The organism is Tissierella carlieri, from assembly GCF_018917285.1.
Classification (GTDB): Bacteria; Bacillota; Clostridia; order Tissierellales; family Tissierellaceae; genus Tissierella; species Tissierella carlieri.
Genome location: NZ_JAHLOH010000031.1, coordinates 1 through 54899, shown reverse-complemented (window position 1 = coordinate 54899; position 54899 = coordinate 1). Strand labels below are relative to the sequence as shown.

79 protein-coding genes and 1 riboswitch (1 of these 80 running past the window's edge) are annotated in these 54899 nt (G+C 34.0%); of the genes, 72 read left to right on the top strand and 7 right to left on the bottom strand.

The features are described from left to right. From KQI38_RS09525 to KQI38_RS09500, 6 genes are all read left to right on the top strand, one after another. A protein-coding gene (locus KQI38_RS09525; RefSeq protein ID WP_216558689.1) for a DUF1648 domain-containing protein crosses the window boundary here: on the top strand, positions 1–479 show its end. Its footprint begins 637 nt before the window's first position; only the last 479 of its 1116 coding nucleotides appear in the window; its start codon lies beyond the left edge, outside the window; the stop codon is at positions 477–479. Between the two features lie 277 nt (positions 480–756). After that, positions 757–874: riboswitch (FMN riboswitch) on the top strand. A gap of 189 nt (positions 875–1063) precedes the next feature. Beyond that, positions 1064–2152, top strand: coding sequence for a bifunctional diaminohydroxyphosphoribosylaminopyrimidine deaminase/5-amino-6-(5-phosphoribosylamino)uracil reductase RibD (gene ribD / locus KQI38_RS09520; protein WP_216558686.1), 1089 nt, complete (start codon positions 1064–1066; stop codon positions 2150–2152). A 6-nt stretch (positions 2153–2158) separates the two neighbouring features. Beyond that, positions 2159–2812: a riboflavin synthase gene (locus KQI38_RS09515; protein WP_216558684.1), complete on the top strand. Its 654-nt coding sequence runs from the start codon at positions 2159–2161 to the stop codon at positions 2810–2812. A 12-nt stretch (positions 2813–2824) separates the two neighbouring features. Next, positions 2825–4024: a bifunctional 3,4-dihydroxy-2-butanone-4-phosphate synthase/GTP cyclohydrolase II gene (locus KQI38_RS09510; RefSeq protein WP_216558681.1), complete on the top strand. Its 1200-nt coding sequence runs from the start codon at positions 2825–2827 to the stop codon at positions 4022–4024. A 16-nt stretch (positions 4025–4040) separates the two neighbouring features. Continuing rightward, positions 4041–4502, top strand: coding sequence for a 6,7-dimethyl-8-ribityllumazine synthase (gene ribH, locus KQI38_RS09505; RefSeq protein WP_094898949.1), 462 nt, complete (start codon positions 4041–4043; stop codon positions 4500–4502). 4 nt (positions 4503–4506) lie between these two features. Then, the gene (locus KQI38_RS09500; protein WP_216558678.1) at positions 4507–5169 is read left to right on the top strand and encodes an HAD family hydrolase; all 663 of its coding nucleotides are present in this window, start codon (positions 4507–4509) and stop codon (positions 5167–5169) included. Positions 5170–5197: 28 nt separating this feature from the next. On the opposite strand, the gene KQI38_RS09495 is transcribed toward KQI38_RS09500, so the two are convergent. From KQI38_RS09495 to KQI38_RS09480, 4 genes are all read right to left on the bottom strand, one after another. Then, on the bottom strand, positions 5198–5506 hold the full coding sequence (locus tag KQI38_RS09495) for a hypothetical protein (protein WP_094898951.1): 309 nt from the start codon (positions 5504–5506) through the stop codon (positions 5198–5200). A 76-nt stretch (positions 5507–5582) separates the two neighbouring features. Next, on the bottom strand, positions 5583–5795 hold the full coding sequence (locus KQI38_RS09490; RefSeq protein WP_094898952.1) for a CDIF630_02480 family spore surface protein: 213 nt from the start codon (positions 5793–5795) through the stop codon (positions 5583–5585). Positions 5796–5863: 68 nt separating this feature from the next. After that, complete coding sequence (locus tag KQI38_RS09485) at positions 5864–6784, bottom strand: VanW family protein (protein ID WP_216558675.1); 921 nt, start codon at positions 6782–6784, stop codon at positions 5864–5866. Between the two features lie 154 nt (positions 6785–6938). Then, the gene (locus KQI38_RS09480; protein ID WP_216558670.1) at positions 6939–7361 is read right to left on the bottom strand and encodes a ferritin-like domain-containing protein; all 423 of its coding nucleotides are present in this window, start codon (positions 7359–7361) and stop codon (positions 6939–6941) included. 165 nt (positions 7362–7526) lie between these two features. On the opposite strand from KQI38_RS09480, the gene speD reads away from it, so the two are divergent. The 8 genes from speD (at position 7527) to KQI38_RS09440 (ending at position 13950) form a co-directional block, all read left to right on the top strand. Further along, on the top strand, positions 7527–8321 hold the full coding sequence (speD, locus tag KQI38_RS09475) for an adenosylmethionine decarboxylase (protein ID WP_216558667.1): 795 nt from the start codon (positions 7527–7529) through the stop codon (positions 8319–8321). 23 nt (positions 8322–8344) lie between these two features. Further along, the gene (gene speE, locus KQI38_RS09470) at positions 8345–9193 is read left to right on the top strand and encodes a polyamine aminopropyltransferase (RefSeq protein ID WP_094898956.1); all 849 of its coding nucleotides are present in this window, start codon (positions 8345–8347) and stop codon (positions 9191–9193) included. A 117-nt stretch (positions 9194–9310) separates the two neighbouring features. Then, positions 9311–9793, top strand: a complete 483-nt coding sequence (locus tag KQI38_RS09465) for an AI-2E family transporter (protein WP_094898957.1) — start codon at positions 9311–9313, stop codon at positions 9791–9793. A gap of 4 nt (positions 9794–9797) precedes the next feature. Further along, entirely contained in the window at positions 9798–10388 is a 591-nt protein-coding gene (locus tag KQI38_RS09460) for an HD domain-containing protein (protein ID WP_094898958.1), read from the top strand. A 115-nt stretch (positions 10389–10503) separates the two neighbouring features. After that, positions 10504–11598 carry a hypothetical protein gene (locus KQI38_RS09455; RefSeq protein WP_094898959.1) on the top strand — a complete coding sequence of 365 codons (1095 nt, stop codon included), beginning with the start codon at positions 10504–10506 and terminating at the stop codon, positions 11596–11598. 176 nt (positions 11599–11774) lie between these two features. Then, positions 11775–12692 (top strand): sensor domain-containing diguanylate cyclase, encoded by a 918-nt coding sequence (locus tag KQI38_RS09450; protein WP_216558664.1) that lies wholly within the window; start codon positions 11775–11777, stop codon positions 12690–12692. 117 nt (positions 12693–12809) lie between these two features. Further along, on the top strand, positions 12810–13496 hold the full coding sequence (locus KQI38_RS09445) for a prefoldin domain-containing protein (RefSeq protein ID WP_216558661.1): 687 nt from the start codon (positions 12810–12812) through the stop codon (positions 13494–13496). Positions 13497–13740: 244 nt separating this feature from the next. Next, positions 13741–13950 carry a hypothetical protein gene (locus tag KQI38_RS09440; RefSeq protein ID WP_216558657.1) on the top strand — a complete coding sequence of 70 codons (210 nt, stop codon included), beginning with the start codon at positions 13741–13743 and terminating at the stop codon, positions 13948–13950. A 332-nt stretch (positions 13951–14282) separates the two neighbouring features. Here KQI38_RS09440 and KQI38_RS09435 read toward each other — a convergent pair whose 3' ends face one another. Further along, entirely contained in the window at positions 14283–14717 is a 435-nt protein-coding gene (locus KQI38_RS09435; protein WP_216558654.1) for a helix-turn-helix domain-containing protein, read from the bottom strand. A 269-nt stretch (positions 14718–14986) separates the two neighbouring features. Here KQI38_RS09435 and KQI38_RS09430 point away from each other — a divergent pair, with 269 nt between their 5' ends. The 31 genes from KQI38_RS09430 to KQI38_RS09280 all read left to right on the top strand — a co-directional run bounded on the left by KQI38_RS09430 (position 14987) and on the right by KQI38_RS09280 (position 34630). Next, a complete protein-coding gene (locus KQI38_RS09430; protein ID WP_216558651.1) occupies positions 14987–15145 on the top strand; it encodes a DUF6906 family protein in 159 nt (52 codons plus the stop codon). 1 nt (position 15146) lies between these two features. Beyond that, entirely contained in the window at positions 15147–15320 is a 174-nt protein-coding gene (locus KQI38_RS09425) for a hypothetical protein (protein ID WP_216558648.1), read from the top strand. 20 nt (positions 15321–15340) lie between these two features. Continuing rightward, positions 15341–15556 (top strand): helix-turn-helix domain-containing protein, encoded by a 216-nt coding sequence (locus KQI38_RS09420; protein ID WP_216558644.1) that lies wholly within the window; start codon positions 15341–15343, stop codon positions 15554–15556. 13 nt (positions 15557–15569) lie between these two features. Then, entirely contained in the window at positions 15570–15872 is a 303-nt protein-coding gene (locus tag KQI38_RS09415; RefSeq protein ID WP_216558641.1) for a hypothetical protein, read from the top strand. A gap of 14 nt (positions 15873–15886) precedes the next feature. Then, entirely contained in the window at positions 15887–16024 is a 138-nt protein-coding gene (locus tag KQI38_RS09410) for a hypothetical protein (RefSeq protein ID WP_216558637.1), read from the top strand. Beyond that, the gene (locus KQI38_RS09405; protein ID WP_216558634.1) at positions 16017–18101 is read left to right on the top strand and encodes a Mu transposase C-terminal domain-containing protein; all 2085 of its coding nucleotides are present in this window, start codon (positions 16017–16019) and stop codon (positions 18099–18101) included. The genes KQI38_RS09410 and KQI38_RS09405 overlap by 8 nt, the downstream gene beginning before the upstream one ends. 28 nt (positions 18102–18129) lie before the next feature. Beyond that, complete coding sequence (locus KQI38_RS09400; protein WP_216558633.1) at positions 18130–19098, top strand: AAA family ATPase; 969 nt, start codon at positions 18130–18132, stop codon at positions 19096–19098. A 33-nt stretch (positions 19099–19131) separates the two neighbouring features. After that, positions 19132–19386, top strand: a complete 255-nt coding sequence (locus KQI38_RS09395; protein WP_216558630.1) for a hypothetical protein — start codon at positions 19132–19134, stop codon at positions 19384–19386. Further along, entirely contained in the window at positions 19387–19896 is a 510-nt protein-coding gene (locus KQI38_RS09390; protein WP_216558627.1) for a host-nuclease inhibitor Gam family protein, read from the top strand. A 12-nt stretch (positions 19897–19908) separates the two neighbouring features. Next, the gene (locus KQI38_RS09385) at positions 19909–20379 is read left to right on the top strand and encodes a regulatory protein GemA (protein ID WP_216558624.1); all 471 of its coding nucleotides are present in this window, start codon (positions 19909–19911) and stop codon (positions 20377–20379) included. Beyond that, positions 20333–20746 carry a hypothetical protein gene (locus KQI38_RS09380; protein ID WP_216558620.1) on the top strand — a complete coding sequence of 138 codons (414 nt, stop codon included), beginning with the start codon at positions 20333–20335 and terminating at the stop codon, positions 20744–20746. Before KQI38_RS09385 ends, KQI38_RS09380 begins: the two co-directional genes overlap by 47 nt. A gap of 13 nt (positions 20747–20759) precedes the next feature. After that, a complete protein-coding gene (locus tag KQI38_RS09375; protein WP_216558618.1) occupies positions 20760–21044 on the top strand; it encodes a hypothetical protein in 285 nt (94 codons plus the stop codon). A gap of 195 nt (positions 21045–21239) precedes the next feature. After that, on the top strand, positions 21240–21959 hold the full coding sequence (locus KQI38_RS09370; protein ID WP_216558614.1) for an N-acetylmuramoyl-L-alanine amidase family protein: 720 nt from the start codon (positions 21240–21242) through the stop codon (positions 21957–21959). Between the two features lie 47 nt (positions 21960–22006). After that, on the top strand, positions 22007–22324 hold the full coding sequence (locus KQI38_RS09365; RefSeq protein WP_216558611.1) for a Mor transcription activator family protein: 318 nt from the start codon (positions 22007–22009) through the stop codon (positions 22322–22324). Positions 22325–22437: 113 nt separating this feature from the next. Continuing rightward, positions 22438–22896, top strand: a complete 459-nt coding sequence (locus tag KQI38_RS09360; protein WP_216558608.1) for a hypothetical protein — start codon at positions 22438–22440, stop codon at positions 22894–22896. A gap of 15 nt (positions 22897–22911) precedes the next feature. After that, on the top strand, positions 22912–23226 hold the full coding sequence (locus KQI38_RS09355; RefSeq protein WP_216558605.1) for a hypothetical protein: 315 nt from the start codon (positions 22912–22914) through the stop codon (positions 23224–23226). Between the two features lie 2 nt (positions 23227–23228). After that, positions 23229–23543 (top strand): hypothetical protein, encoded by a 315-nt coding sequence (locus tag KQI38_RS09350; protein ID WP_216558603.1) that lies wholly within the window; start codon positions 23229–23231, stop codon positions 23541–23543. Continuing rightward, a complete protein-coding gene (locus tag KQI38_RS09345) occupies positions 23543–24106 on the top strand; it encodes a phage protein Gp27 family protein (protein ID WP_216558600.1) in 564 nt (187 codons plus the stop codon). Before KQI38_RS09350 ends, KQI38_RS09345 begins: the two co-directional genes overlap by 1 nt. Further along, the gene (terL, locus tag KQI38_RS09340) at positions 24099–25853 is read left to right on the top strand and encodes a phage terminase large subunit (RefSeq protein ID WP_216558598.1); all 1755 of its coding nucleotides are present in this window, start codon (positions 24099–24101) and stop codon (positions 25851–25853) included. Before KQI38_RS09345 ends, terL begins: the two co-directional genes overlap by 8 nt. A gap of 15 nt (positions 25854–25868) precedes the next feature. Continuing rightward, a complete protein-coding gene (locus KQI38_RS09335; protein ID WP_216558596.1) occupies positions 25869–27455 on the top strand; it encodes a DUF935 domain-containing protein in 1587 nt (528 codons plus the stop codon). After that, a complete protein-coding gene (locus KQI38_RS09330) occupies positions 27439–28173 on the top strand; it encodes a phage head morphogenesis protein (RefSeq protein ID WP_216558592.1) in 735 nt (244 codons plus the stop codon). Before KQI38_RS09335 ends, KQI38_RS09330 begins: the two co-directional genes overlap by 17 nt. Before the next feature lie 135 nt (positions 28174–28308). After that, positions 28309–29364, top strand: coding sequence for a phage protease (locus KQI38_RS09325; RefSeq protein WP_216558589.1), 1056 nt, complete (start codon positions 28309–28311; stop codon positions 29362–29364). A 1-nt stretch (position 29365) separates the two neighbouring features. Further along, a complete protein-coding gene (locus KQI38_RS09320) occupies positions 29366–29773 on the top strand; it encodes a hypothetical protein (protein ID WP_216558586.1) in 408 nt (135 codons plus the stop codon). Positions 29774–29794: 21 nt separating this feature from the next. Further along, the gene (locus tag KQI38_RS09315; RefSeq protein ID WP_216558583.1) at positions 29795–30682 is read left to right on the top strand and encodes a Mu-like prophage major head subunit gpT family protein; all 888 of its coding nucleotides are present in this window, start codon (positions 29795–29797) and stop codon (positions 30680–30682) included. Positions 30683–30696: 14 nt separating this feature from the next. Further along, complete coding sequence (locus KQI38_RS09310) at positions 30697–31146, top strand: gp436 family protein (protein ID WP_276515568.1); 450 nt, start codon at positions 30697–30699, stop codon at positions 31144–31146. Positions 31147–31151: 5 nt separating this feature from the next. Further along, positions 31152–31640: a phage virion morphogenesis protein gene (locus tag KQI38_RS09305; protein WP_216558577.1), complete on the top strand. Its 489-nt coding sequence runs from the start codon at positions 31152–31154 to the stop codon at positions 31638–31640. Positions 31641–31642: 2 nt separating this feature from the next. Next, positions 31643–32152 carry a hypothetical protein gene (locus KQI38_RS09300; RefSeq protein WP_216558574.1) on the top strand — a complete coding sequence of 170 codons (510 nt, stop codon included), beginning with the start codon at positions 31643–31645 and terminating at the stop codon, positions 32150–32152. Further along, positions 32139–32366, top strand: a complete 228-nt coding sequence (locus KQI38_RS09295) for a hypothetical protein (protein ID WP_216558571.1) — start codon at positions 32139–32141, stop codon at positions 32364–32366. Before KQI38_RS09300 ends, KQI38_RS09295 begins: the two co-directional genes overlap by 14 nt. Beyond that, positions 32350–33774 (top strand): DUF2586 domain-containing protein, encoded by a 1425-nt coding sequence (locus tag KQI38_RS09290; protein WP_216558568.1) that lies wholly within the window; start codon positions 32350–32352, stop codon positions 33772–33774. The genes KQI38_RS09295 and KQI38_RS09290 overlap by 17 nt, the downstream gene beginning before the upstream one ends. Positions 33775–33787: 13 nt before the next feature. Further along, positions 33788–34222: a hypothetical protein gene (locus KQI38_RS09285; RefSeq protein WP_216558566.1), complete on the top strand. Its 435-nt coding sequence runs from the start codon at positions 33788–33790 to the stop codon at positions 34220–34222. Between the two features lie 45 nt (positions 34223–34267). Beyond that, a complete protein-coding gene (locus tag KQI38_RS09280) occupies positions 34268–34630 on the top strand; it encodes a DUF6848 family protein (RefSeq protein ID WP_216558563.1) in 363 nt (120 codons plus the stop codon). 222 nt (positions 34631–34852) lie between these two features. Here the strand turns inward: KQI38_RS09280 and KQI38_RS09275 are convergent, their stop codons facing one another. Then, positions 34853–35092, bottom strand: coding sequence for a hypothetical protein (locus KQI38_RS09275; RefSeq protein ID WP_216558560.1), 240 nt, complete (start codon positions 35090–35092; stop codon positions 34853–34855). 69 nt (positions 35093–35161) lie between these two features. Between KQI38_RS09275 and KQI38_RS09270 the strand changes: the two genes are divergently transcribed. The 27 genes from KQI38_RS09270 (at position 35162) to KQI38_RS09140 (ending at position 52944) form a co-directional block, all read left to right on the top strand. Beyond that, on the top strand, positions 35162–37537 hold the full coding sequence (locus KQI38_RS09270) for a phage tail tape measure protein (RefSeq protein WP_216558557.1): 2376 nt from the start codon (positions 35162–35164) through the stop codon (positions 37535–37537). 2 nt (positions 37538–37539) lie between these two features. Further along, positions 37540–38139 (top strand): hypothetical protein, encoded by a 600-nt coding sequence (locus tag KQI38_RS09265; RefSeq protein WP_216558553.1) that lies wholly within the window; start codon positions 37540–37542, stop codon positions 38137–38139. A 12-nt stretch (positions 38140–38151) separates the two neighbouring features. Continuing rightward, a complete protein-coding gene (locus KQI38_RS09260; protein WP_216558550.1) occupies positions 38152–38907 on the top strand; it encodes a hypothetical protein in 756 nt (251 codons plus the stop codon). A 12-nt stretch (positions 38908–38919) separates the two neighbouring features. After that, complete coding sequence (locus KQI38_RS09255; protein WP_216558547.1) at positions 38920–39204, top strand: hypothetical protein; 285 nt, start codon at positions 38920–38922, stop codon at positions 39202–39204. Further along, positions 39204–39614 carry a hypothetical protein gene (locus tag KQI38_RS09250; protein ID WP_216558545.1) on the top strand — a complete coding sequence of 137 codons (411 nt, stop codon included), beginning with the start codon at positions 39204–39206 and terminating at the stop codon, positions 39612–39614. The genes KQI38_RS09255 and KQI38_RS09250 overlap by 1 nt, the downstream gene beginning before the upstream one ends. Beyond that, the gene (locus tag KQI38_RS09245) at positions 39614–40744 is read left to right on the top strand and encodes a baseplate J/gp47 family protein (protein WP_216558542.1); all 1131 of its coding nucleotides are present in this window, start codon (positions 39614–39616) and stop codon (positions 40742–40744) included. Before KQI38_RS09250 ends, KQI38_RS09245 begins: the two co-directional genes overlap by 1 nt. A gap of 4 nt (positions 40745–40748) precedes the next feature. Continuing rightward, a complete protein-coding gene (locus KQI38_RS09240; protein ID WP_216558539.1) occupies positions 40749–41459 on the top strand; it encodes a hypothetical protein in 711 nt (236 codons plus the stop codon). After that, the gene (locus KQI38_RS09235) at positions 41456–41755 is read left to right on the top strand and encodes a hypothetical protein (RefSeq protein ID WP_216558538.1); all 300 of its coding nucleotides are present in this window, start codon (positions 41456–41458) and stop codon (positions 41753–41755) included. The genes KQI38_RS09240 and KQI38_RS09235 overlap by 4 nt, the downstream gene beginning before the upstream one ends. A gap of 3 nt (positions 41756–41758) precedes the next feature. Beyond that, positions 41759–42226: a hypothetical protein gene (locus KQI38_RS09230; RefSeq protein WP_216558534.1), complete on the top strand. Its 468-nt coding sequence runs from the start codon at positions 41759–41761 to the stop codon at positions 42224–42226. Positions 42227–42253: 27 nt separating this feature from the next. Beyond that, positions 42254–42712: a hypothetical protein gene (locus tag KQI38_RS09225; RefSeq protein ID WP_216558531.1), complete on the top strand. Its 459-nt coding sequence runs from the start codon at positions 42254–42256 to the stop codon at positions 42710–42712. A gap of 13 nt (positions 42713–42725) precedes the next feature. Beyond that, the gene (locus KQI38_RS09220) at positions 42726–43421 is read left to right on the top strand and encodes a hypothetical protein (RefSeq protein ID WP_216558528.1); all 696 of its coding nucleotides are present in this window, start codon (positions 42726–42728) and stop codon (positions 43419–43421) included. A gap of 11 nt (positions 43422–43432) precedes the next feature. Then, positions 43433–43780, top strand: a complete 348-nt coding sequence (locus KQI38_RS09215) for a hypothetical protein (protein ID WP_216558525.1) — start codon at positions 43433–43435, stop codon at positions 43778–43780. Next, positions 43780–43968, top strand: a complete 189-nt coding sequence (locus KQI38_RS09210) for a hypothetical protein (RefSeq protein ID WP_216558522.1) — start codon at positions 43780–43782, stop codon at positions 43966–43968. The genes KQI38_RS09215 and KQI38_RS09210 overlap by 1 nt, the downstream gene beginning before the upstream one ends. Before the next feature lie 99 nt (positions 43969–44067). Then, complete coding sequence (locus KQI38_RS22315) at positions 44068–44796, top strand: AAA family ATPase (protein WP_216558846.1); 729 nt, start codon at positions 44068–44070, stop codon at positions 44794–44796. Between the two features lie 23 nt (positions 44797–44819). Beyond that, positions 44820–45392: a flavodoxin family protein gene (locus KQI38_RS09200; protein WP_216558519.1), complete on the top strand. Its 573-nt coding sequence runs from the start codon at positions 44820–44822 to the stop codon at positions 45390–45392. Between the two features lie 78 nt (positions 45393–45470). Then, positions 45471–46259, top strand: coding sequence for a glutamate racemase (gene murI, locus KQI38_RS09195; RefSeq protein WP_216558516.1), 789 nt, complete (start codon positions 45471–45473; stop codon positions 46257–46259). Positions 46260–46293: 34 nt separating this feature from the next. After that, complete coding sequence (locus KQI38_RS09190) at positions 46294–46773, top strand: GNAT family N-acetyltransferase (protein WP_216558513.1); 480 nt, start codon at positions 46294–46296, stop codon at positions 46771–46773. A gap of 22 nt (positions 46774–46795) precedes the next feature. Continuing rightward, complete coding sequence (locus KQI38_RS09185) at positions 46796–47395, top strand: HD domain-containing protein (RefSeq protein ID WP_216558510.1); 600 nt, start codon at positions 46796–46798, stop codon at positions 47393–47395. 14 nt (positions 47396–47409) lie between these two features. Beyond that, on the top strand, positions 47410–47877 hold the full coding sequence (locus KQI38_RS09180) for a GNAT family N-acetyltransferase (protein ID WP_216558508.1): 468 nt from the start codon (positions 47410–47412) through the stop codon (positions 47875–47877). A gap of 38 nt (positions 47878–47915) precedes the next feature. Then, positions 47916–48521 carry a non-canonical purine NTP pyrophosphatase gene (locus KQI38_RS09175; RefSeq protein ID WP_216558505.1) on the top strand — a complete coding sequence of 202 codons (606 nt, stop codon included), beginning with the start codon at positions 47916–47918 and terminating at the stop codon, positions 48519–48521. Between the two features lie 134 nt (positions 48522–48655). Further along, entirely contained in the window at positions 48656–49564 is a 909-nt protein-coding gene (locus KQI38_RS09170; protein ID WP_216558502.1) for an AraC family transcriptional regulator, read from the top strand. 208 nt (positions 49565–49772) lie between these two features. Further along, entirely contained in the window at positions 49773–50003 is a 231-nt protein-coding gene (locus KQI38_RS09165) for an NUDIX domain-containing protein (RefSeq protein WP_216558843.1), read from the top strand. 167 nt (positions 50004–50170) lie between these two features. After that, on the top strand, positions 50171–50935 hold the full coding sequence (locus KQI38_RS09160) for a GNAT family N-acetyltransferase (protein ID WP_216558498.1): 765 nt from the start codon (positions 50171–50173) through the stop codon (positions 50933–50935). Between the two features lie 61 nt (positions 50936–50996). Further along, positions 50997–51161, top strand: a complete 165-nt coding sequence (locus KQI38_RS09155) for a hypothetical protein (protein ID WP_216558495.1) — start codon at positions 50997–50999, stop codon at positions 51159–51161. A 352-nt stretch (positions 51162–51513) separates the two neighbouring features. After that, positions 51514–52092, top strand: a complete 579-nt coding sequence (locus tag KQI38_RS09150) for an NUDIX hydrolase (protein ID WP_216558492.1) — start codon at positions 51514–51516, stop codon at positions 52090–52092. 11 nt (positions 52093–52103) lie between these two features. Beyond that, complete coding sequence (locus KQI38_RS09145) at positions 52104–52340, top strand: DUF2164 domain-containing protein (RefSeq protein WP_216558487.1); 237 nt, start codon at positions 52104–52106, stop codon at positions 52338–52340. Between the two features lie 178 nt (positions 52341–52518). Beyond that, positions 52519–52944, top strand: coding sequence for an N-acetyltransferase (locus KQI38_RS09140; RefSeq protein WP_216558484.1), 426 nt, complete (start codon positions 52519–52521; stop codon positions 52942–52944). 469 nt (positions 52945–53413) lie between these two features. Here KQI38_RS09140 and KQI38_RS09135 read toward each other — a convergent pair whose 3' ends face one another. After that, positions 53414–54115, bottom strand: coding sequence for a hypothetical protein (locus KQI38_RS09135; RefSeq protein ID WP_216558481.1), 702 nt, complete (start codon positions 54113–54115; stop codon positions 53414–53416). Positions 54116–54899: the final 784 nt, after the last annotated feature.

Sequence of the window (54899 nt, the reverse complement as noted above, 5' to 3'; positions counted from 1 at the left end):
GATCAAAGCAGCAAATAAATCCTAATGATCCTGAAATTTCTTTAAAAAAGAATATTATATTCAGAAAGGCATGGTCTATTTATTTTATTGTTACACTAACTTTAATAGAGATTTTATTTACAGCTTTAAATATGATGACATTAGGAATATTCTCAAATATGAAATTATTTAATATTTACAGTTTTACAATCTATGGAATTATAATAATAGGGTCTATAGCATTGAGCATAGTATTGGGGCAAGGTGGAGATAGGATAAAATTAAAAGAAGAGGAAAACACTTCCAAAGGATATGATATCGATGATGATAGGCTATGGAAATTGGGAAATACAATTTATTATAATCCAGATGATTCCTCTATATTTGTAGAAAAGAGAATAGGAATAGGATGGACTGTAAATGCAGGAAGACCTTTTGGAATGTTTTTTATGATTCTACCTTTTGTAATGATTATAGTGATATTATTATTAGTTGAATAGAGAGAGTAATATGTATATATTGCATCTATTAGTTGTATTGTTTGGTTTTGCAGGAATTGGTATTAGATATTTTAAGTAGTATTTCCTTATACCAAGAATTCATGAAAACAAATCACCATATATAATCATTAAGACGAAAAAAGCGTATTTCATAATAAATTACAAAGATTCTAATAAAATAATAGAGTTGCATAATAGATTAAAGTGATGGGGACCATCACTTTAATTATTTGTTGACATAATAAAATAAATCTTATATAATGGCCTTGAAAACTAAATAATTCTTCAGGGCAGGGTGCAATTCCCTACCGGCGGTATAGCCCGCGAGCCTTAGATAGGCATGATTCGGTGAAACTCCGAAGCCGACAGTAAAGTCTGGATGAAAGAAGAACAATATGAATCTTAGTAAATCAATACTATCAATTTTTAGTGTACTAGGCTCTGAAATATTATATATTTCAGAGCCATTTTTATTAAGATTATATTAAGAATATTAGTTATTCCTAATATAAAAGCCCTGATTTTTGTAATCAGGGCTTTTATATTAGAAATTTGTTTCAGTTAGTATGAATAGGAGGTGTTTTATGCACGAGAAATACATGAAGTTAGCACTAGAATTAGCTGAAAAGGGTAGAGGAAAGGTCAATCCCAATCCTATGGTAGGTGCAATTATAGTAAAAAAAAATAAAGTAATAGGTAAAGGATATCATGAGTGCTATGGCGAAGCACATGCAGAAGTAAAGGCTTTCCAAAATGCAACTGAAGATGTAGAGGGAGCTACTCTTTATGTAACACTAGAACCATGCTCTCATTACGGAAAAACCCCACCATGTGTAGATAAAATAATTGATAAAAAAATCAATAGGGTTTTTATTGGTTCACTTGATCCTAATCCTTTAGTTTCAGGTAGGGGAGTTGAAAAACTCATAGATGCAGGTATAGAGGTCAAAACAGGAATCTTAGAAAAGGAATGTAGAGAGTTAAACGAAATATTTATGAAATATATAGTAGAAAGAAAGCCCTTTGTCATAATGAAAACAGCCATGTCCTTAGATGGGAAGATTGCAACTAAGATAGGTGAGTCAAAGTGGATCACCTGTTCTGAGTCGAGAAATAATGTACATCGCCTTAGGGATCAAGTGGCAGGAATTATGGTAGGCGTGAATACTGTAATAATGGATAATCCAGAATTAACTTGTAGGATTGAAAATGGTAATAACCCTGTAAGAATAATAGTAGACAGTAGTCTTAGGATACCTATAGATTCTAAGGTTTTAGGTAAGCAGCATATAGCAGAAACCATAATAGCTACGACGCCTCAGGCAGATATAAGAAAGAAAATTGAAATTGAAGACAAAGGGGTTAAGGTATTAATTACTGAAAGTCTAGAAGGAAAGGTGGATTTACAAGACCTTATGTCAAAGCTAGCTATGGAAAATATTGATAGTGTATTTCTTGAGGGAGGTTCTACTCTTAACTTTTCTGCTCTTGAACAATCTATAGTTGATAAGGTCCAAGTCTATATTGCTCCAAAGATAATCGGAGGAGACAAATCAAAAACACCAGTGGGCGGTAGTGGAGTTGAGTGCTTAATAAATGCATTTCAACTTCATAGGGTAAGTTATAGAACTATAGGTGAAGATATATTGATAGAAGGTTATATAAGGCGGTGATTTAAAATGTTTACAGGAATAGTAGAAGAAATAGGTAAAGTTCAAGGGATAAGAAGAGGAGAGAAATCATTCACACTTACAATCTCCGGATCTTTGGTTTTAGACAAAACTTTCATAGGAGATAGTATTTGCACCAATGGAGTATGCTTAACAGTTACAAAGATAAACAACAATAGCTTTGAGGCTGATGTTATGGTTGAGACCCTAAGAAGAAGTAATCTAGGGGTTCTCAAAATAGGGAGTTATGTAAATTTGGAAAGAGCATTAGCCCTAGATAAAAGGCTAGGAGGACATTTAGTAAGTGGTCATATAGATGGAGTAGGAGAAATAATCTCAAGAGAAAAAGAAGATAATGCTACTTGGATTACTATAAAGGCTTCACCAGACATACTTAGATATATAATTGAAAAAGGTTCTATTGCAATTGATGGAATTAGCTTAACTGTAGCATATGTAGATGAATATGTATTTAAGGTTTCTATAATCCCACATACTAGTATAAATACAACACTCCTAGATAAAATACGAGGTGACAAAGTAAATCTAGAATGTGACCTTATAGGTAAGTATGTTGAAAAATTATTGGGTCTACAGAAACAAGATAAGGTAGTTAATAGCAGAGTAAATGAGGATTTCCTAGAGAGTAATGGATTCATTTAAGGAGGGATTAAGATGTTTGAATTTAATAGCATTGATGAAGCTATTGAAGATATTAAAGCAGGAAAAATGATAATAGTAGTTGATGATCCTGATAGGGAAAATGAAGGGGATTTATTAATGGCAGCTGAAAAAACTACACCAGAGGATATAAATTTTATGGCTAAGTATGGGCGTGGGCTTATATGTATGCCTTTAGATGAACAAAGAATAAAAGAACTTGAAATTCAACCTATGGTTGAGAATAATACTGACAATCATGAAACCGCCTTTACAGTATCTATAGACCATGTAGATACTACTACAGGAATTTCAGCTCATGAAAGGGCTCTAACGATACAAAAGGTATTAGATGAAAGTTTAAAGAAAGATGATTTTAGAAGGCCAGGACATATTTTTCCCCTAAAGGCAAGAGAAGGTGGGGTCCTAAGACGAACAGGTCATACAGAAGCAGCAGTAGATTTAGCGAAGCTAGCGGGATTAAAGCCAGCTGGAGTAATTTGTGAAATAATGAATGATAATGGCACTATGTCAAGGACTCCAGAACTCATGGCATTTGCGCAGGAGCATAGACTAAAAATTATAACAATCGCTGATTTAATTTCTTATAGAAGACATAAGGAGAAATTAATTGAAAGAGTTGTTGAAACAAAAATGCCAACAAAATATGGAGATTTTAAAATATATGGATTCATAAATAAGATAAATGGTGAACACCACGTAGCCCTAGTAAAGGGTGATATAACAACTGGTGAACCAGTTCTAGCAAGAATTCACTCAGAGTGCCTTACTGGAGACGCCTTAGGATCAAAAAGATGTGATTGCGGGGAACAATATGCTGCGGCAATGGAAAAAATTGCAGAAGAAGGGAGAGGAGTACTACTATATATGAGACAAGAGGGTAGAGGTATAGGACTTATTAATAAACTAAAGGCTTATGCTCTACAGGATCAAGGATTTGATACAGTTGAAGCCAATATTAAACTTGGATTTCCTCCTGATATGCGTGAATATGGCATAGGAGCTCAAATACTAAATGACTTAGGAATTAAAAAACTTAAGTTAATGACTAATAATCCAAGGAAAATAAATGGTTTATCAGGCTATGATATTGAAATAGTTGAAAGAGTACCAATTCAAATGAATCATAACGAGGTAAATGAATTTTATTTAAAAACAAAACAGAAGAAAATGAATCATATATTAAAATATTAAGGTGGAGGTAATTAGAATGAGAATAATTGAGGGAAATTTAGTCGCACAAGGTATTAAAGTTGGAATAGTAGTAGGTAGATTTAATGAATTTATAGTTTCAAAATTATTAGGCGGTGCTCTTGATGGTTTAAAGAGACATGGTGTAGAGGATGAGTATATTGAGGTAGCTTGGGTGCCAGGTGCATTTGAAATTCCATTAGTAGCTAAAAAAATGGCAAACAGCAATAAATATGATGCAGTAATATGTTTAGGTGCTGTAATTCGTGGATCAACACCGCATTTTGATTATGTTTGTGCTGAAGTATCAAAAGGTATTGCCAGCGTAACATTAAGCTCAGAAATTCCAGTTATCTTTGGAGTATTAACAACAGATAGTATTGAACAAGCTATAGAAAGAGCTGGAACTAAAGCAGGTAATAAGGGATATGATGCAGCAGTATCAGCTATAGAAATGGCAAATCTGTTAAAAAGCTTCTAAAACTATGGATAAGATAAAAAATATTATATTTGATTATGATGGTACATTGCATAATAGCATAATAATATATGGTCAAGGATTTAGACAAGCCTATAAATATCTAGTAGAGTTAGGTTATGCACAAGAAAGATTATGGGATGATAATAAGATAAGTAAATGGATTGGATTTAGCAGCAAGGAAATGTGGAATGAATTTATGCCAGAATTGCCAGAAGATGAGAAGAAGAAATGTAGCAATATAATAGGCTCATATATGATTCAACGCATAAATGAAAATAAAGCCGAACTTTATGAAGGGGCAATAGATATTCTTGAATATTTAAAAGAGAAGGGATTTAATTTAATATTTCTCAGCAATTGTAAAATAGAATATATGGAGGCTCAGAGGAGAAGTTTTAATTTGGATAATTACTTTAAAGATTTCTATTGTACAGAAGAATTTGGATTTATACCTAAATATGATATTTTTTATGCAATAAAGGCAAAATATAATGGAAACTTTTTAGTAGTTGGAGATAGGTATCAGGATATGGAAATTGCTAAGGTCTATAACTTAGTTTTCATTGGTTGTAAATATGGATTTGGAAAAGAAGGTGAACTTAAGGATTCAAATTTTTTAATCCATGATATTTTAGAAATAAAAGAAATAATTGAGGAAATTAATTAAAATAAGACAAAGTTAACTTTGTCTTATTTTAGTTGTGTCTACTTGATAAATCATTTAATAAATCTGAGGTTAATTTATTTATATCTTCCATTTGTTTATTTAGTTTATCAAATTTTTTAGATAATTCTCTATCCTTTGTTCTTCCCAAATCATTAGCGTTAAGCAGCATACTTATGCTTGTAAAATGTTCCATATTAGAAAAGTTATTTTCTTCTATTTTTTTAGCCTGATTAAGTATCTCGGCAATAGCCTTTGGGTTTTCCATACTACTATCCATATTAGATGCATTGCTTAAATCTCTGTTTTGAGCTTGATCCGAAGCTTTTGGATTTTTCATGACATCATCCTTTCATATATCTATAGGATTAGTATGGCATAATATATAAAAATTATCATAAAAAATAGCCCTTAGGCTACTTTTTATTTATATCATCTACCCATTCTTTTGCCTCTACTACTGCATCATATGTCGGTATTGCAACCCCAGAATCTGGTATTTTCTTTTCAGTATTGTAGTATACATCCGTTGGAGAATATCCAAAATTAGGATCTTTATGATTTTTATATGAACCAGTTGCTGATTTATATTCTGTATCAGTATTCAAACTTCTTTTGTCTTCCTTCATTTTAATCCCTCCCTAAAAACATTTCATGGATTATAATACTTATACCCAATGACTTGAAAAAATCCCAATTAATTAGTCTCTATCACTTTAGGTAATGGCTCATAATGGCTAATTCCCATATTTTTTATGATGTAATGTTCATCATTATAGAATATAGTAATAGTTGATTTGACCGTTGCCCCATCCATTCCTCCTAGGACAGTTTTCATCTCACCTTGTTTTAAGTTTTCGTTTTTAATGTATTTAACAGGGGGAGTGGTAACATTACTAACTTCATGATTCCATATTACTTTAGGAGGCTTTTCACTGCCATAGAATCCCATATACAATCTGTTACCAATCATTTCTGCCCAAATCAATATTGAATTTTCTGTAGTATTTTTAAATCTAAGGTCTTTTACACCGTAGGCTACAGTTGCATCCTGCCCATAAGGTACATAATTAACTGGCATAGAGTGATTATGTCTTTCTATTACTTCAAGGTTAGATAATACGGCTAGATTATAAAGAGTTGTGGCAATTTTACATACTCCTCCACCTTCAGTCATTATTATATTACCTCCAATATAGGAGGCTCCCTCTCTAAATCCTCTAAGTTTAGTATAAGGACCTATAGCGGAATTTTGAGAAAATATTTTAGAAGATTTAATTACTTGACCTTTAACTTTTTGACTAGCTAAACTAACATTATATTCCTCTCCAGGTAATGGATTTTTAAGAACGGCACAAAAACCAGCTATAAGGGTATGAGTATCATATTTATCCTTAGCCTTTAAAAATTCTTTATCATTTCTCCAAGGCATATTACTTACTTCTCCAGATACTTCAGGAATATCATAGCGTTCATTCCTTTTATTAATCATAAATTCAGGCTCAGAATTAACAATTGTAAATTTATTATCTAAAATTGGATTACTAATAGCATAAGATTTTGTTGATAATAATATAGCTAAACTAATTGGTAGAATAGTTAATTTAAATTTATCCATAAGAACCTCCATATATAAAATAAGATTTATATCCTAGTAATATAGTTTCTTGATTTTATGGATAAAATATTCTAATGTTCATTGCCATTATCTGTTATGAAAATATGATTTTAAATTTTTAAAAGCATCTAAAATAGGCTAGACGCTCCTAAATTTAAAGAGAATTGTAAAGAGTACTAAATTGAGTAGCATGTTCTAGTTCATCTACCATAGCATAATAAAATGTATCTCTGACAAATTGATCGGAGGTGGAAAGCTGTACATCCCTATAAAATTCGCCTGCTTCCAGTTCATCCTTTAATGCTATTAATATTCCTTCCTTGTAATTTGGATAAATTGTGGGGGTAATGACATATTGTGGCATATAACCTGTAAGATAACAATAAAGTCTGGAAAATTTCTCCAAATGATCCAATTCATCTTCCATAGCATGTCGAATAAACTCTCTATGCAAATCATTTGGGGCTTCTCTTAACAATCTTCCATAAAATTCAGCAGCTGTGGCTTCATCTACGATTGAGTCATATACAAATTCAACTATTTGTGGTATTTTATGGCATCCCAGCAATGGTAACATTTTATCCCTCCTTAATTTCTTTTCATAATATTTTATTCAGTTTGAGAAATAATGTGAGTAGGCTATGTAGTGATAGAAAGGATTAACTATAGACATAATGGGACAAATAAAGTAAAATTATATGAAGACAAAAGCCTTATATAATATTTAGAAATGGGGTAAGAAATGGAAAAGCTTATGCTATATGGTTTTAATAACCTAACAAAGACACTTAGTTTTAATATCTATGATGTTTGTTATGCTGTGACACCAGAGGATAAACAAAAGTATATTGAATATATTGATGAACAATATAATTCAACCAGATTAACAGAAATACTCGTAGAAATTACTAAAATGATAGGTGCTAATGTTTTAAACATTGCTAAGCAAGACTATGAGCCTCAGGGTGCTAGTGTGAATTTACTAATTACAGAAGAAGCTATACCAATTGTTTCAATCGATCCATCTTGTAATGCTGGTACTTTAATACCTACACCAAGACATGTATTAGGTCACTTGGATAAAAGTCATATTACAGTTCACACTTATCCTGAAAGTCATCCTGATAAGGGAATAATGACATTTAGAGTGGATGTAGATGTATCAACTTGTGGAGAAATATCACCACTTAATGCACTAAATTACCTAATTGAGAATTTTGACTCCGATATTATAATTTGCGATTATCGAATTAGGGGATTTACAAGAGATATAAATGGAAATAAGCATTTTAAAGATCATCAAATTAACTCAATACAAGATTTTATATCTCCAAAAAACCTAAGTTTATATAACAGTATTGACGTTAATGTATATCAAGAAAATGTATTTCATACAAAGATGATATTAAAGGAACTAGAATTAGATAATTATCTATTTGAGATGCAGGTGGAAGATTTGAGTGATGAAGAGAAAAATAGGATATTAAAGAAATTAAATCAGGAAATGTATGAAATCTATTATGGACGTAATTTCTAGAGTGATTTTAAGGAGGTCAACAAATGGATTTATGGTTTAATGAATGGAATACGGATACTTGTAAATTTTCAATAAAGATTAAGGACCCTATATATTCAGAGAAAACACCTTTTCAAAAAATTGATTTTTTTGAATCCTATGATTTTGGAATATTTTTTACATTAGATGGTATGATGATGGTAAATGAGAAAGACGAATTCATATACCATGATATGATAACTCATATACCCATGTCAGTAAATCCTAATATTAAGAGGGTATTAGTCATAGGCGGAGGAGATGGAGGTACGGTAAGAGAGCTTACTAGATATAATAGTATTGAATTAATTCATATGGTAGAAATAGATGAAAGAGTAGTAAGATTATGTCAAAAATATTTACCTGTAACCTCCTCAAAGCTGGAAGATGAAAGAGTTACATTATTTTTTGAAGATGGTATAAAATTTGTAAAAGATAAAGAAAGTTTTTATGATTTAATATTAGTTGATTCTACAGACCCAATTGGTCCAGGAGAAGGGTTATTTACTACTAGCTTTTATAGGGATTGCTATAAAGCATTGAATGAAAATGGGATTCTTATTAATCAACACGAAAGCCCTTACTTCGATCAATATAAGGAAGAAATGTTGAAAGCACATGGAAAGTTAAAAAAGATATTTGATGTATGCGAAGTGTATCAATTTCATATGCCGACCTATTCATCTGGACATTGGCTATTTGGATTTGCATCTAAGGGACTCAATCCAACTAAAGATCACAAACCAGAGGAATGGGAGAACCTAGGTTTAAAGACTAAATACTATAATTCTCAAATTCATCAAGGAGCATTTATGTTACCGACCTATGTAAGAGAATTATTAGAATCAGTATAATTATAAATTGCTCTAAAATGTTAAATATTTTAGGGCTTTTTTATTTACAAGAAGTATAGCTATGATATAATTTCAAATAATAGAATTATTAATGTAAATGTTTAAGGGGAGTAGCCAATGGATAATAAAAAAGATTTTTTGAAACAAATAATGAATGATACTGGAAAAGGTATTAAGGGGTATATGAAAGCTCAAGTTACTCTAATGATTATAACCTTTATAATACTAGGGATAGGACTAACTATTATAGATGCCAAACATCCTATTCTAATATCGGCAGGAATTGCAATATTAGATATTATTCCTGTTCTTGGAGCAGGTATTGTTATGATACCTTGGGTTGTAATCAATTTTATTATAGGCAATAAAGATATGGGGGCAGATTTAGCAACTCTTTATGTTATTTTGGTTATCTTGAGACAATTTATAGAACCCAAAATTGTAGGTAAAGAAATTGGAGTTAGACCCCTTTATACATTTATTGCAACTATATTAGGCTCTATTATATTGGGACCAATAGGGATTATATTAGGACCTTTAGCAGCTGTAATTATTAGTTCAATTATGAAAACAAAGAAAAAAACAGATAATAGGAGATGAGAACATGATAAAAGAAAGATTATTAAAGGACATAGAATTTATAGTAGAACTAGATAAGATGAAATCCATTTTAAGGCAAACAAGTTTAATTAATGAAGATAGAAGGGAGGATGATGCTCAGCATTCTTGGCATATATCTGTTATGGCAATGATTTTAGGAGAATATTCTAACGAGAAGATTGACATATGCAAGGTAATAAAAATGTTATTAACTCATGATTTAGTAGAAATATTCGCTGGAGATACATTTTGCTATGATAAAGTAGGAAATGAAGATAAAAAAGAAAGAGAAAATCTAGCTGCTGAAAAGATATTTGGAATGCTAGAAGAAGATAAAGGCAGAGAATTGAGAGTCCTATGGGATGAATTTGAGGATGGAAAAACATCAGAAGCATTGTTTGCAGCATCTATGGATAGGCTTCAGCCAATGCTAAGTAACTATTATAATAATGGTGGAACTTGGAAAAAGTTTAATGTGGCTAAAGAAGACATTTACAAGAGAATAGCACCAGTGAAAAAATCTTCAGATGAACTATGGAGTTTTGTAGAGAATATGATTGAGGATGCATATGATAAAGGATTGATATCAAAGTAGTTGCTGGGAGAAAGAACATAAGACGGACATTAAAATATATTAGGTTCAAAATAAAGAAGTTTTTATGCACCAAACTTATAATATACTATTTTGAGAAATAGAGGTGTTTTATAAAATGACAATTAGTTATAATGGAGGTTACTTTCAAAATATTTCTCAGAGGGCAGCATATGAGTATTGCATGGCTTTTTCGGATTATACATCTATGGTATCAGAAGGACTTGATTATGGCATCCAAGAACATGTAGAAAGCTCATATAAAGATTTACATAAATTTTTTGGGGATTTATATGATGAATTATTTTACCATCCAGAGAATTTCTATTTACCTACGACAGAGGATATGGCTTATGAAGATTTTGAGCCTAAGGAATCAAGACCAGAAGTTACTAAAGCTTGGTATAAGCCAAAAACAGAAATTAAAAATGGGTTAGAGTTTTTATATGCAATAGGACAAGTTGGTGTAATTAATCAACAGAATTTACTTCTAAGTAAAGAACAATATAATAATATTGTTAAAAAATCTAAAGTCAAAAAACAGTTTATTAAAAGTATGCAATGCGTTGAACTTCATGTAATAGATGAAGAAGAAAATATAATTATTACAAATACTAGATATCCTAAAATGATGCCAGCGCTAAAGCAGCTAGCAGTTGGATGTCAGCAACATAAGGATGAGATGGGGTTCATTTATTTTTATCAGTGCAATTTTAAGGCAATTAATCCTAATTATGAGATTGATGCTCCTACAATTTTGAAAAAAATTGCAACGATTCAATATGATAAAATAATATTACTTCATAACTATTTAATAAACCAGGGTTATAAGGCTATCTGCAAATATCCCAATATTAGCTATCAAGGCAGCAGAAAATCTAAATCTACTCCCCTACTTGTTATAAGCTTTGATCCAAGAGCAAAGGAAACATTTGGATTTAGTCTTAAATTAGCAAGTATAAATAGACTAATTCCTCATATTTATAATCAGCCAGACTTTCTTCAAGAAGATTTTAATAATCGTACCCGCTTATGCACGGGGTGTGGGTGGTGCAACAGCAGAGACGGTATGAATCCTTCAGTTTTTGAGTATAAAGGAGAAACGAAAACCTTATGCTGTTGGTATTCTTTTATTATACATCATCATTTAGATGACGAATTATTTAGAGTCATCAAACAGTATTCTATTTTGCACCAGATGCTAGCAAGCTAGGTTAAAGTATGTATTAGATAAAATTTATAGGGGATATAAATTAGGGTGGATAGCAGTAAGTATCTACCTTATTTTACTTATAGATTTTAAGTTAAACGACAAATATATTGTTGTAAGTTCATAGAATGGGGTATATTGGAAGTAAATGAGAGCATTACTTATTTAGGAGAGATATTATGGGGCAAAATAGTAATATTGATTTTTTAAAAGATGAGGAAAAATTAAAGCTAATTGCAGCGATTGAACAAGCGGCTGTAACTATTATAATGACAGATATAGATGGAAATATTCAATACTGTAATCCGGCTTTTGAACAGATATCAGGATATTCGTTAAAAGAAGTAATTGGAAAAAACCCAAGAATTCTCAAAAGTGGACTAACCCATAGCAATGTATTTGAAGATATGTGGAATACCATAACTAAAGGAAAAGATTGGAAGGGAGATCTGATTAATAAGAAAAAAGATGGCACAATCTATTATGAAGAGGCTAGAATCACACCTATAACTGACAGTAATGGGAAAATAGTTAATTTTTTAGGAGTAAAACAAGATGTTTCTAGAAGAAAATATTTGGAGGAAAAGTTAAAACAAACATCAATAAGAGATTCATTAACTAACATATATAATAGAGGATATGCATTTGAAAGATTAGGTCAAAGTATAGAACTATTTAAGAAAAAGGAGGAAAATTTTTCTTTAGCATTAGTTGATATAGATTTTTTTAAAAACATAAATGATACTTATGGTCATCAAGCAGGAGACTTTGTGTTAAAAGAATTTGCAGAAATACTTGCTTCAAGTATTAGAACCTATGATGTATTAGCACGTTATGGAGGAGAGGAATTTATCCTAATATTACAGGGAATAGGCAAATCATCTTCAGTAAAGGTAATTAAAAGAGTTTCAGAAAGAATAAAGGAATCTCTTTTTAATTATGAGGATAAAAAAGTAGAGATTACATTTAGCTGTGGAATTGTCGATGCTTCTGAAATTGGGAAAGAAACCATATCATTGCAAAATATGATTTATGAAGCAGATAGGAGATTATATGAAGCTAAAAATACAGGAAGAAATAAGATAATAGTAGATTGATAAGGGATAAATGATCCTCTGATATAGCAAGAGACTCAATCCATGATGAGGACTGAGGATATAAATATTAATTAATCGTATACTATTGTTATATAAATGATGAAAGGTTGAAATGATATGAAGAATAGGATATTGTTAATAATATTAGCGATTACAATTGTTTTAATTGGATGTACTCCAAAAAATTCAGTAAATGTAGATTTAGAAGAAAAGATACAGGAAAAAGATACAAAAATATCTGAGCTAGAAGATAAAATTAATGAACTTGAATCTCAACTGAACAATGTAAATCAACCTATGTCCAATAATAATCTGCTATCAATAGTAGTAGATGTGATGGATTCTATTAAAAACAAGGATATGGATAGGTTATCATCCTATGTTCATCCTACAAAAGGGCTCAGATTTAGTCCCTATGGTCACATAGATACTGAATCAAGTCAAGTGTTTACAGTGGAAGAAGTAAAAAATCTTAAAGAAGATAATAAGGCATATTTATGGGGACATTATGATGGGTCAGGGGAACCCATTAAATTGAATTTTAATGATTATTATAAAAGATTTGTTTATGATAAAGACTTTGCAAATCCTCAAATCATAGGAAATGATATATCCATAGGAGAGGGTAATACTGTGGATAATATAAAAGATGTTTATCCCAATAGTCATTTTGTAGAATTCTATTTTAAAGGATTCGATCCCCAATATGCTGGCATTGATTGGAGAAGTTTAAAATTAGTATTTGAAGAGGAAAATGGAAAGATGTATCTAATAGCTATAGCTCATGGTGAATGGACTATATAAAATAAGGAGGATAGTTAAACTATCCTCTCTATTTATTTTTGTGATGGTTGAGATGATAATATTTTGCTTTTTAAGAAGGAATTTCACTTGATATGTAGAATACATAGTATAATATGAGATTATAGAAAATGAATCAATACATTAACAATCAAATAATATATAGACTTAGGAGAATAAGATGAAAAATTTAAACATTAATGTTGATTAACAAGATAAGTGACAAAACATTAGATATAAAAAGAATATGCGGGATATAGTGGGAAATCTTGGTATTACTGGGGATAAGATGGGATTAAGAGAAAAACTGTTGACAAGTATATTGAGAAGATATATTTTAAAAACATTGATGTGGATAATTGAAATAAAAAGAGCAGATAAGCACTGGAAGCCTTGTAGCGTAAGGGATAAAGTGCTTTTATATCTGCTCTTTATTTATTATACCAATAAAATATAAAAATGAAAAGAGTTTCAACGTGCTAACGGTAGCGTTACAAACTGTTTATAGCAATTAAAATAAATGGCAAAACATCAAAAAAATGGCTATTTGCAAGCGTTAGAGCAAATTGAACAACTTATACAAGCGTGCAGATAGCGTGCGAATTATATTTTACCAAAGCAATTTTTATCAAAAACCAAAGTGACAAAACGATATATTTAAAAAAATGATGTCACATTGGCTCAAACTCTAAACTTTCGAGCATTTCCACTATCAAAATTTACACATCGACCAAAGTGACAAGATTTTATGTAATAATGATATATAAATCTATCAAACAGGTATAAAAATTAAGCAGTTTCATTTGTGTCTGCTTTTCTTGCTATTTCTCCATCGTCCAAGGTCAATGACATTTCTTTTTTAATATGTCGATTATACTTCATGTCTATTATATCTAGCGTGTCCTGTTGGTCTTCGTATTCTAAAATTCGGAATTTTGCAATCATGTCTCTTTCATCATCTGTCATGCGAATTTGTTCTGTATCTAAGAGATTCTCCTCATGTAAAGCTGTTTCCTCTCCTGTTAAAAGCCATTCAATGGAAACCTTTAATACCTTGGACAATTTATAGATAGCCATTGTATCAGGTACTCTGTTTCCGTTCACATAGTTACTCATTGCATTCTTTGAAATTCCAGTAATCTTACAGATGTCTACTTGTTTTAAATCTAACTTGCTCATCTGCTCGGAGATTCTTACTCCTATATCTGTGAAGTTCTCAATCATGGTACAAAGCCCCCCTTACATTTTAAAATAGATGAAATACTTCTTGAATAAATACCACAAACGAGAATTTTAATGTTGACAAGTTCTCATTTGTGGTATACAATCTTAAGTAGATAGATAAATACATCAAAATAATATCATAAAGCAGCACTAAAAGCGATAGGTATTTAGACTCTTCAGGTAAGTTTTTCTAATAACTTACTACAAAAATTCTTAATTAAGATGTGCTCATGTCTACTGGCACAAAAAATATAATGGGAGGTGAAAACTTGAAACGAGGAAAAAGACCGACCAGAGCTCAAAAAATCAGTATAGATTCTTTTAGGTTAAATCCTGATAACTGGCTCGTGATAAGAGATTGCAAGGATAGCCTTGAAATAGTACACAAGGTATCCGGCAAGACAAGAACATTAAAAAAGGAGGCTTAGGATGACAAGAGTTGAGATATTGGAAAAATACAAGGATATAGCGTGTCATAATCTATTCTGTTACTCAGCTAACTATCTAATGAGTAAGCCAAAAGAAGGCTATGAAAAGGAATGGAATGAGGCAAACGAAGAAATAAAACTCCTTGAAGAACTAATTGCTGAACAGACGGAATAAAAACGGAAGGAGGATGCTTGATGCAAGGCAAAAGGAAATTAACACAATTTGGAGTGTTGGTAAAAAAGACATTAGTTGAAATAGGCATGACTCAGGTGGAACTGGCTGAAGAAGTCGGGACAAGCAACAAGTACCTCAATTTAATTATATACGGAGAGAGGTCAGGAGGAAAGTATATAGACAGCATTGCAAGGGTTCTCGGCTTGGACTTGGAGGAATTAAAAAAAATAGCATAAAGGAGGAATTATATTGAAAAGAAGTGATGTGTTCCTGAAGGAGCTCCAAGACTTAAAAACTGGAATGAATATCAATGAAAAAAGTCTAAGTAATAGTTCAAAGGTAATCATTCTTGAAAGAAAGAAGAGTAAGCTCGAATATAAACTGACTCAAATTCAGGAGGAAGTTGAAAAGGAAATTGAGGATTGTTTTGACTATCTGAGCATGAAACAGGCAAATATTGAAACGCTTAGCAATATGGATGTTTATATCAATGACGAAATCAGCAAGGTTGAGCAGCTAATCGAAAAAATAAAGGTGGCAAACAATGAGTAATCGGAGGGCTTGGAGTGGTAAATGGACGAAAGAAAAAGAGTGCCTGCTGGCAAGCGAAGACACTCTTTTCAAAAGCCGTTGATGAATATTTCATCCCCTCCATATTAACAGAACGAATGTCACTTTGTAAAGGGGGAAATGAATTTGGCTGAAATTTTTATCACACTCGAAGAGGCTGCGGAACTTGATGGAGTTAAGTATAACACTTTAGTTCAACGGATTAAGAGAAATCCTGAAAACTATCAAACTAAAACAGAAGCAAGAGACGGAGGAAAAGACAGGGTTTTGGTGTCGCTCTCCTCTCTCTCGAAAAAAGCAAGACGAGGATATAAGGAAAAGAAGAATGTAGACGGGAGGGATGTTGTGATTGAAGAAAGAACAGAAAGCGAAATCCCTTGGTATATAGATATAGACCTGAATTGGTACATTGAAAAGTTTTCAACTCAATATTACAAGGCAGTTGAACTGGCTAAGCAGGTGCAGGAGTTTCTGAATTACAATGATGACGACAGGACAGCCTTTGCTGAAGAATTTGCAGACAAGCTGGGCGTCAGTCAAAGGACGTTGTACAGATACTCTCAGGCTTATCTTGAGGCGTCAGCTTGGGCTATGAAATTGGAGAAGATGGATTGTGGTAATTATGATTTTTTCAAGGTTCTCTCTCTTTGCAGGAAACCAAAGGAAAAGCATACATTCCCTTCTTTGGAGGCTGAGGTTAGGGCTTACATAGAAAATGTATGGTTTGACAAACATTTTGCAGAGAATGTAGGAACGGTTGAAATGCTGTACATGAAACTTGAAGAGGTTGCAGAGGAAAGAGGCTGGGAATACCCTTCGTATCAAACAGTTACAAGATATATCAACTATCTTATGGAGGAAAAGAGACTGAAAAATGCTCATTTCCTCGCTGCCAAAGGTTCAAGAGAATACAAAAATAAGGTCATGGTTAAGGGCTCAAGAGATACTAAGGCTCTTCCGGTCATGGGACTTGTACAAGGGGATGAACATACCTTTGATTGTTGGGTAGCATATCAGCATCCTAACGGAAAGATAACTTCGATAAAACCAAAATTAGTGGCTTGGATAGATACACGAAGTAGAGCGATTATGGGAGATGTTGTATGTAGAAATGCCAACTCTCAAATACTGAAACAGTCTTTATTAAAAATGCTCTATGGAGAACCGGGAGGAGTTCCACAATGGCTCTTGATAGACAACGGTAAGGACTACACAGCAGAGACAATGACAGGAAGAAAGAGAAGTCAGAGAAAAAGTGATGAAGAACTTTGCTTTGATAGCGAAACTGAAGGGTTTTACAGAAGTATTGGTATTCAGGATGACATGAGAAGTTTACCATATCAACCTTGGAGCAAAGGGCAAATTGAGAGGTTCTTTGGTACAGTCTGCTCAGACTTTACAAAATGGATGTTTTCCTATACAGGAACTCTGACAGGTTCAAAGACAGCAGCTAAAATTAAGAAAGATGTTCCTAATATGTTAAAGCGTGGAGAGTTGCTGACAATGGAAGAGTTCTATAGCGAATGGTCGAAGTGGCTGCATGACAGATACCATAAGGAAGAACATGGAGGACTAAAAAGACAGAAAGACAAGTATCTTACTCCGATTGAAGTATTCATGAAATCAGATGAAAGATATTACAAGCCTGCTCCTCCTAAGTCATACGCTTCAATCCTTATGATGAAAGCTGAAAGGGTTCATGTTTATAACATAGGAATTAGAAAGTTTGGATATGAGTACAGAGCGGATGAACTGACCGACTATATCGGAGAAAAGGTTGATATCAAGTATGACCCTGAAGATGTAACAAGGCTGTATGTCTACACAAGGGAAGGTAAGAAGATTTGTGAGGCTGTATCTCAAGAGCTCCTGATGATAGCTCCAAGGGTACAACAAAAGGCACTTGAAGAACATATCAAGATGCAAAAGAGACAGATTAAAAGAGATAAGGAACGCCTTGAGGAGTTCACTACCCCATTTGAGGAAAGGGTTGCTCAGTATAATGGAGCTCCTTCAGAAGTGGTGGGAGGAATGGACTTAATGGTTAAAGGCAAAGGCAATAAAAATGACAAGGTCATTGCTCTACCTCAAGACAAACAGTTTGGAACAGAGCTCAAAGATAAGAAAAACAGACAGAAACAGGAAGTTGAAAACGAGTTCTTCAACAAGAAGGCTCAGGATGCACTTTCAAAATTAAGGTTACTCGGTTAAAAAACATTAGAAAAGTGAGGGATAAGATATGGAAGCGGTAGCGGCTATCTATACAAGTGAAGTAAAACCATTGGTTCAGAGAGTAAATGAGTATTTGGAAATTAACAAGAAGACAAAAGCGGAATTAGCGAATGAAATTAGTTATTCAAGAACAACAGTCTCAAGGTTTCTATCAGGGAAATATGACAGCGACACAACTGAAATTGAGGCTAAGCTGGAAGAGTATCTGAGGAACAATACTGAAGATACTGAAACAACTGAAGAGATTGGAAACGCTCCAATCAGATTGACAAAAAGAAATTCCTTCTTTGAGAGCAGAGACTCTGCAAATGTAATAGGTGTTTGCAATTCTTGTCAGGAGGACATGGGACTCGGCATAGTAGTTGGAAAGTCAGGCTTTGGCAAGACACACGCTCTGAAATATTATGCAAAGCTGCCAAGGGTGGCCTACATTGAATGTGATGACACCATGTCAAGTCGTGACTTGGTTGAGGCTATAGAGAGGAGTCTCGGCATACCTCAGACTTACGGAACGATTTGGAAGAGAGTCAACGGAATTAGAGAGTTCTTCAATGTAAATCATGGCTACCTACTCATTATAGACGAGGCTGACAAGCTTATAAGCAAGTACACTCAAAAGAAAATGGAAATCTTGAGAGGGATATTCGACCAATCGGATGTCGGGATGGTTATTGCTGGAGAGCCAAAGTTGGAGGCTCAGATTAAAAGCTATCTTACACGATTTGCGAACAGAGTTGACTTTTACGCTTGCTTAAAAGGATTAAACACTCAAGAAGTTCAGAACTACCTTGCAGGATACAAGATTGAGCCGGAGGCAATGGGCGAATTGGTATCAAGAGCTTGCAACAACCAAACAGGATGCTTCAGGCTATTGGATAGGACATTAAACAATATCGTTAGGATTTTAAATGAAAGCGGTCAAGATACGGTCACTCTGAAAATAATAGCTCAAGCAAGTAACATGATGATGCTGTAATCTCAAAATAATTGTCAAATGGAGGGAGAAAATATGGAGGCTATAATGAGCTTGGATATGGTTGCAACAAGAGCAATAAATGGAATCGAAGTGGGGGAAACAAAACAGGAAGCAATTCATTTAATTACTTCCTTTGTAGAATCAAACTATATAAGAAAAACAACACTTGCGGACATGGGAAGCTTGCCGATTAAGGATGCAGTAGTTCTGAATGAAAGGCATGGCATAGAGTTTGTTGTTAATGACGGTAAAGTGATGGGGTTTAAAATAAAGAAAGGAATGGTGTAAGTGGTAAGAGTAAGAATCAAAAATCAACCAACATTAAAGAATTGGGATGAAGTAGACAAGGCACTGAGAGAAATTGCAGAGCAGGAGTTTTTGATTGAGGAAATCGAGGCAGAAATGACCAAACAAATAAACGGTATTAAGATATCTTCAGGTCTTGAAGCAAAACCGCATCAAGATAGAATTGAGAAGCTTGGCAAGGATATCAAAGAATTTGTAACAGAGCATAAAGATGAACTTGACGGTAAAACAAAGGTTTTAAACTTTGGGAGTACAGGATTTAGAATGAGTACATCCGTTATTATTCCAAAGGCAAAAGAAAAAGTTGCAGCAATTGTCAAGAGCTTAAAAATTCGTAAAATGGCAGACTGCATCAATGTTGTTGAAATGGTAAATAAAGAAGTTCTCAAAAAATATAGCGAGGATGAAATCATTAAAGTTGGAGCTAAGCTCAAGAAAGAGGACGTGTTTTGGTATGAGACATCACGAGAAAAGTTCAAGGACACTAAATAAGGGGGCGGTGTCATGGGATACAATTACAACCGGGGGCGTGCAACCCCCGATTTTACTATAAAGACTATTTGGGGAATTGCAAAGTCGCCGGAGCTCCTCATGAGTGATGAAGACCTATACTCTATTATCTACAGGGAAACAGGCAAAGACAGCATGAGAAAACTCACTCAGAAGGAAATTGGCAAGATATGCTTTACCCTTTTAGAAATTAAAGACTCAGTAAGTGGCAAGAGCAAAACGGGAAGAACTGATACTGGGGGAAACAAACTTACGATAGACCAAAGAAGAAAGATTTATAAACTCACTGGGGAGCTCGGGTGGAACAACAATAATGCGAGAATAAACGGATTTGTAAAAAAGATGTTTAATACTGAAAGATTAGAATGGCTCAATAAACAACAATGCAATAACTTAATAGAAATGCTCAAGAGTATGGTTGAAAGAGAGAACTCCAAGAAAGGAGGTGGTTCCGATAGCAACTAAAAAGAAATATAAGAAGCTCAATAATAAGGAAAAGCAGCTCAATAAAGAATTTAGAGAGGAAATGAGAGAAAGAGGAATCCTTCCTCCTATAAAACCAAAGCTTAATCGAAAAAAATTTGCACAAGAAGTCCGTGAAGAATGGGAAAAAGAAGGTTCTTTGTACTATCTACCCAGAGCCCTTGGCTGTATGATACCAAGTGGAGAATTTGAAACTAAAATAACACCTGAGCAGATTGGAGTTTTGAAGGTTATGAAACTTGCAATAGAAATAAAGAGATTCGAGGAGCAAAACAAAGCTGAAGGTAAAAGTGATTATACAATCGGGGAACTGTACGAAAAGGCAATTGCTCCAATATTAAACCTATAGGGAGGGGGAGGGTTTGGAAGTAACTAAATACTATTGTGAATTATGCGAAAGAGAAGTTGAATATAAAAAATGGACTGAAATAGTAATAGCTGTAAGACACTATGTTCCTCATAGGCAAGATATAGAAAGTTGTAGTAAAAAGATTTGTATTTATTGTATGAAAGAACTAGAGCTTGTAGAAGAGGTCGTATATTTAGAAGATAGACCACTATCAGTAAAGAAGCATTTAGTCGATAAAAATAAATTCAAAAACATCATTAGAAACTTAATTAGCCGAAGGAGGGAAAGAAATGATTAAGGAAAGCTCTCACATAATCAAAGGTGAAGCAGTGACAATCAAAATGCCAAGACTTGAAGATTGACCCATTACACACCTAAGAAAAACTTGCAAGAAAAACAAAGTTGAAGGATATACCAAAATGGATAAAGAGCATCTCATTGAGTCTGTAAGGCAAATATTAGATAATTTTCATAACAAAAAGGAGGATTCAAAATGATTGATATAATAATTGATGCAGGACATGGTGGAGTTGACCCGGGAGCGATTGGGCCAACAGGAGTCAAGGAAAAGGAAATTACATTAAAACTAGCCTTGAAGGCTGGGAATCTCTTAAAATCAAGAGGAGTAAATATTGAATACACGAGGATTGATGATAGATATGTTGAATTAAAACAAAGGGCAATTATAGCGAATGATGCAAAGGCGAGATTTTTCCTGAGCATCCATATAAATAGTGCAACTAATCAATCAGCAACGGGGACTGAAACTTTTGCTTTCTTTCAAGGAGGACAGGGCGAAAAAATGGCTAGAGCAATTCAAAGTAATTTAGTTGAAGCTATAGGACTTCCAAATAGAGGAGTAAAATATGCAAATTTTGCGGTTCTTCGTGAAACTAATATGCCGGCAGCTCTTACCGAAGTAAATTTCATATGCAATCCCAAAGAGGAAGCAATGTTAAAGAGCGAAATATTCCTTGATAAAGCAGCTTTAGGAATAGCAAAAGGTGTGATTGAGTTTTTAGGATTTAAGTGGGAAACAGATAAGCTAAAAGTGGAGGGTATGAAACAAAATATTCCTAAGTGGCAATTAGAAGCGTTTCAGAAACTTATAGATTCAAAAGTTATAGAAGCAATTGACTATTGGGAAGATAAGCTGGATAAATCAATGACCGTAGGAGAAATGTTTGCAGTATTGTCAAAGACGATAAAATAAAAAGCTTGAAAAAATTTTAATCTCAAAGTAATATAGGAGGTGAGGAAGTGGAGGAACTTTTAAACCTAATATCAGAAAATGAACTTCCTGAACCATACTCAGATATAGTTCATAGAATTGGTATACAAAATGTAATTGAGCTTGCTAAGATGTTTGGGGGCAGCAGAGTATATTTTCCTAAAATAGAAAGCACAACACGACCTCAACGAGATGAAAAGATAAAATCTGAATATAATCAGTACAATGTAAGAGAGCTTGCAAGAAAGTATAATCTTTCAGAAAACAGAGTATTACAAATTTGTAAAGATATAAGAGAAAAGGAAAAATATAAACCTCTTGATGGGCAAATTTCAATATTTGAATAAATATCTTACCAAAATGTTTTGGGAGAAAAGATTGATAAATACACTTAAAATCATAGTATAAGGAAAATCCTTATACTATGATTTTTTTATTTTGAAAAGGAGGAATGGATAAAATGGAAGCAATACAAGGAGTATTAACTGAGGTACTTATGAGGATAACACTTGCGTTAATTGCATTAATAGCAGCATTTGTATTATCTTACATCAAGAAAGCATCAGACAAACTAAAGGTTGAAATCGAAGTTCTCGAAAATGAGGATTTAGAAAAGCTAATCTCAAGGGCGTTTGATAGATTAGCTGAAGTAACCAAACTGACAGTAAACAAGATTGAGCAACAATCGGCTAGAACAATTAGGGAAGCAGTCAATGAGGGTAAACTCTCAAAAGATGAATTAGAAAAACTATCTAAGGAAGCATACGAGGAGATTCTAAGAGTTCTTGAGCCAGAATATAAAGAGTTTTTACAAGATATGCTTGGTGATATTGAGACATATATATTAAACCTCATTGAAGAAAAGCTGGTGTCTATAAAAGAGAGAGACCAAGTATTTGAGATACAGCGATTTAGTTAATAGTGAGGTAAGGAGATGGAACTGAACTGGATATTGCAGATGATAACAACCCTAGCCATTGGAGCAATAGCTTTTTTCATAAAAGGTGCAATGGCGGATATCAAAGATGGAATAAAAAAGAACGACCTTAAAATTAAAGAAACTGAGGTAAAGCTCTCAAAGGATATCGAAGATATCAAGGATGAACTTCATGACCTGAAGAGTGATTTGCCTTTTATCTACGTACTTAGAGAGGATTTCATCCGTTCCCTCAATAATGTAGATACAAAGATGGGTAACATAGACAACAAAATTGATAAATTACTACAGTTCAAGAGTAAGGGGGAATGATGATGGACGAACGCATGGAACAGGAAATCAAACAAAACAAAGCGATAAGAGGTTATATCATCCGTTCTTTAGTTAAGGGACACCAAAATTCTTTGTTGCTTAGACAGATTACTAACTCACTTGTGGCAGATGGCATGATTGTTTCTCCTGACATTTCAAAACACCTAGATTATTTATTAGAGGCTGGGTACATTTGCTTTACTGACAAGACTGTAAATGCTTATAACGCTTACAGAAAAGATGCGGTAATAAAACTGACGAAGGATGGTGTTGACCTAGTCGAAGGAACGACTGATGACCCGGGAGTTGATATCTGATGGCAAGGGAAAGAACGAGAACGAGAGTAAATTCTAAGGTTGACTCTCTTCCGGAAGATATCAGAGCTCGTGTAGACGAAATGATAATTGACACAAGTAACACCTATCAGGAGATAGCAGACTGGGTCAAGGAGCAGGGCTATGAAGTAAGTAAAAGTAGTGTCGGCAGATATGCTATGAGAACCACTGGGGCAACTCAAAGACTTATAGAGGCACAGAAACAGACAGAAGCCCTTGTAAATGTCATCAAGAAAAATCCTGATGTAGACTATACAGATGCAGGACTCATGATGCTCATGGATGGACTTGTAAAAAAGCTGACTGTTGCTGAAGAGGAATTTGATAAGATGCCTCTTGATAAGGCTGGAAGGCTTATAACAGCAATAAGCAGAACAAAAGTCTACAAAGACAGAGTTAAGCATGACATGAAAAAGAAAGTTGAGCTTGCATTTCAGGGAATGGAAACTGAGCTGATGGCTGTGATTAAATCAGACCCGGCTCTTGCAAAGGAATTAAAATCAGTGCTTGAAAGAGCAAAAGAGAAGATGATACAAGATGATTAAATTAAATGACTATATTCAGCAACTGGAAGAAGATGTTGAATTATTAGAGAATACAGAGAGCCAAAAAGAGTTCTTTGAAAATTATGTAATGAGAAATAAGCAGCATATTGAGGTCAGGGAAAAGCTCTTGAAAGAATACAAAGCCGGTGTAGAATTGACGGGACAAAAAGGTCTTAGGAAGAGGCTTGCTGCTATAGACCTCGAATATTTTGGGAGAGCCTATCTTTCCCATTACTTCATCCGAGAATCTCCTTCTTTTCATGAGCGACTGGATGATATTTGGACTCAAGGAGTCATGAAAGGTAAGAATCCAATTACTCAGTACAAAGAGATATCAAGAGATAAAGGTTGTAGAAGAGGTATAGCAGCTCCTCGTGGGCACGCTAAATCAACAAATTTTACTTTCAAAGACACTCTCCATGCTGTACTCTACCAATACAAACATTATCCAATCATCCTCTCTGACAGCTCAGACCAAGCGGAAGGATTCTTGACAGATATTAAAACAGAGCTTGAAGAAAACAGAAATATTATTGAGGATTTTGGAATCCTCAAGGGGAAGGTTTGGAAAACCGGAGTCATATTGACATCAACAGATATCAAAGTTGAAGCCATAGGCTCAGGAAAAAAGATTCGTGGACGAAGACATAGAAATTGGAGACCTGACCTTATAGTCCTTGATGATATTGAAAATGATGAGAATGTCAATACACCGGAGCAAAGGAAAAAGCTTGAAAACTGGTTTTACAAGGCAGTATCAAAAGCCGGGGACACATACACGGACATAGTCTACATTGGGACAATACTCCACTATGATTCTTTACTTTCAAAGGTGCTTAAAAATCCTGAATATCATTGTGTTAAGTATAGAGGGGTTATCAGTTTCTCAGACAATCATGAGCTTTGGAATGCATGGGAAACGATATATACAGACCTCGAAAACGAACTGAGGCAAGAAGATGCACTTGAGTTCTTTGAAGTGAATAAAGAAGCAATGCTTGAGGGGACTGAGGTCTTATGGGAGGCAAAACTATCTTACTATGACTTAATGATAATCAAGATATCTGAAGGAGAGGCCTCCTTCAATAGCGAGATTCAAAATGACCCTATTGACCCGGATTCATGTACTTTTAATGAGGAATGGTTTGATTTTTATGACGAAAGTTCAATCAACTTCTCTGACCCTGAGTTTATCATTATAGGCTCAAATGACCCGTCTCTAGGGAAAAACAAAAAAAGTGATACCTCTTCTATTATTGCATTAGCTAAAAGTTTGAAAACTGGCTATATGTACATTGTGGAAGCATCCATTGAGAAAAGAAAGCCGGATGTAATTATTGATGATGCTATTGAAATGTCTAAGAGAATGAAGCGTGACTTGAAAAAACCATTTTTTAAATTTGGAGTTGAGACGGTTCAGTTTCAATACTATTTCAAGGATGTCATGGTAAAGAAAAGCGTTGAGGTTGGAGAGTATCTCCCTATTGAGGAGATACAAAGTACACAAAGCAAGAATGTAAGAATTGAGTCTTTACAGCCGTTTATCAAAAATAAATATTTAAAATTTAATGAGAAACATAAGACCCTATTGCAGCAGTTTAAAGAGTATCCAATGGGCAAAAATGATGACGGCCCGGATGGTGTTGAAATGGCAGTAAGGCTTGCACTTGGAATTAAAGGAAATACCAAAGTTGATTATAAGTCAGTTCTTAGTAGAGCAATGAAATTCAAAAGAGGGGCTTTCTAGAGAGGGGGGAGTTTATTGGCAAATAAAAATAATAGAGTAAACAACAAGGTAGCAAATAAAAAGCCTGAACTATTTGAAATTGCAGTTGCTCAGGTACAGGATAAATATTCAACATATCTCTCCAATGGACTAACACCTATAAGACTTGCACAAATATTTAGGGAAGCTGATTCCGGAGACATTATGAGCCAAATGGAGCTATTTGAGGAAATGGAAGAAAAAGACCCTCATCTATTTTCTCAACTTCAGACGAGAAAAAATGCAGTCACCGGACTTGATTATGAGGTTATCCCGTTCTCTGATGAGGAAATTGACAAGCAGATTGCTGAGTTTGTAAAGCAAGAGGTTGAGAGTATTGGAAACTTTGAAGATATTTTAATGGATTTACTAGATGCAATAGGTAAAGGAATTGCAATGAGTGAAATCCTTTGGACTTATGACGAAGGCAGAATCACAATCGAAGACATTAAATGGAGGCATCAAAAGAAATTCTTTTGGGATGAAAACGACTCTTTGAAAGTTATCACTAAGGACTTACCTGCTGGTGTAGAGATTCCTGAAAATAAGTTCATCATTCATAGATATAAAGCAAGGTCAGGACATCCTTCAAGAGCAGGAGTGCTACGTGTAGTTGCTTGGATGTATTTATTCAAGAATTATGACCTCAAGGACTGGGTCAGCTTTTGTGAAGTATTTGGGATGCCTTTAAGGCTTGGAAAATATAATCCTTCAGCAAGCGAAGAAGACAAAGAAGCTCTCATGAGGGCCTTGGTAGAAATAGGGACAGATGCAGCCGGCATCATACCGGATGGGACCGAAATTGAGTTCAAAGAGAGCTCAAAGACAACTTCAATTAACGTTTATGAATCCTTAGCTCGCTTTTGTGATGAACAGATGTCAAAGGCCGTGCTTGGTCAAACTTTAACATCTGATTCAGGAAGTGGCTCTTATGCTCAATCAAAAACTCACAATGATGTAAGACATGACCTGACGATTGCAGATTGTAAAGCTCTTGCAGCTACACTCAGAAGAGATTTAATTCGTCCCCTTGTACTCTTTAATTTTGGAGAAGACAAGAGAATTCCATATATAAGGTTTGATTGTGAGGAAGCCGGGGACTTAAAAGAAACCGCTGACATATACGAAAAACTTGTATGTAATATAGGACTGAAGATACCAACTTCTCACCTATACAAGAAATTTAGCATACCAAAACCTGAAGATGGCGAAGAAGTAGCAGCTCCACCTACAGTAGCAACACCTATTCCCTTTAAGGATGGCATGAAGCTCATGAGCAACAAAGAGCAAACTGAAAAGGAGCTTCAGAAAATTAGCAAGGAGTATCAAATAAAAATCGATAGCCTTGCTGACATGGCAGCCGCTCAAAGCTCAAGTATCTTTGTCAAGATTTTTGAGCCAGTAATGGAGTTGTTTGAGAGAACTGAAAGTCTTGAGGAGTTAAAAAAACAACTCGAGGATGAAAAGGTTGTTGAGAGCCTATATAAGAAGATGGACGTTGAAGACCTTGACGAGCTCCTTCAAAAGTCAATGTTTTATGCTGATATGCTTGGAAGGATGAAAGAAAATGAAAGACATATTTGAGCTTTTAACTAAAGAAGAAATTGTATTTGAGGAAGCAGTGAACTATTTCAAAGGAAAGATTCCAATAAAAGCAAGCGAATTTTATAAACTTGCTGAAGAATATAAATCCCTCGCTTTTACAGTTTCAGGATATTCAAAGACTCAGGTACTTAATAAGTTTTATGAGGAACTCTTAAAGGCAATTGAAGAAGGAACAACCATGAAAGACTTTAAAGACAAGATGAATGAGTTTCTTGAGAAAAAGGGTTATGATGGTATCACTAATTTTCAAGCTGACAACATATTTAGGACTAATATTCAAACTGCTTATCAAGTGGGCCATTATAAACAAATGACCTCTCCTGAAGTTCTAAAATATAGGCCATATTGGCAATATGATGCAGTAAATGACAAACATACAAGACCGTCACACTTGGCAATGGATGGCAGAGTATACAGAGCTGACGACCCTATTTGGGATACTTGGTATCCGCCAAATGGATATCGTTGTAGATGCGGAGTAAAAACACTGTCAGAAAGACAAGTCAAAGAAAGAGGTCTCACAATTGAAACAGGTACTCCAATAGCTGTTGAGGTAGATGGAAAGTTTGTGCAGATACTTCCTGACCCCAATTTTGCGAACAATTCTGCAAAGGCAGACTTTACACCTGACTTAAAAGACTATCCGGAGTCAATAAGAAAAGCATTTGAAAAGAGAGAATCATCAAAAGATAAATAGAACGTATTTAAAAGCTTAATTTAATAGTTTTCCCATTGAACAAGGTATTTATACAAAAGTTTAAATATTCCCCCGTTATAACGCGTGCTAACGCCGTTATTGATGAAAATAGAATAAGCAAAGAGTGGTGAATGTATGGCAAAAAAATTTGTATTAAATATAAGCTCTTCTGAAATCCAAGGAGTTCCTGAAATAATTAAGCTTTTACCTCTTGGTACAGTTAAGTCTCAAAAAGGGAATTTCATTGTTGACGAAGAGAGTTTTGAAAGTATCAATAACACTTTCAAAAAAAGAGGCATTGATGTTGTAATTGACTATGAACACCAAACTCTTGAAGATGTTCAAGCTCCTGCCGGTGGTTGGATAAAAGAATTATTTATTCAAGATGGAGCGATTGCAGCAAAGGTTGAGTGGACTCCAAAGGCTCAGGAGTATCTAAAGAATAAAGAATATAGATATCTCTCGCCTGTTGTCCTTGTAAGAAAAAGTGACCAAAAAGCAGTTGTCCTCCACTCAGCAGCACTAACAAATACACCGGCAATAGATGGAATGTTTGCAATAGTAAACTCAATAAATATTGATGAATTTGAAGAAGGAGGAAAAAATATGGATTTAAAAAAGTTAGCTGCTATTCTAGGTCTTCCTGAAGATGCAACTGAGGAGCAAATAATACAGGCTATTAAAACAACTGTTGGAGAAGTTGAGAAACTCAAAGATGAAGCCAAGAAACAAGAAACCAAAACTGAAGGAGATGAGGGCAACACTGAGACAGTTGCAAATAAAGTTATATGCGGACTTCTTGGGATAGACAATAAGGATGCAAAAACCGAAGATGTAGCTGCTGCAATCATGGCATTAAAAAACCCTGCAAACTTTGTTCCAGTGACTGAGTTCAACAGACTTAAAGAAAGACTGGACAAAAAAGATGGGGAGGAACTTGTGACCAAGGCTCTGAAGGCAGGAAAAATCTCAGCAGCTCAAAAGGAATGGGCTGAAGAATATGCCTTGAAAGACCCTGAAGGATTTAAGAAGTTTGTTGAGAAAGCTCCCCAAGCAGTTCCTATGGGAGAGATAGAGCTTGATGATATCAAGAAAGATGACGGTAAGCTTTCAGATACGACAATGTCAGTATGTAAAATGCTTGGTGTTTCTAAAGAAGACCTTGAGAAATACGGAAAGGAAGTGAAATAACATGACATTAACGGCAGGAAGAAACACTATTGAGATTCAGGATGGCAAAACTCTTGTATTGCCAATGAAGGCAAATACAAGGATATATGAAGGCTCTTTGGTTGTCATTGACTCAACAGGTTATGCAATACCGGGTAAAAAGGCTGAAGGGTTATTGGTTGCAGGAAGAGCTGAGGAATTTGTTGACAATACTGGCGTTGGTAATGGCAACGGTGTTAAATCTGTAAGAGTTAGGCGTGGGGTCTTTAAATTCAATAATGATGGGACTAATCCTATCACTGCGACAGATTTATTGAAAGACTGCTATATTTTGGATGATGAGACTGTAACCATGTTAGCAGTGGGCACATCCATAGCCGGAAAAGTATTGAGGCTTGATAACGGCGAGGTAGTCGTTGAAATACTTTAATTCAAAGGAGGATAAAAGACTATGATAGTTAATCAGCAAGCATTACAAGGCATTACGACAGGTTTTAAGACTATATTTAACAAGGTCTTTAACGAGACAAAAACTGACTGGGACAAGATTGCAACCAAAGTCCCATCTGAAACCGGAGAAGAAAGTTACAAATGGCTTGGAAAGATTCCTCGAATGAGGGAATGGATTGGAGACAGAGAGATTCAAAACTTAACTGGCTCTGATTACACCATTAAGAATAAAGACTTTGAGTTGACAATTGGTGTTGACAGAAACGATATTGAGGATGACAAAATTGGAGTTTACAATCCAGTTGTTCAAGACATAGCTCAAAGCACTGCAACTTTTCCTGATACGCTTGTTTTTAAATTGCTTTTAGATGGGTTTGAGAATAAGTGCTATGATGGGCAGCCATTCTTCTCAGATACTCACAAAATAGGAAAGAAATCTATTTCCAACAAAGGAACTAAGGCATTGACAATCGAGTCTTATGCTGAAGCGAGAAAATCCATAATGTCAATCAAGGACGAGAATGGAGAAAGCTTGAGAATTATTCCGGACACTCTTGTTGTCCCTCCTGCTCTTGAGGATACTGCAAGAAAGATATTATTAGCAGACCAAATTGACGGAACTACTAATATTTACAAAGACACAGCAGAACTTCTTGTAGTTCCTGAGCTTGCTGGAAATGATACAGCGTGGTATCTGCTTTGCACTACAAAGCCACTGAAACCAATTATCTATCAGGAAAGAAAAGCTCCTAAGTTTGATACTTTAATTGATGATAAAGACGAGAATGTTTTCATGAGGAAACAGTATCTATATGGTGTACATTCAAGGGCAAACGGTGGATATGGATTTTGGCAGATGGCTTATGGCAGCACTGGTCAAGAAATATAAAGGAATGATAGAACATGGGTTATTGCTCAGTTGAAGAAGTTAGAGGGATGATAAAATCGGATGCTCTCAACATGATAATTGGTGATGAGTATATCGAAGATGAAGCAGTTAGAGAAGCTAAAATCATCCCGATTATTGAGGAAGCTATTGGGGATGCAGATGGAGAAATTGATGGATATCTTGTGAAAAGGTATCCTGTGCCTCTCTCCTCTATCCCAAAAGTAATAAATAAGTTTAGCAAAGATATTGCAGTATATAACCTCTTTTCGAGAGCCGGAATTGATGAAGGAGAAAAAGAAAAGAACTACCTCAACAGATATAAGGCAGCCGTTAGATTCTTGGAGAATGTGGCAAAAGGCATTGTCGATATCGGTATAATTGACAACATAAAGAGAGCAAACACTGGGTTCTCTGTAAATTCTAGCAGTCGGCTATTTTCAAGAGATAGTATGAAAGGAATGTAATTATTATGTATAGCATTAGACTTGATGGGGACGTAAGAAAACTTATGAAGAAGCTAAATAAATTGGAAAATATAGACGTTAAAGGGGCAAGCTTTACGTTATCAGAAGCACTTAGGACTTCAACAAGAGAAAGGTTCAAGGAACAAAAGAGCCCTGATGGGAAGTCGTGGACAAAATCAATTAGAGCCATTAGTGAAGGCGGAACAACATTAACAGATAAAGCAGGTTTAAAAAACTCCATCAAATCCACTGCTAATAGTTCAGGTTTTGCAGTAGGTACAAATAAAGTATATGCAAGAACTCATCAATTTGGGGAAAAGAAACGTACAATTAAAGCCAAAACGTCAAAAGGATTAAGATTTAAGGTTGATGGTGAATGGAAAAATAAAAAAGAAGTTACTATAAAAATCCCTGCCCGTCCTTTCTTGGGTATTTCTGAAGAGGACATGAGAGAAATCAAGGGAACTCTTGAAGATATAATATCGGAGGAATAGACATGATTGGACAATGCAAAGAATACTTAATTCAAAAACTCAAAGATGCAGGCATAAAAACAAAGATTTATACAAGTATTAAAAAACTTGAACAATCCAACGAGAGCCATATTGGAGCGGTACTTTTTGAGGGAGACGGTTTTACTCGAAGCGGCTCAAAAACTATATATGTAGACCAAGGGGGCGACAAGCATAAAAGAGTTAAAATTTTCGACCGAAAAACTAGCTTTGTAGTGGTTATAGGAGAGTATGAAGAAATCAAGTGCGAAAGCATTTTTGAGAAGTTCATTGGCCTGCTGGACAGAGGGATTATGATTGATGGGAACTTCACAGCGATTGAAATTGATGATGCTGACTGGGTTGATGAAAATGACAGTGTACTAAAAGCAAAAATAGCTGTTCAAGTTAAGATTACTTTCGAGGGTGGTTTATATAAAGATACAGGATATATGACACCTGAATTTGAACAAAAAATTGAAGTAGCGAAGGAGGGATATGATGTCAGCTACTAAAGCAACGACTAATACTACTATTGAGCTTTTCAAGATAGATGAGCTGAAGGAGAAAAACAATACACCGGATAGAATATTTGAAGGAATGAAGGCGGCTGAAAATTGGATAACAGGGAAAGTGGTAACTGAAGAAGTGTATCAGAGAGCACTAAAGGAATTTTTAGAGTCTCCAATGGGAGGAAAGAAGGTGAAAAAAGATGCTAAGAGACGTTAATACAATAATTACTGATGGTGGTCTTGGAGTAGATACTGCCAAAGGTGAAGGAATACATTTTAAAATAGGAGTCTCCCCTGTTTCCTCAGATGTACCAATCATAATCACTGGGAATATGGATGCAAAAAAAATCAAAGAAAAGCTTGGATTATCTCCTCTTGCTGATGCTTGTATGGATAGTGTTGAGAATGGTTCAAATATGATTTACTGCTTATCGGTTAGGGCTTCAGTTCCGGGAACAGTCGGAGAAATCGAAAAGACTGGGGTAGGACTTGGAAAATGTATTGTCGAAGGGCAGCCGAATAATGCATATGAAATCATTGTAAAGTTTACTGGTTCAGGAGGATTCAATCAAGCAGTCCTTAGATATTCTGTAGATGGAGGATATTCATTCTCTGAAGAAGTAACTCTTGCAATTAACGGAGAATTAGATATTCCTTCAGTTGGATTAAAATTCAAGTTCGCTGAAGATGAAATTAAACAAGAGGAATCTTTTAAAATAGGTGATACCTATACTATTAAAACAGAGTCCCCACAAATGACTAATCAAGATGTACTCACAGCGATAGATAAGTTAAGAACTTCAAACTATTCTTATGAGTATGTTCACATTGTTGGAGAATCAACAAAGGCTCTTTGGGCAGCAGTATCTTCAGAGTCAATAAGGTTTACAGAACTGTATAAAAAGCCATTGTTTTTTGTACTTGAGGCAAGAAATATTACAGAAGATGAAAATCTTGACGAATATGCACAATATATTGTCAACGAAAGAAAAGGTCTTCAAAACTATGATATTCAAATAGTAACTGCAAGGTCTCTTTATACAAGGATGGACGGTACTATCAAGGATATAAATAATGCTGGTATTGTATGTGGTCTGTACTCAAAATCAAAAGTACAACAGTCAATTGGTGAGGTAAAAAGCTTCAGTATTCCTGAGAATAAAATGCTTGAACTGCTTCCAAAGGGGATTGAGGATTATCTAGCCGTATTTGATGAGACAAACTACCTTACATTTAGGAAGTATGAAGGAATAGAAGGTTTTTATGTAACTAATGCAAGGATGATGTGTCCTGAAGGTTCTGATTATAAGTATGCTGAACGTGTCAGAGTTAAAAATAAAATTATGAGAGAGACGAGAAAGCGTGCTCTTAAAGAGCTTCAGAGTAGTATCGACATGACAGATGTTCAGGGCAGTTTAGAAATAGTAGCCAAGTTTATTCAGACTCCATTAGATACTATGGCAAGAAACAAAGAAATTTCTTCAGCTAGGATTATTGTTCCTGAAGGACAGGACATACTTGCGGATGAAAAATTGAATGTCATTATCAGATTTGTTCCTATTGGTCATTTTAGGGAAATAGAAATTGACCTTGGAATGGAGAATCCATTTAGAAATCAGCAATAAGGAGGGAAGAAGAATGGCTGTAATTAACGGAAAAAGTTATGATTGGGCTGATATATCGGTTAAGCTTCCGGGCCTTGACCTTGAGGTTCAAGAGATTTCATATGATGATGAACTTGAAAAGGAAGCTGTATATGGAAAGGGTAATAGACCAAGAGGTTACGGTACAGGAAATTATAAGTCAGAGGGAAAAATGAGTCTGCTTAAAGATGATTTTGACGATTTAGTTGCATATTGTAAGAGAATGGGAGTTTCTTTATATAAGCTTGTAATAGATAAAATCGTTGTAAGCTATGCCAACGAAACTCAAAAAACGAAAACAGATGAATTAAACACCATAACATTTACAAAGACAAGTCAAAAGGGTGCTCAAGGAGATAAATCCTTAAAGGTAGATATGGACTTTATTATAGTAAATGGAATTAATAGGGATGGATTAAAACCTATTTAACAACCGTTAGTCTCAAAATAATTGACAAATTGGAGGATATGAAAAATGGAAGAAATAAAAACAACATTAGGAACAACTAAGGGAAAGGACAATATTGAAACTTATAAAGGTAAATATGAGAAGGTGTATAGTGTTAAGGTAACAATTGAGCCAGATGATTCTACAACAGTTGAGCTTGAGTATTTGTTCCAAAAGCCAGCGACAGCATCCTATGACAGATATGTAAAAAGTACATCCCAAAGTCCAACAAAAGCACTTAAAGCTTTTGTGATGGATAATGTTATCGAAGAGCAAGCTAAAAAACTTGAAGCAGACCTTGAGGAATATCCTGCCCTTGCACTTAGTGTAGGAGAAAAACTGTTGCATATGTTGGGGTTATCTAAAGACGTAAATTTAAAGCTACTTTAGAAGAGCAACTCCGGGAGGTAAACAGTAATTTCATTGAAGCCGGTTCACTTGAAATATACAGATATTTACCTTCAGCACTTCTAAAGAAAACTGTTGGAGAAATGGATATTGAAGAATTTACAAGAGCCCTTGCTCAAGCACGATACGTTCAACAACTTGAAAAAAATGTAATGGCAAGAGCAATTTCAGAAGTATTCTCAGAATAAAAAACCGGCCTCTTTGTTAAAAGGTCGGTTTTTTTCTTGTAATCCAACTTTTGTATAAAATTGTTGCGTGTTTTACGGTTTTAAAAGCTCCTTCTTTCTTCTTGTCCTTATGCTTTCCCATTGTCTGTTGATGCCCTATCCATAGACAATAAGGGATGACGTAAAGAGTTAGAGGGACAAAGACAAGGATTGATATTACAACTCCGGCACAAAGGGCAAAGATGATGATTTTAAAAGCAAATAAAATACCTACCATGACAATGACCTCCTTTTTCTTTTAGTTTACCACAAATTAGAATTTTAAAACAGGGGGTGAAAAAATAGTGTGAGTTTAGATACAATTTTTAAATTAAGCGTTATTGTCAACATGATTGACAATTTATCAGGCCCAATGGCAGGAATCAGCAGTTCAGTTGATAGCTCACTTGGAAAAATCCAAAAGATTAATCAAGGATTTGGAGATATGACAAAGATAGGAGTTGCAATGGCAGGAACGGGGGCTCAAATAACAAATGCGGTACTAGCTCCGGTAGAGGCTACTTTTGAAACTAGAAGAGCTCTTGGAGAACTTTCTTCTCTTGGATTGAAAGACCTTAAAACCCTTGAAGATTCGGCGAAAAGTTTTTCTGATACTTGGGCAGGGACTACAAAAGACAATTTCATTACTGCTGCATATGACATCAAGTCAGGAATAGCAAGCTTATCAGATGAGGGAGTTGCAGAATATACGAAAATATCAGGATTGACAGCTAAAGCGACAAAGGCATCTATTGGAGAAATGACCTCGTTATTTGCTACAGCACATGGAATTTATAAAGGTTTTTATAAGGATTTGTCTGACGTTGAATTTGCAGAAATGTTCTCGGCGGGAATATCGGATTCGATTAGAGCTTTTAAGACTTCAGGTTCGGGTATGGCTCAATCAATTCAAACTCTTGGTGGAGCTGCAACAAGTGCAAATGTTCCTCTTGAAGAGCAACTCTCCATCCTTGGTATGTTGCAAGCAACTATGTCAGGAAGTGAATCAGGCACAAAGTACAGAGCTTTCTTGAGGTCGGCTGCAAGAGCAGGAGAAGAATTAGGTCTAAGTTTTACAGATGTAAACAATCAGCTTTTATCTATGCCGGAAATCTTGGAGAAGATTCGAGGTAAGTTTGGAGACACAATGGATGCTGCTGAAAAAATGGAGCTTCAAAAGGCCTTTGGAACTGATGAAGCAGTTGCCATGATTGACTTGCTATACAATAAAACTGGAGACCTCCAAGGTAATATATTGATGCTCTATGACTCAATGTCACAAGGGACTTCCATAGCTGAAAATATGGCAAATGCAATAAATGAAACTGAGCCTGAGAGATATATAAGGCTACAGCAAAGAATCAGAAATGTTAAAGAAGAAATAGGAAATCAGCTACTTCCAACAATTAATATGCTAATGGGCAGAGGTGAGGCGGTTCTCGAAAAGATAAGCGGATGGATTAGTAAGAATCAAGAGCTTGTCAAGATTATCTCGTTAGTGGTGCTGACAATAGGAATTGTATTGGCTGTCATGGGAACTTTTATAGCTGTTGTTGGAGGAGTTGGACTTGTGTTTACAAGAACGGCAATGATGGCAGGACGGTTTTGGTCTTCCCTAAAAAATATTCCGGATATGCTCACAACAGTACGGATTCAAGCCATGTATGCAGGGGATGCACTCAAAGCAGGTTTTGGAGGTATTAAAAATTTTACGTCAATAGCAGTGTCAGGAATTAAAAATTTTGTCCTTAGTATGGTAAGCATGGCAAAGCAAGCAGTTATTACAGCATTTCAAGCAATGCCGGGATTAATAGCTTCAGTTTGGTCTTTTACTACAGCTTTACTTGCGAATCCTATAACGTGGGTAATAGTTGGGATTGTGGCCTTAATAGCTGCAATTATCCTTCTATGGAATTATTGGGATTCAGTAGTTGTATGGATTCAAGGTGCTTGGAGTAGTTTTGTTGGAGGCATTAAAACAGGGTTTGACTGGCTAAGAAATTTATTCTCAGGTATGCCTGTATGGCTGCAAGTAGCAATTGCCGCCTTCTTCCCATTTATAGGTATTCCAATGTTAATAATTAATAACTGGGGTTCAATTGTTGACTTCTTCAAGGGACTTTGGGCAGGAATCACAGGAGTATTTACAACCGGTATTCAAGGTATCAAGGATTTTATAACGGGAAGTTTAGCATGGTTTAGAGAGTCAGGTTCAAAGATACTGACAACATTTACTGAAGGTATAAAAGGTGTAATATCAGCTCCGGTTGAAGCTGTAAAAGGTGGACTTTCTAAAATCAGAAATCTATTGCCATTCTCGGATGCAAAGGAAGGGCCTCTCTCTACTCTTACGCTATCAGGGAGAAGAGTATTTGAAACTATAACCAGTGGGATGATACAAACTCAAAATCTTCCTACTGAAGTAACGGAGAAAGCTTTCTCTGATGTTGGAATTACGGCTAAAGATGAAATCAAAAAGGTTAATTTGAAGGAGATAAGCAAAGAGAAATCAGAGAGCAAGCAAACAAAAGAGAAAGAAAATGGGACTATTATTGAAAGACTTATTATTAAGGTAGATATTAGTAAGCTCAAAAATCTTCATATGCTATTTAAATTACTTGAAGAAATTGAAGACTATTCTAACAGTAATGAATTTGATTTTGAAACAGTTTTGGAGGGATAATCTTGATATATGTTGATGAAAGTACAATAAAAGTTGGAGGGATTATCCTCCCTGGTCTCTTCAAAAGTATAGAGGTAAAAGGTGATGCACTAATTGAAGAACAAGAGGTTGAAGGTAGAAGTAAAAAACCTAAGCAAGCAACAGGATATGAAGATTCAAAAGTAAATTTAGAGTTAGTTCTGTATGATGGTCCTTCTTTAACAAAATTAGAGAAATTTGAAATGATTCAAAATCTGTTTAAAAAGAAAGGGCAAGTAAAGCCAATAGTTCATGAGATAATCAACGAGCATACAGCAGCAAGAGGAATAACAAAAGTTTTATTTAAGAATCTAACTACGAAAGAACAAAGTAAGAAAGATGAATTATTAGTTATGATTGAGTTTTGGGAATATAATGCAATGACTATAACTGCAACAAAGAATACTGGAAAAAACTCAGTGAAAAATGCTGCAAGAGCTAACTTAAATCCTGATTACCAAAGTTATTTGAATAGCAATCGTGGTGCAGCTCCTAAACTTCAAGACAAGACTTCAAAAACAACAGCTATAGACAATGCGAATACTCAGGCATACAGAAGCAAGATTCTTGCAATGCCTTATTAGTGAGGTGAGAAAATGGAAGCAAATGAGCTTTTTTATCCTGAAATAAATGTTGCAATTGGGAGTTATAACTTTCAAAAAGGTATAGAAATTGAAGTGTATTCCTCAAAGGATTCATATTTTGATTGGGCAAAAACGAGATTTACTCAGCATTTTAGAGAAAATATAATCATCAACAAAGAAGATAAGGCAATGATTGAGCTTGGGTATGATGGAGTCTTTGATGAAGCCTTTGAGGGGTATGTGATTAATCCTATAAGTGAAGGCAGCTATGTAAATGAAGTTATCTTAAAGGATGACATGATACATCTTGAGAAAACGTATATCACAAATACCTTCTTAGATGCTACACCTCAAGAAATATTGAGGTTTTGCTTGAACAAAGCAGGAGTTTCAGACGTGAAGATATCTTCAAAAACTTATCAAAAGAAAAAGGTTGTACCAATATTCAAAAAGAACGTCATATCAGTTATTGAAGAGATTCACTCTATTTGGAAAATTCAAGAGGAGTTCTATTTTTCAAGAGGAGTATTTTACTGGGGAGAAAAGCCTGAACAAAACAAAATCTATGAATTTGAATATGGGATAAATATTATATCTCTTGAAAGACCGGGCAGAGTTTGGGAACTAGAAACAGTATCAGCTCCATTTATAAAACATTCTCAAAAAATTATAGTTAGGCATCCAAAGATATCAGGAGAGTTTGAAACAAAAAAGATTGTATTTACGACCAATGAAACGGGTTTTATAAGGACATATATTTACTTTTAGGGAGGGAGAAAGATGTTGGAGCAAATGATTCAAAATGTAATTGAAAAGTTTATAAAAGCAAAATATCACCACATAAGACTCCCCTCTTCAGTATTTGCAAAAATCACTAAAGTTCAAGAGCAAGCTGAGTATTATATTTATAATCTCAAAATACTTGACGAAAACAAGGCAATCAATCCTGAGTTCCCGGAAATTCCTGAAGTAAAGTCAGAAATCAAACTTGAAAATGGAGATATTGCAACAGTGCTCCTTCTCTATGGTCAGTTAAATGTTTATATAATTGGGAAGGTGATTTGATGGCAGGGTTGTATGATTCAGATATAAAACTTGATGAAAACTGGCAATTAACTTCCGCCGTAAATGGGGACGTTCCCCTCGCCTCTGATACAGATTGCTTTATTCAAGATATTAGACTTGAGGCATTATCCCAAGAGGGAGAGCTTTTTTATGATGAGCTTTGGGGCTGGTCACTAATGGACTTTATTCAAACTCAGGATAATGAGTTGACAAGATTAGAGATTGAACAAAGGATTAAAACGAAACTCTCAAGACGTGAAGAAATAGACAACGAAACAATCAAAACCGTACTTAGTTTTGAAGATGACAAGGTATCTGTAAAAGTAGCTTTTAAATTTATCAATGACTCAAGAAAGTATAATCTTGATATTTTACTAGATAGAGTCAGAGTTGAGGTGGTGATGGTGTAATGATTGATGAAAAAATACTAGATGAAATACTTCCAGTACCTGATAGGGAAGAATTGAAAAATTCAATAGAGGAAGAGCTTAGGCGAGAGGGCTTCATTATAACAAATTTTAGCTCAGGAGGAGTATTTTATACCTTGCTTATGATATTACTTCAGATAAGAATTGAATTAGTTAAGCTCATGCGAGTTATAGTAAATAATATATTTGTTTCTCATGCTCAAGGAGTATGGATGGAATTAAAGGCAGCAGATTTCTCCAAGAAGAGAAAACAACCTACAAAAGCAAAGGGCTATGTAACTATTAAGAGGGATATTTCAGGGGAAGCTGTCAAGATTGCAAAAGGTGATGTATTTAAAACTGAGCAGGATATTAATGGTGAGGAACTTCGATTCTTAGTTCTTGAGGAATCAATTCTACAAAAGGATTCACTAAGTCAAAATGTTCTTGTTGAAGCTGAAAAGGAAGGCTCAAAGTACAATGTTTCTCAAGGACAGATTAAAAAATCACTTACTCACATTGAGGGTATTGATAGAATAGCAAATGAGGCAGATTGGCTGATTAAAGAAGGAAGTGACCTTGAAGACATTGAGAGCCTCAGAGAAAGAACTTTGAATTCATGGGCAGAACTTTCCACCTATCCAATTAGAGATAAATACAAAAATGTTTGTGAATCAGTTGAGGGGGTTTTATTTGTAAGAGTTGACGATATGCATCCAAGGGGGCAAGGAACTGTTGATATTATCGTAACATCAACGGCAGGAGCTGCAACTGAAGGATTACTTGCTAATGTAGAAGCCAAGGCTAATACAATCAAAGGCCCTTATGATAACTTGCTTATAAAATCTTCTGAAACAGCACAGCAGGATATTCAGCTTGTTTTATATATTGCTGAGGATGCTAGTGACGAAGGAGTTAAAGAGAGAGCTGAAGCAATCATCATTGACTTATTGAAGATTAAGAAGGGCAGAGAACTCAACAAGCTCTATAAAGATGACATTGTCTTTTCTCTAAAGAAGGACATCCAAGTTTATAAAAAGGCTAATATTATTTCTCCTGAAGATGATATAATCCTGAGCAATGACAAGGTGATTGTACTCGGTTCGCTAGATATAACTGTTGAGAGGGTGTAAAGATATGTTTGAAAAATTTCAAGACTATATGTACTATCTTCTTTATGGTGCTCTCAAGAAAATTTCCAAGACCAAAAATCAATTTTATATACTTTTTAAGGTATTCGGAGAGGTATTTGACCAAACCAAACAAGATATTTTCAAAGTTAGAGAAGAATCAATGATTATAAGTGCAAGCGAAAAGATGCTAGAAGAGCATGGGCGTGACAGAGATATGCAAAAGCTCAAGGGTGAAGACATTGAAAATTATCGAATTAGGCTTTCAATGAAAAACATTATTGCTGAAAGAGCGGGTACAAACGAAGGAATACTTCTTGCACTCAAAACATTAGGGTATGAAAAATCCTACATTGAGCCTTATTATATTTACGACACTGAGAGATGGGCTGAATTTATAGTATATCTCAGTGGTAAAAATTTAAGTAGTATAAGTGACTTGCAAATTATTGACAATGAAATTATGAGGGTTAAATCTGCAAGCAGTATGCCGGCTTACGGATTACCAAAAGAAAGTGTCATTAAATTAATCACTTCATGTAAGGTTTATAATATAAAATACAATATGTGTGGTACATTCAAATGTGGTACTAAACCTTATTACACGAATCAAGGAATTAGTTTTAAAACCAATATAGAGCTTAATTCAAATAAGAAAGAGTCTTCTCAAAAATATAGAATGACAGGAACATTTAAAAGCGGGGAGGAAAGATTGTGATAACACAAGATGGAATGAGGGAAATAACTGAACAAATATTAAATCTAGTAAGTCATGGTGAAGTTGTAGTAAATAATGAAACTAAACAAATAGAAGTATGTAGAACTAACATAACTGAAAATACAGTTAAGATACTTTTCATGTTAGATGATACTGTTAAAGGAGAAATTACCTCCTCGAGGGTAATAAGTAAAACTGGCAAGGTTTTACTTGATAAGGCTGAAAAAATAACAAAAAACGTAACACGTGGCTTACTTCTTGTTTTTTCAGTAAGACTAACAGAAGTGGAGGGATAGTAGATGAGTGTTTTTATATATGAAAAGGTTGAATTTACAGACCATATTACAGAAAGACCGGGAGCTTATCGTGAAGTACCTCTCCCAGATGGTAGCATACTTCACGTTCCAGACGAAGGAGAAATTCTTGAGGAAGGAACTCCTGTTAATGCTAGGACATTAGGACAGATGGATAATGCTATATATGAACTTAGTAAAATAATAGGGGAAATAATTTCTAATAGAAACTCTATTATAATAACAGAAAATCCACCTGCTATTTCAGATAGGAAAGAGGAAGATATTTATTTTGTTATAACTGATAAAAGAGATTCTTTTTTAAATAAAAATATAATAGTTACTGACGAGCCTCTGAGCATAGATGAAAGAGATGTAGATTCATACTATTTTGTAGTTACAGATAAGAAAGGATGTTCAGTATCAGATGAAAATATAAAGGTAAGTCCATCTATGGGAATAAAAAAGGTATAGGAGGTATGAAAAATGACACTCAATAAAGTGAGAGTTCAGTTACTTGATGCGACAACAGGACAAGTACTTGAAGACGTAGACGTTATAACCTCAGCGGATAGCGTAACATTCGCAGATGGTGAAACATTTCAACAAAAACTTGATTCAGGGAAACTGAGAGGAGCAACAGGCGATAAAGGAGCAACAGGAGGAAAAGGTGATAAAGGCGATAAAGGAGAAAAAGGGGATAATGCAATATGGCATTTTGTTAATTCAACAGGAGCACCTTCTAATTCCTTGGGCACAATTGGAGATTGGGCTATAAATACAGCAGGACAAACATATGAGAAAACAGGTGCTAGTGCTTGGACTGCACGTGCAAATATTAAAGGAGCAACAGGAGGAAAGGGTGATAAAGGCGATAAAGGCGAATCGGGCGACAAAGTAAAGTATGGCACTACTCTTGCGAATGCGACAGAAGTAAGTTTGTTTCTAAAAAAGATATAGTGAGGTGATATAAATGGCGGAAGAGAGAAGTGTAAGAATAGAGGATAGTGGTGGAAATATATATTATCCTCATAGCAAGGCTAAAACAGCTTTTATGGAAGATGGAAAAACAGTAGAAGCAAAGTTGAAACAGTTTTTGCCTGATGTAGATAGTATGGAGGAAGTATATGTTCCATATGGACAAGATATAGGTACTAGATTAGATTCTCTAAAAACACAAGGAACATATCTATTTAAATACCATTTAGGAGCATCTACAATGGAAACCTCGATTATAGAAGTTAGAGAGCTCATGGCAGCTGGGAAGAAAATGATACATCAAACTATGTATAGTATAGATGCTATACAATACAGGACATATAGTGAGCATATTAATAAATGGTCAGAAACAGTAGTTTTAAGTTATGGAAGTATCATTACCAAAGTAATTGTAACTGGTTCATATACTAAGACTACCGAGGGAAAGAAAACTATAAGTTTAGGGTTTAAACCACGATATGTGAAGTTGATTTTTCAAACAGCAAGTCAAGAATCACAAATTGTAGAAAAAATCAGAGATGCAGCTGGATGGGCGATGCACAAAAATGATGCTTCAAAACAACATGTGTATTTTGAAGATAGGCTCATAAAAGTCTGGATAATAGATGATGGGTTTGAGGTTGAATCTGAAATTCAGACATACCCAATTAGTTATTTGGCGATAAGATAGGTGGTGATAAAATGATAATTAAAGAAGATAAAACTTATGAAACTTCATCTTTATACCATAATTCAAATTGGTATGAAGATGAAGAAAACTACATTATAGATGAAACTACAAAAGATGGAAAACTGATGGCTCAAATATATATAGAGAATTATCCTTTTGTAGATTTTGAACATGATGGAGAGTTTGTTATCAAAGTAATAGTATTAGAAGATGAAAAATTAGCAGAAGAGGAAAGGATAGAGCAAGAAAGACTAGAGCAAGAGTTATTAGATAGTCTTCTTCCTTCTGAAAAAGAGATGTTAATAGCTGAAATAGAGCTTAACATAATAAATTTACTATTAGAAATGGAGGTGTTTTAATGAACATTATACAAAAGAGATTAGTTGATTCTTATGTAGTATTGGTATTAGCAAATACAGTTGATGAAACAAAAGGCATTACTATTGAAGAAGTGCCTGAATCTAAGAGAATAGGTATGGCTGATTATCCAATCAGAAGTGAAGTGGAGGTAATAGTCGCTGAAAAGACTATTGAAGCATTTAGCTAGATAAAAAATAAAACTTGTGGATAATTTCATAATTAATATTATCCACAAGTTTTTGCCATTTATCTTGAGAATCTTTGCCAAAAATTCTGAACGGCTACAATTAATCAATATATAAGGAGCATTGAATTAAATTCTAATAAAATATCTTCTTTTGTAGAGTATCCTTTCTGCCTTCCTGCTATTAGAAGTTTATCTATTTTAGATTTTCATCCTAAGGTTACGTTTATAGTGGGAGAGAATGGAACAGGAAAATCAACGATTTTAGAGGCAGTTGCAGTGGCTTATGGTTTTAATCCTGAGGGAGGAACAAGAAATTTTAACTTTTCGTCAAATGATACTCACTCAGAGCTATATGAATACCTTAAGTTAATAAGAGGAGCTAAGATTCCCAAGGATGGATTTTTTTTAAGAGCTGAAAGTTTCTATAATGTTGCAACAAATATTGATGAATTAGAAAGAGAGTGTCCAGGGCTTTTAAATTATTATGGTGGAAAATCTTTACATAATCAATCACATGGTGAATCCTTTTTCTCCTTATTTATGAATAGATTTAGGGGTGAAGGATTATACATATTGGATGAGCCTGAAGCTGCATTATCTCCCTCGAGACAAATGTCCATGATTAGTAGAATGCATCAATTAGTTCAGCAGGGATGCCAGTTTATTATTGCAACTCATTCTCCAATAATAATGGCATATCCAGATTCAGTTATTTATGAAATAAAACATGGATTTAATAAGGTGAAATATGAAGAAACAGAGCACTATCAAATTATGAAAGCCTTTCTAAATAATACAGAAAAAATGTTAAATGTTTTAATAGAATAATTTTATACAGGGAGGGTTATTTTATGGAGAAAAAATGGATTGCTATATTGGGTAGTCCTAGGCGTGGTAAGAATACAGAAGGTCTAATGGATTACTACATAAAGGAGTTGGAAAAAAGAGGAAGAAAGGTCGATAAAGTAATACTAAGTGAAATTGAGCAAAATAGCTGTAACGGGTGTGAGTATTGTATTAGGAACAATACTTGTCATCATAAGGATGAAATATCTTCAATAATTGATAAAATTAAAGATGTAGAAGGAATAATTCTAGGTTCACCTTCTTACAACTATAATGTCACTTCGTATATGAAGATATTTCTTGATAGACTCTTCTCATTATTTGGTTTTGGAAATGGTAGCTGGAGTAGCCAGTTAGATTCAAAAGGAATAAAGTCAATTGTAATCGGTGTTTGTGCTGGTCCAGATTCTTTAAGTATGGGTTTTACAATTGAGGCAATGAAAAGAGTATTGATAGATCATGGCGTTGAGATATTGATAGAAGAAAGTTATTTTGGAACAAAAAGAAATCCAGTAGATAGAAATGAAGAAATTAGAAGCGACATTATGAGAAAGTTTGACGAGGTATTTTTATCATAAGTTAATTATTTTGTAGTATAATAAAATTATAGCTATGTTAGATTAGCATATAAATTTTATTTATTTGGAGGAATAGGAATGCAAATAGGTTTTTTTGACTCTGGTGTCGGAGGAATTACTGTATTATATGATACGCTAAAAATGTTACCTAATGAAGATTATATATATTACGCAGATACATCAAATGTTCCTTATGGACCAAAACCGAAGGATGAAGTTAAAAAATATATATTTAATGCTATAGAATTTATAATAGAACAAGGAGTTAAGGCAATAGTTATTGCTTGTAATACTGCCACAAGTGTAGCTATTGAAGAGTTAAGGGAAAAGTATAATATTCCAATTATTGGAATGGAGCCTGCTGTAAAACCTGCTGTTGAAAAAAATAAAAATACAAATAAACGAGTATTAGTAACTGCAACGGCTTTAACCTTAAAGGAAGAAAAACTTCAAAATCTTATTACTAAATTAGATAATGACCATATTGTTGATTTATTACCACTTCCAGGATTAGTTCAATTTGCAGAGCGATTTGAGTTTAATGAAGAAATAGTATTACCATATCTTGAGGAACAGTTACTTAAATATGACTTGAATAACTATGAAACTATAGTTTTGGGCTGTACCCATTTCTCTTTTTATAAAGATATATTTAGAAAAATACTTCCAGCAGATACTGATATAATTGATGGAAATATTGGTACAGTAAAACATTTAAAAAGAATTTTAGAAAAAATGGATGCTATAAATGAAGGGGATGGTAATATCGTTTTCTATAATTCAGGGTTGAAGGTGGAGAATAAAGAAAAATTAGCTAACTATGGAGAATTATTTAAAAGACTAGATATTATAAACAAATGCGATTAACTTTTTAAATATAGATAAGGATGGTAAACATAGAATGGAATTTCAAATTATTAAAACTTCAAAAGAGTATAAAGATATTTTAGGAAATTTAATGCAATTTTATTTCTATGATTTTTCTGAATTTGTAAAATGTGATGTTGAAGATAATGGCTTATATAGGGCCTATGAATACTTAGATGATTATTGGAATGAAGAAAATCATCGCTTTCCATATCTGGTTAAACGAGATGGGAAGTATATAGGTTTTGTATTAGTAAGACTTATCGAATCAGAAGAAGGAAATTATTTTTCAATCGCAGAATTTTTTATTATGAAGAAATATAGAAGAAAAGGAATCGGACAAGCTGTAGCTAATAAAATATTTGATTTACATAGAGGTCAGTGGGAAGTATTTCAAATAGAGACAAATAACCCAGCCCAAGCATTTTGGCATAAGACAATTGATGAGTATACTAAAGGACGATTTAAGGAAAGAAGTGAGAATGGAAAAAAGATACAAGAATTCGTTAACTAATTTTATATAAGGGGAATTGGGAATGGAAAAATATCTAAATTTTAAAACAACTGGCGATTTTCAGAAAGATATAGAATCATATTTTTTGGTGTATGATAAATTAGATAAATATGAGCATACTCTCGATGTAGTTAGGGAGCTCCATAATATTGAAAAACAATTTGGTTCCATAGAACAAGGAAGTGAGATTGCTTGTTATTGTCATGATTTGGGAAGAGTAGTAGACAAGGAGGAAATAGTAGAATTTTGTATAGAAAATAATATTGAAATTACTGATGAGGAAAAGCAGATGCCTTCAATTTTACATCAGAAAATATCGAGAATTATAGCGGAAACTGTATTTAAAATAAGGGATGAAAATATATTAAATGCAATTAGGTATCATGCAACATCAAGGAGACAGCCAAGTAAGATGGAAATAGAAGTGTTGTTAGCTGATAAGTTAAGTTGGAAAGAAGAAGGATATGAAAAACTTGTAAAAGAGATTAGAGAAGCTCTGAAGCATTCAAGGGAAAAAGCAATATTATATTACCTAACAGATCTGGAGTTAAATAAAGAAACATTACCTTTATATCACAAGGATTCAAGGGAGGCCTATGAGTATTTTAAACAAGAGATATAATCGGAGGTAATTAGATGAAAATTATAGATGGGAATATCACACATATCGATGAATGTATTGAGATGACAAGAGACTCTGAAATTGGGAAGCGATATTTTAATGATGGAAGTAAAAAATTATACAATATAATGGAGCGTGGTATAAAAAGAGATGAATTGAAGGTAATGATTAGTTCTAATGGTAATTGTATTGGTTTCATTATGGTAACTGATAATGGAGCTTTCGATATGTATCCATATCTTCATTTAATTATAGTTCACGAGGATTATCGAGGCAAAGGATATGGTTCAATTTTAATGGAGTATTATGAGAATGAATTCTATCCTCAATCAAGGAAGTTATTTTTACTTGTAGGAAAATTTAATAATAAGGCCGAAAAACTCTATAGTAGGTTAGGATATATTAAATGTGGTGAGATAGAAGGATTTTATAAGCCAAGTGAAACTGAAATCATTATGGTTAAAAGCAGAGAGATAGAATAAGATTTATTGAAATACATGATTTTTATAAGAGGTGTAGAATGAAAATATTATATGGAACAACTAATTTAGCAAAGCTTGAAAGCATGAGAAAAACATTGAAAGAATTAGATATAGAGGTAATAGGATTGAATTCAATTACTATTAAAGGTAATTATATAGATGAAACAGGAAATAATCCATTGGAAAATGCCAGAATAAAAGCTTTAGAATATTATAAGAAGGTAAAGATGCCTGTTTTCTCTTGTGATTCTGGTCTATATATAAGAGGAATTAAAGAAGAACAGCAGCCAGGAATATATGTAAGAAGAGTAAATGGAAAAGAGTTAACCGATGAAGAAATGATAGAATATTATGGGGGAATCGCAAGGGAAAATGGTGGACAAGTATTTGCTAGATATGAAAATGCAATTTGCCTTGTATTAGATGAGGAACATATATACGAATATCAAGGTAATGAGATATCATCTGATGAGTTTATAATTGTAGACAAGCCTCATCCAAGAAGAAACCAAGGATTCCCACTTGACTCTCTTTCAGTAGAAAAAAACAGTAAGAAATACTATCTAGATATGGATAGAAAAGAAAAGGGAGATAAAATTGGAGATGGATTCAGGTCGTTTTTTAAAAGGTGCTTGTTAGGATAAGATAATTATTAATCAGATTTTAGAAATGGATGTATTGAATTTAGCAATATAGTATTTTGAGTTTCGATTTCTCAGCAAAATGAGTCAAGAAATTTTTTGTTCAAAGTATTATCCTCTATATAGGAGGTGATAACATGGAGAACTGGGAAAAAATAAATGCTGTTCAGCGTATGCAAGATTATATTGGAGAACACATAAATGAGCCGATTACTCTTTATATATTAGCAAAAGCTGCTGGTTATTCACCATGGCATTCTGGCAGAGTATTTAAGGAATTAATCGGTAAAACTCTTTTTGAATATATTAGAGATCTTAGGCTTTCAGAAGCTGCTATTAAAATAAGAGACGAAGACATTAAAATCATTGATGTGGCTTTGGATTTTGCATTTGATTCCCATGAGGGATTTACAAGAGCATTTTCTAAATACTTTGGCATGACTCCTAAGTATTATTGCAAGAATACTCCACCAGTAAAATTATTTATACCCTATCGTATCCGTGATTATTATCTTACTTTACAAAGAGGAGAGGGAACTATGAAACAAAATTCTAACGCTAGTACAGTATTTGTTCAAGTTGTTGATAGACCGGCAAGAAAAATGATATTAAAGAGAGGAATTAGAGCAACACATTATTTTGAATATTGTGAGGAAGTTGGATGTGATATATGGGGTATAATTTCCAGTATTAAGGAATCCTTATATGAGCCTATTGGAGTATGGTTGCCTGAAAATATGCGTATGTCTGGTACATCCATATACGCACAGGGCGTAGAAGTTCCTATGGATTATGCAGGTGAGATACCTGAAGGCTTTGATATTATAGACTTACCATCATGTAAGATGATGGTATTTCAAGGACAGCCTTATGAGGATGATAAATTTGAAGACGCCATAGGTGAATTATGGGATGTAATGAAAACATATAACCCAGAAGTCTATGGATTTAGATGGGCTGATGAAGATGCACCAAGATTTCAGCTTATGCCTATGGGGTATAGGGGATATATTGAGGCAAGACCCGTTAGACAAGTAAATATATAATTATAATTATTGTATTTCAGGGAGTGAGGTGAATAAGGCAGTGCAGGTACTGCCTTATTTTAATTATGAGAATCTTAAAATAGATAAAAAGTATTTTGGCTTATAGAAGGATTTTAGCAAAATATGTAGAAATTAATTATTAGAGATTTAATATCTGTATTAAATATAATGGTTTGAGTAAGTTTAATAAAACATTTATGAATAGAGGATAGGTATAACATTTCCCGATGGCAAAGTAGAGAATGGAGAAAGTATATTTGAATCCACAATTAGGGAAGTTAAAGAGGAAACAGGATTAGATGTGAAGGATCTAAGGTTTAGCGGACTTATTGATTGGTATAATGATATTACTCATGAACGATGGCTAATTTTTCTTTTTAAAACAGATACATTTTCTGGAGAAATGATAGATGAAACCCATGAAGGTAAAGTCTTTTAGGTAGAAATAGAAAAGCTATGGGATATGAACTTAGCAAGTAGTATGAAAGATTATCTAAAATTATTTTTTGATGACGGCTTAAACGAGGCTTATGCTGTATGGAATGATAAGGCTTGGAGCAACTTTAAGTTTATATGATGCTAGAATTATTTTTGGAGGGGACTATGATGACTAAAACTATTGGAGCTTGTGGTTGTATATGTAGTGAATGTAGGATGTTTGAAAAGGAATGTATGGGATGCCATTCTATAGAGGGGAAGGCTTGCTGGTTACATGAAGTGGAACTTGATATCTGTGATTTCTATGAATGTAGTGTAATAGATAGAAAACTAAGACATTGTGGAGAATGTGAAGAAATACCTTGTGAGAGATTTTGGAAGAATAAAAACCCAAAATGGACAGAGGAGCAACACAGAGAGATTGTAGAAAGTAGAGTTGTTTTACTTAAAGAGATAGCAAGTAGTAAGGATTATTCTATTGAGCTTATAGATAACCAAGAATTAAAATCAAATATTACTGATTCTGTACTTAGACAATTGCCAGATTGGTTTGGGATAGAAGAAGCTATTATAGAATACGTAGATAAAGTAAAAGAAACAGTTTTCTATGTAGCCTTTGATGATGATAGACCAATAGGGCTCTTAAGCTTAAAGTTCAACAATAAGTGTACTTCAGAAATATATGTGATGGGTATTTTAAAAGAATATCACAATAAAGGAATAGGAAGGAAATTAGTTGAAAGAGCAGTAAGCTATTCTTTAGAAAATGGTTATAAATTTTTAATGGTTAAAACACTTGGAGAGACTCATCCTGATAAGAACTATAAAAAAACCAGAGAATTTTATGGAAAAGTAGGATTTTATCCTCTAGAGGAAATTAAAGAGATCTGGGGAGAACAAAATCCATGTTTATTGATGGTAAGGAGTCTATAATGATTCATTAGTATGAAACAAGTTAGTAGAAAGGAAGGACTTTATGCGATAGGAGGCAACTATGGGTATTTCAGGAATTATATTGATAATGTTTCTAGCTGCAATAATGCTATTAATTGCTGGACTTATTAAAAGGGATAAGGTTTTTAAAAGTATTTCAGCAATATTATTTGTTCTTTCAATAGCATTGTTTTTACTTGTTTGGAATGCTTTGAGCTATATGTAGAATCGAAAGATATATAACAAGAGGGGATGATAGCTTAGATTACAATACTAATCAAGTAACACAGACTATAATTGATTTTATAATTCTTCTTGGAATTTTCGGAGGGATAGCCTTAGGAATAGAGATAAATTATGGCTTTTTTGTTCTATTTATTTTGTCTTTAGTACTTTTATTTTTCTTACATAAAAACAAAAAGAAAAATTAGAAAGGCTTTATAAAGAAAGAGTTATAGAGCAAATTATTAACTTCAATAGGAACTACAGATGACATTGTTGAAGGAGATAGCTATTTCATGGCTGAAGCTAAATCTCTAAAGCTATTTTAAAAGATCTTGGTTATCCTGTAGAGATACATGAAAAGCTATGGTGGGAGCAGAAAGATATTTGATAAAACAAAATTAGATTTAAGTAGATTGTATGGAGGCTTAGATAAAATGGAGATATGGGACATATTAGATGAAAATGGAAAAAAAACGGGTAGAACTATTATTAGAGGAGAAAAATTAGAAGCAGATGAATACCATTTGGTGGTTCATATATGGATTATTAATAGTAATGGAGAGATATTGATTCAAAAAAGACCAGAGCATTTAGAATTCGCTCCTGGAGTATGGGCAACAACGGGAGGGTCTGCAGTCCAAGGAGAAGATAGTATTACAGCTGCCTGCAGAGAAACAAAAGAAGAACTAGGCATAGAAATTAATGGGAGTTCTATGCTAGCACCTCTAAGACATAAACGTAAAAATGATTTTACTGATATTTGGGTTGTGAAACAAGATATTGAGTTAAGAGATATCATATTACAGAAAGAAGAGGTGGATGATGTTAGATGGGTTAGTAGAAAAGAATTGAGACAAATGATAGATGAGGGTAGTTTTTTTAGATATAGTGACGACTATTTTAAGTTGCTTTCACAATATATAAGGATATAGGAGTTGATAACTTGAATACTAGAATTAAAATCAGTAAAGAAAATAAAGAAGAAATGAGAAACCGTATAATGAATTACTTTTCAGAAGAAAGAGATGAAGATTTGGGAGATTTAGCTTCTGAGTTATTATTAGATTTTTTTATAGAAGAATTAGGTCCTTATATATATAATCAGGGTATAGAAGATGCTTATGTATATATAAAAGATAAAGTAGATGATTTATTTGCACTTCAAATTATAAAAAGATAACTAAAATAAGTCTTAGTAATAAAAAGATTTGAATTATAATATCTTAAAAAAGGAGTTAATGTTCTGCTTTAAAATAATATACTGGGAAAACTGTTAAAAAAATATCTATTATTTTATTATGACAATAAAAGTAAAGATAATTAATAGATTAAATATTTTTGAATAAGAGGTGATAATAATGATAAAAGAATTAGAAATATCTAAAATAGATAAGGTGATGAAGATTTGGCTTGAAGAAAATATGAAAACCCATGATTTTGTTTCCACAAATTATTGGAAGGAAAATTATAATTTTGTAAAAAATATTCTGCCAGAATCTAATGTTCTTATTTATGAGGAAGAGGATGAAGTAAAGGGATTTATAGGTATTATGGATAAATCTTATATTGCAGGACTGTTTGTTTCAGAAGAATATCAGTCAGAAGGAATAGGAAGTCAACTGATTGAAAGATGCAAGGAATATTATCCGATGCTGAAATTAGACGTTTATGCTAAAAACTTGAAAGCAATAAACTTTTATAAGAAGCATGGATTTAAAATAGAAGAAGAGAAAGAAAATAAAGATACTAAAGAAATTGAGTATTCAATGATATGGAAATTATAAAAATAGTGTTAAAAGCAGGATATAGAAAAACCAGTTTCGATACAAAACGAATCGAAAACCCGCATACAGCAAGGATTTTATCCTCTATTTTGTGACTGCTTATTGTGCAGAGTGAACCAAAGCCGGTCTACTGTGGCTGTTTTGTAGCAGCAAAATAGCTACACTCAGTTTAATTGCCACACAAGCAGGGGCGCACTTATCATAGGTTGGTGCACAGCACCATTCATTTTACCGTTGATGAGTATAGAGGGTTCTGTTATCTCAACATAAGTTATATGCTCATTTTATGCATGTTCTAAGGACACCGACCAATTCATGGGGGATTTCTATCATAGGCATATGGCAGGAAGCTCTTTACAAATTTGAAATTAATTTTCTATTCCACAGCCTTATCCAGACGAAAGTTCGCTATTCGCCTGCTGTAATGCTCTATGCCTCTGTCACCATAAATGCCAGCTAAGCAAAAAGATTATTCAAAATTTACTATTATTTTTTCCATTTCACGGAAGGGAATCATACTGCCGATAACACTGTTACTATCTCCTGTTATGTCAGTTTCTTTACCAGTTTTTTCGTCAGTCACTCTAATGCCTACAGATCTTATACCAGTTTCTGCTTCATATTCGCTATACACTTGATACTGATAGTCCCCATTGCTAAAATTAAAATGGTCGAAATCCAAGCCTGTATTTTCAAGTCCTCCACCTCTTAAATAGTAGGAATAGTTAAAATAACTAAAAGAGCTCTCTCTGTCTTCTGGAAATTCTAATTCTATGTTATCCCTTGTACCAAATCGGTAAACAATGTAGCTTTCATCTTCTGCTGTGCAGATAGATATTATTTTTTTAGAATCAGCAACCTGAAAACCGAACAACACCTTCTCACCTTCTGCCGAAAAATCCTCCCTATATATCTTTTTTGTAGAATTAGCGACTTCTGGCCTTTTTTTGGTTTCACTTTCATCCGCCTTAGGTGTAGAACCTGCTTCCTCCTGCTTAATCAATTCTTTTCCTTCCGCTATTGTACTGCTGCTTTCAAATTCTTCTGTATTTTTTGTATGCTTGAAATCCCTAGGTATCTCCGATTCCTTTTTATCTTTACATCTTGTAAAAAATAGGCATATTAATAACAAGAGCACTGTTAATCTTGTCAACTTCTTAATAATCTTCATAAACAACTCTCCTCTCGTAAAAATAGTATATTTATAAATATTCCAATAACTTCCCCTGTGAGTTTGTTTCAAAACAGAAATTTATTCCTTGATAGTATCGATGTTCATTCTATTTTGAATTTCGCTTAATATAAATTTGCATAGTATCAGCTTTCAGTATTATCAGAAAGATTATACTACATTACTTGCTATACTTCCACACAATTCTGTAAACTTTGCAATGGGTACATATTGCATAAAATCAAGAGGGTAGCGTCAAGTGTGTTGACACTGGACACATTCCCAACAAGCATAGGAAAAGGTACTTACAAAATTTTACTCCTCCAAAATTAGAGCGGAGAGGAAAGGAAACGAAATGTTTAAGATATAAAGCCATTGTGTTTGTGGTGCCCAACTTTCCAGAACCACACTATAAGGAATATAACAAGAAATAAATCGACATGTGGAAAAACCTTTATTTAAGCTACCTTAAGCAATTTGTTATAAAGATATATAAGGACTTATAAAGCATTTTTTCTCTATTCAATCAATAAAAAATAGTAAAGCCTATTATAATAGGAGAATGCAAAAAAATGAATGATAAAAGTAGAAATTAATAATACTTGAATCAGAAGGTACAAAAGTATAGTATGCTAATAAGCAATCACTCTTTAAAGAGTGATTGTTTTTTAGGTTTGACGGGCATGTCATATGTCTAAGGTGAAAGTCCTTAAAGAGCGTAGTTACCAACGAATCTCATAGCGACTTGCAAGTTTCACATCGTGAGGTGTGGGAGAGAGGAAGC

Excerpts from the sequence above, each read along its gene's own strand:
- ribD (WP_216558686.1), top strand. The coding sequence starts at position 1,064 with ATGCACGAGAAATACATGAAGTTAGCACTAGAATTAGCTGAAAAGGGT.
- KQI38_RS09515 (WP_216558684.1), top strand. The coding sequence starts at position 2,159 with ATGTTTACAGGAATAGTAGAAGAAATAGGTAAAGTTCAAGGGATAAGA.
- KQI38_RS09510 (WP_216558681.1), top strand. The coding sequence starts at position 2,825 with ATGTTTGAATTTAATAGCATTGATGAAGCTATTGAAGATATTAAAGCA.
- ribH (WP_094898949.1), top strand. The coding sequence starts at position 4,041 with ATGAGAATAATTGAGGGAAATTTAGTCGCACAAGGTATTAAAGTTGGA.
- KQI38_RS09500 (WP_216558678.1), top strand. The coding sequence starts at position 4,507 with ATGGATAAGATAAAAAATATTATATTTGATTATGATGGTACATTGCAT.
- KQI38_RS09495 (WP_094898951.1), bottom strand. The coding sequence starts at position 5,506 with ATGAAAAATCCAAAAGCTTCGGATCAAGCTCAAAACAGAGATTTAAGC.
- KQI38_RS09490 (WP_094898952.1), bottom strand. The coding sequence starts at position 5,795 with ATGAAGGAAGACAAAAGAAGTTTGAATACTGATACAGAATATAAATCA.
- KQI38_RS09485 (WP_216558675.1), bottom strand. The coding sequence starts at position 6,784 with ATGGATAAATTTAAATTAACTATTCTACCAATTAGTTTAGCTATATTA.
- KQI38_RS09480 (WP_216558670.1), bottom strand. The coding sequence starts at position 7,361 with ATGTTACCATTGCTGGGATGCCATAAAATACCACAAATAGTTGAATTT.
- speD (WP_216558667.1), top strand. The coding sequence starts at position 7,527 with ATGGAAAAGCTTATGCTATATGGTTTTAATAACCTAACAAAGACACTT.
- speE (WP_094898956.1), top strand. The coding sequence starts at position 8,345 with ATGGATTTATGGTTTAATGAATGGAATACGGATACTTGTAAATTTTCA.
- KQI38_RS09465 (WP_094898957.1), top strand. The coding sequence starts at position 9,311 with ATGGATAATAAAAAAGATTTTTTGAAACAAATAATGAATGATACTGGA.
- KQI38_RS09460 (WP_094898958.1), top strand. The coding sequence starts at position 9,798 with ATGATAAAAGAAAGATTATTAAAGGACATAGAATTTATAGTAGAACTA.
- KQI38_RS09455 (WP_094898959.1), top strand. The coding sequence starts at position 10,504 with ATGACAATTAGTTATAATGGAGGTTACTTTCAAAATATTTCTCAGAGG.
- KQI38_RS09450 (WP_216558664.1), top strand. The coding sequence starts at position 11,775 with ATGGGGCAAAATAGTAATATTGATTTTTTAAAAGATGAGGAAAAATTA.
- KQI38_RS09445 (WP_216558661.1), top strand. The coding sequence starts at position 12,810 with ATGAAGAATAGGATATTGTTAATAATATTAGCGATTACAATTGTTTTA.
- KQI38_RS09440 (WP_216558657.1), top strand. The coding sequence starts at position 13,741 with ATGCGGGATATAGTGGGAAATCTTGGTATTACTGGGGATAAGATGGGA.
- KQI38_RS09435 (WP_216558654.1), bottom strand. The coding sequence starts at position 14,717 with ATGATTGAGAACTTCACAGATATAGGAGTAAGAATCTCCGAGCAGATG.
- KQI38_RS09425 (WP_216558648.1), top strand. The coding sequence starts at position 15,147 with ATGACAAGAGTTGAGATATTGGAAAAATACAAGGATATAGCGTGTCAT.
- KQI38_RS09420 (WP_216558644.1), top strand. The coding sequence starts at position 15,341 with ATGCAAGGCAAAAGGAAATTAACACAATTTGGAGTGTTGGTAAAAAAG.
- KQI38_RS09400 (WP_216558633.1), top strand. The coding sequence starts at position 18,130 with ATGGAAGCGGTAGCGGCTATCTATACAAGTGAAGTAAAACCATTGGTT.
- KQI38_RS09395 (WP_216558630.1), top strand. The coding sequence starts at position 19,132 with ATGGAGGCTATAATGAGCTTGGATATGGTTGCAACAAGAGCAATAAAT.
- KQI38_RS09385 (WP_216558624.1), top strand. The coding sequence starts at position 19,909 with ATGGGATACAATTACAACCGGGGGCGTGCAACCCCCGATTTTACTATA.
- KQI38_RS09370 (WP_216558614.1), top strand. The coding sequence starts at position 21,240 with ATGATTGATATAATAATTGATGCAGGACATGGTGGAGTTGACCCGGGA.
- KQI38_RS09360 (WP_216558608.1), top strand. The coding sequence starts at position 22,438 with ATGGAAGCAATACAAGGAGTATTAACTGAGGTACTTATGAGGATAACA.
- KQI38_RS09355 (WP_216558605.1), top strand. The coding sequence starts at position 22,912 with ATGGAACTGAACTGGATATTGCAGATGATAACAACCCTAGCCATTGGA.
- KQI38_RS09350 (WP_216558603.1), top strand. The coding sequence starts at position 23,229 with ATGGACGAACGCATGGAACAGGAAATCAAACAAAACAAAGCGATAAGA.
- KQI38_RS09345 (WP_216558600.1), top strand. The coding sequence starts at position 23,543 with ATGGCAAGGGAAAGAACGAGAACGAGAGTAAATTCTAAGGTTGACTCT.
- terL (WP_216558598.1), top strand. The coding sequence starts at position 24,099 with ATGATTAAATTAAATGACTATATTCAGCAACTGGAAGAAGATGTTGAA.
- KQI38_RS09330 (WP_216558592.1), top strand. The coding sequence starts at position 27,439 with ATGAAAGACATATTTGAGCTTTTAACTAAAGAAGAAATTGTATTTGAG.
- KQI38_RS09325 (WP_216558589.1), top strand. The coding sequence starts at position 28,309 with ATGGCAAAAAAATTTGTATTAAATATAAGCTCTTCTGAAATCCAAGGA.
- KQI38_RS09320 (WP_216558586.1), top strand. The coding sequence starts at position 29,366 with ATGACATTAACGGCAGGAAGAAACACTATTGAGATTCAGGATGGCAAA.
- KQI38_RS09315 (WP_216558583.1), top strand. The coding sequence starts at position 29,795 with ATGATAGTTAATCAGCAAGCATTACAAGGCATTACGACAGGTTTTAAG.
- KQI38_RS09310 (WP_276515568.1), top strand. The coding sequence starts at position 30,697 with ATGGGTTATTGCTCAGTTGAAGAAGTTAGAGGGATGATAAAATCGGAT.
- KQI38_RS09305 (WP_216558577.1), top strand. The coding sequence starts at position 31,152 with ATGTATAGCATTAGACTTGATGGGGACGTAAGAAAACTTATGAAGAAG.
- KQI38_RS09300 (WP_216558574.1), top strand. The coding sequence starts at position 31,643 with ATGATTGGACAATGCAAAGAATACTTAATTCAAAAACTCAAAGATGCA.
- KQI38_RS09295 (WP_216558571.1), top strand. The coding sequence starts at position 32,139 with ATGTCAGCTACTAAAGCAACGACTAATACTACTATTGAGCTTTTCAAG.
- KQI38_RS09290 (WP_216558568.1), top strand. The coding sequence starts at position 32,350 with ATGCTAAGAGACGTTAATACAATAATTACTGATGGTGGTCTTGGAGTA.
- KQI38_RS09285 (WP_216558566.1), top strand. The coding sequence starts at position 33,788 with ATGGCTGTAATTAACGGAAAAAGTTATGATTGGGCTGATATATCGGTT.
- KQI38_RS09280 (WP_216558563.1), top strand. The coding sequence starts at position 34,268 with ATGGAAGAAATAAAAACAACATTAGGAACAACTAAGGGAAAGGACAAT.
- KQI38_RS09275 (WP_216558560.1), bottom strand. The coding sequence starts at position 35,092 with ATGGTAGGTATTTTATTTGCTTTTAAAATCATCATCTTTGCCCTTTGT.
- KQI38_RS09260 (WP_216558550.1), top strand. The coding sequence starts at position 38,152 with ATGGAAGCAAATGAGCTTTTTTATCCTGAAATAAATGTTGCAATTGGG.
- KQI38_RS09255 (WP_216558547.1), top strand. The coding sequence starts at position 38,920 with ATGTTGGAGCAAATGATTCAAAATGTAATTGAAAAGTTTATAAAAGCA.
- KQI38_RS09250 (WP_216558545.1), top strand. The coding sequence starts at position 39,204 with ATGGCAGGGTTGTATGATTCAGATATAAAACTTGATGAAAACTGGCAA.
- KQI38_RS09245 (WP_216558542.1), top strand. The coding sequence starts at position 39,614 with ATGATTGATGAAAAAATACTAGATGAAATACTTCCAGTACCTGATAGG.
- KQI38_RS09240 (WP_216558539.1), top strand. The coding sequence starts at position 40,749 with ATGTTTGAAAAATTTCAAGACTATATGTACTATCTTCTTTATGGTGCT.
- KQI38_RS09230 (WP_216558534.1), top strand. The coding sequence starts at position 41,759 with ATGAGTGTTTTTATATATGAAAAGGTTGAATTTACAGACCATATTACA.
- KQI38_RS09220 (WP_216558528.1), top strand. The coding sequence starts at position 42,726 with ATGGCGGAAGAGAGAAGTGTAAGAATAGAGGATAGTGGTGGAAATATA.
- KQI38_RS09215 (WP_216558525.1), top strand. The coding sequence starts at position 43,433 with ATGATAATTAAAGAAGATAAAACTTATGAAACTTCATCTTTATACCAT.
- KQI38_RS09210 (WP_216558522.1), top strand. The coding sequence starts at position 43,780 with ATGAACATTATACAAAAGAGATTAGTTGATTCTTATGTAGTATTGGTA.
- KQI38_RS09200 (WP_216558519.1), top strand. The coding sequence starts at position 44,820 with ATGGAGAAAAAATGGATTGCTATATTGGGTAGTCCTAGGCGTGGTAAG.
- murI (WP_216558516.1), top strand. The coding sequence starts at position 45,471 with ATGCAAATAGGTTTTTTTGACTCTGGTGTCGGAGGAATTACTGTATTA.
- KQI38_RS09190 (WP_216558513.1), top strand. The coding sequence starts at position 46,294 with ATGGAATTTCAAATTATTAAAACTTCAAAAGAGTATAAAGATATTTTA.
- KQI38_RS09185 (WP_216558510.1), top strand. The coding sequence starts at position 46,796 with ATGGAAAAATATCTAAATTTTAAAACAACTGGCGATTTTCAGAAAGAT.
- KQI38_RS09180 (WP_216558508.1), top strand. The coding sequence starts at position 47,410 with ATGAAAATTATAGATGGGAATATCACACATATCGATGAATGTATTGAG.
- KQI38_RS09175 (WP_216558505.1), top strand. The coding sequence starts at position 47,916 with ATGAAAATATTATATGGAACAACTAATTTAGCAAAGCTTGAAAGCATG.
- KQI38_RS09170 (WP_216558502.1), top strand. The coding sequence starts at position 48,656 with ATGGAGAACTGGGAAAAAATAAATGCTGTTCAGCGTATGCAAGATTAT.
- KQI38_RS09160 (WP_216558498.1), top strand. The coding sequence starts at position 50,171 with ATGACTAAAACTATTGGAGCTTGTGGTTGTATATGTAGTGAATGTAGG.
- KQI38_RS09155 (WP_216558495.1), top strand. The coding sequence starts at position 50,997 with ATGGGTATTTCAGGAATTATATTGATAATGTTTCTAGCTGCAATAATG.
- KQI38_RS09150 (WP_216558492.1), top strand. The coding sequence starts at position 51,514 with ATGAAAAGCTATGGTGGGAGCAGAAAGATATTTGATAAAACAAAATTA.
- KQI38_RS09140 (WP_216558484.1), top strand. The coding sequence starts at position 52,519 with ATGATAAAAGAATTAGAAATATCTAAAATAGATAAGGTGATGAAGATT.
- KQI38_RS09135 (WP_216558481.1), bottom strand. The coding sequence starts at position 54,115 with ATGAAGATTATTAAGAAGTTGACAAGATTAACAGTGCTCTTGTTATTA.